At 40.1% G+C, this 46,344-nt stretch carries 44 protein-coding genes, 4 pseudogenes and 1 riboswitch; of the genes and pseudogenes, 36 read left to right on the top strand and 12 right to left on the bottom strand.

Annotation, left to right across the window (positions count from 1 at the left end; translation table 11 throughout):
• Positions 1-119 precede the first annotated feature (119 nt).
• From HT708_RS00240 to HT708_RS00205, 8 genes and pseudogenes are all read left to right on the top strand, one after another.
• Complete coding sequence (locus HT708_RS00240; RefSeq protein ID WP_172925832.1) at positions 120-950, top strand: amino acid ABC transporter substrate-binding protein; 831 nt, start codon at positions 120-122, stop codon at positions 948-950.
• Between the two features lie 153 nt (positions 951-1,103).
• Positions 1,104-1,958, top strand: a complete 855-nt coding sequence (locus HT708_RS00235) for a MetQ/NlpA family ABC transporter substrate-binding protein (protein ID WP_172925831.1) — start codon at positions 1,104-1,106, stop codon at positions 1,956-1,958.
• Between the two features lie 96 nt (positions 1,959-2,054).
• The gene (locus HT708_RS00230) at positions 2,055-3,428 is read left to right on the top strand and encodes a M20/M25/M40 family metallo-hydrolase (protein WP_172925830.1); all 1,374 of its coding nucleotides are present in this window, start codon (positions 2,055-2,057) and stop codon (positions 3,426-3,428) included.
• Positions 3,421-4,482 (top strand): methionine ABC transporter ATP-binding protein, encoded by a 1,062-nt coding sequence (locus HT708_RS00225; protein WP_172925829.1) that lies wholly within the window; start codon positions 3,421-3,423, stop codon positions 4,480-4,482. The genes HT708_RS00230 and HT708_RS00225 overlap by 8 nt, the downstream gene beginning before the upstream one ends.
• Position 4,483: 1 nt before the next feature.
• A complete protein-coding gene (locus HT708_RS00220) occupies positions 4,484-5,176 on the top strand; it encodes a methionine ABC transporter permease (RefSeq protein WP_000818850.1) in 693 nt (230 codons plus the stop codon).
• A 130-nt stretch (positions 5,177-5,306) separates the two neighbouring features.
• Positions 5,307-6,176 carry an Rgg/GadR/MutR family transcriptional regulator gene (locus HT708_RS00215; RefSeq protein ID WP_119946714.1) on the top strand — a complete coding sequence of 290 codons (870 nt, stop codon included), beginning with the start codon at positions 5,307-5,309 and terminating at the stop codon, positions 6,174-6,176.
• Positions 6,177-6,360: 184 nt separating this feature from the next.
• On the top strand, positions 6,361-7,605 hold the full coding sequence (locus HT708_RS00210) for a transporter (RefSeq protein WP_172925828.1): 1,245 nt from the start codon (positions 6,361-6,363) through the stop codon (positions 7,603-7,605).
• Positions 7,606-7,627: 22 nt separating this feature from the next.
• Positions 7,628-7,861: pseudogene (locus HT708_RS00205) on the top strand (hypothetical protein); the annotation flags it as partial.
• 108 nt (positions 7,862-7,969) lie between these two features.
• Here the strand turns inward: HT708_RS00205 and HT708_RS00200 are convergent.
• Entirely contained in the window at positions 7,970-8,539 is a 570-nt protein-coding gene (locus HT708_RS00200; protein ID WP_172925826.1) for an MptD family putative ECF transporter S component, read from the bottom strand.
• 134 nt (positions 8,540-8,673) lie between these two features.
• Between HT708_RS00200 and HT708_RS00195 the strand changes: the two genes are divergently transcribed.
• From HT708_RS00195 to nrdI, 5 genes are all read left to right on the top strand, one after another.
• Positions 8,674-9,288 carry a YesL family protein gene (locus tag HT708_RS00195; RefSeq protein ID WP_172925825.1) on the top strand — a complete coding sequence of 205 codons (615 nt, stop codon included), beginning with the start codon at positions 8,674-8,676 and terminating at the stop codon, positions 9,286-9,288.
• Entirely contained in the window at positions 9,266-10,936 is a 1,671-nt protein-coding gene (locus HT708_RS00190; protein WP_345889798.1) for a sensor histidine kinase, read from the top strand. Before HT708_RS00195 ends, HT708_RS00190 begins: the two co-directional genes overlap by 23 nt.
• A gap of 11 nt (positions 10,937-10,947) precedes the next feature.
• Positions 10,948-12,234, top strand: a complete 1,287-nt coding sequence (locus HT708_RS00185; protein WP_172925824.1) for a response regulator transcription factor — start codon at positions 10,948-10,950, stop codon at positions 12,232-12,234.
• Between the two features lie 60 nt (positions 12,235-12,294).
• Positions 12,295-12,828, top strand: coding sequence for a hypothetical protein (locus tag HT708_RS00180; protein WP_050356471.1), 534 nt, complete (start codon positions 12,295-12,297; stop codon positions 12,826-12,828).
• Positions 12,829-12,905: 77 nt separating this feature from the next.
• Positions 12,906-13,376, top strand: coding sequence for a class Ib ribonucleoside-diphosphate reductase assembly flavoprotein NrdI (nrdI, locus tag HT708_RS00175; RefSeq protein WP_172925823.1), 471 nt, complete (start codon positions 12,906-12,908; stop codon positions 13,374-13,376).
• A gap of 179 nt (positions 13,377-13,555) precedes the next feature.
• On the opposite strand, the gene HT708_RS00170 is transcribed toward nrdI, so the two are convergent.
• From HT708_RS00170 to HT708_RS00160, 3 genes are all read right to left on the bottom strand, one after another.
• Positions 13,556-14,818 carry an NRAMP family divalent metal transporter gene (locus tag HT708_RS00170; RefSeq protein ID WP_172925822.1) on the bottom strand — a complete coding sequence of 421 codons (1,263 nt, stop codon included), beginning with the start codon at positions 14,816-14,818 and terminating at the stop codon, positions 13,556-13,558.
• 205 nt (positions 14,819-15,023) lie between these two features.
• Complete coding sequence (locus tag HT708_RS00165) at positions 15,024-15,482, bottom strand: DUF3021 domain-containing protein (protein WP_172925821.1); 459 nt, start codon at positions 15,480-15,482, stop codon at positions 15,024-15,026.
• Positions 15,479-15,919 (bottom strand): LytTR family DNA-binding domain-containing protein, encoded by a 441-nt coding sequence (locus HT708_RS00160; RefSeq protein ID WP_172925820.1) that lies wholly within the window; start codon positions 15,917-15,919, stop codon positions 15,479-15,481. Before HT708_RS00160 ends, HT708_RS00165 begins: the two co-directional genes overlap by 4 nt.
• 205 nt (positions 15,920-16,124) lie before the next feature.
• Between HT708_RS00160 and mutL the strand changes: the two genes are divergently transcribed.
• Complete coding sequence (gene mutL / locus HT708_RS00155; RefSeq protein WP_172925819.1) at positions 16,125-18,074, top strand: DNA mismatch repair endonuclease MutL; 1,950 nt, start codon at positions 16,125-16,127, stop codon at positions 18,072-18,074.
• A 324-nt stretch (positions 18,075-18,398) separates the two neighbouring features.
• Here mutL and ribE (HT708_RS00150) read toward each other — a convergent pair whose 3' ends face one another.
• The 4 genes from ribE (HT708_RS00150) to ribD are packed head-to-tail and all read right to left on the bottom strand — an operon-like array spanning position 18,399 to position 21,812.
• Positions 18,399-18,866, bottom strand: coding sequence for a 6,7-dimethyl-8-ribityllumazine synthase (gene ribE / locus HT708_RS00150; RefSeq protein WP_001099497.1), 468 nt, complete (start codon positions 18,864-18,866; stop codon positions 18,399-18,401).
• Positions 18,867-20,072, bottom strand: a complete 1,206-nt coding sequence (locus HT708_RS00145; RefSeq protein ID WP_031222701.1) for a bifunctional 3,4-dihydroxy-2-butanone-4-phosphate synthase/GTP cyclohydrolase II — start codon at positions 20,070-20,072, stop codon at positions 18,867-18,869. It lies immediately after the preceding gene.
• A 19-nt stretch (positions 20,073-20,091) separates the two neighbouring features.
• The gene (gene ribE / locus HT708_RS00140) at positions 20,092-20,727 is read right to left on the bottom strand and encodes a riboflavin synthase (protein ID WP_000493842.1); all 636 of its coding nucleotides are present in this window, start codon (positions 20,725-20,727) and stop codon (positions 20,092-20,094) included.
• On the bottom strand, positions 20,712-21,812 hold the full coding sequence (gene ribD, locus HT708_RS00135) for a bifunctional diaminohydroxyphosphoribosylaminopyrimidine deaminase/5-amino-6-(5-phosphoribosylamino)uracil reductase RibD (protein WP_001284096.1): 1,101 nt from the start codon (positions 21,810-21,812) through the stop codon (positions 20,712-20,714). Before ribD ends, ribE (HT708_RS00140) begins: the two co-directional genes overlap by 16 nt.
• A gap of 134 nt (positions 21,813-21,946) precedes the next feature.
• Positions 21,947-22,061, bottom strand: a riboswitch (FMN riboswitch).
• Between the two features lie 156 nt (positions 22,062-22,217).
• Between ribD and ruvA the strand changes: the two genes are divergently transcribed.
• Genes ruvA through HT708_RS00120 form a run of 3 tightly spaced genes read left to right on the top strand, consistent with a single transcriptional unit; the run spans position 22,218 to position 24,058 of the window.
• Complete coding sequence (gene ruvA, locus HT708_RS00130) at positions 22,218-22,811, top strand: Holliday junction branch migration protein RuvA (protein WP_016397224.1); 594 nt, start codon at positions 22,218-22,220, stop codon at positions 22,809-22,811.
• A 9-nt stretch (positions 22,812-22,820) separates the two neighbouring features.
• Entirely contained in the window at positions 22,821-23,384 is a 564-nt protein-coding gene (locus HT708_RS00125; protein ID WP_138705956.1) for a DNA-3-methyladenine glycosylase I, read from the top strand.
• The gene (locus tag HT708_RS00120) at positions 23,381-24,058 is read left to right on the top strand and encodes a type II CAAX endopeptidase family protein (protein WP_138705957.1); all 678 of its coding nucleotides are present in this window, start codon (positions 23,381-23,383) and stop codon (positions 24,056-24,058) included. The genes HT708_RS00125 and HT708_RS00120 overlap by 4 nt, the downstream gene beginning before the upstream one ends.
• 154 nt (positions 24,059-24,212) lie before the next feature.
• Here the strand turns inward: HT708_RS00120 and HT708_RS00115 are convergent, their stop codons facing one another.
• The 3 genes from HT708_RS00115 to HT708_RS00105 all read right to left on the bottom strand — a co-directional run bounded on the left by HT708_RS00115 (position 24,213) and on the right by HT708_RS00105 (position 27,197).
• A complete protein-coding gene (locus tag HT708_RS00115) occupies positions 24,213-25,244 on the bottom strand; it encodes a S66 peptidase family protein (RefSeq protein WP_138707690.1) in 1,032 nt (343 codons plus the stop codon).
• Between the two features lie 313 nt (positions 25,245-25,557).
• Complete coding sequence (locus HT708_RS00110) at positions 25,558-26,241, bottom strand: DUF1129 domain-containing protein (RefSeq protein ID WP_138008194.1); 684 nt, start codon at positions 26,239-26,241, stop codon at positions 25,558-25,560.
• 11 nt (positions 26,242-26,252) lie between these two features.
• Positions 26,253-27,197: a magnesium transporter CorA family protein gene (locus HT708_RS00105; protein ID WP_000815629.1), complete on the bottom strand. Its 945-nt coding sequence runs from the start codon at positions 27,195-27,197 to the stop codon at positions 26,253-26,255.
• A 131-nt stretch (positions 27,198-27,328) separates the two neighbouring features.
• On the opposite strand from HT708_RS00105, the gene uvrA reads away from it, so the two are divergent.
• From uvrA to HT708_RS00010, 19 genes and pseudogenes are all read left to right on the top strand, one after another.
• Positions 27,329-30,160, top strand: a complete 2,832-nt coding sequence (gene uvrA / locus HT708_RS00100; protein WP_138008193.1) for an excinuclease ABC subunit UvrA — start codon at positions 27,329-27,331, stop codon at positions 30,158-30,160.
• Positions 30,153-31,214 (top strand): Xaa-Pro peptidase family protein, encoded by a 1,062-nt coding sequence (locus HT708_RS00095; RefSeq protein ID WP_138008192.1) that lies wholly within the window; start codon positions 30,153-30,155, stop codon positions 31,212-31,214. Before uvrA ends, HT708_RS00095 begins: the two co-directional genes overlap by 8 nt.
• A 131-nt stretch (positions 31,215-31,345) precedes the next feature.
• Complete coding sequence (gene spx / locus HT708_RS00090; protein WP_000591165.1) at positions 31,346-31,744, top strand: transcriptional regulator Spx; 399 nt, start codon at positions 31,346-31,348, stop codon at positions 31,742-31,744.
• 65 nt (positions 31,745-31,809) lie between these two features.
• The gene (locus HT708_RS00085) at positions 31,810-32,379 is read left to right on the top strand and encodes an SP0191 family lipoprotein (RefSeq protein WP_000725129.1); all 570 of its coding nucleotides are present in this window, start codon (positions 31,810-31,812) and stop codon (positions 32,377-32,379) included.
• An 86-nt stretch (positions 32,380-32,465) separates the two neighbouring features.
• Positions 32,466-32,732, top strand: coding sequence for an IreB family regulatory phosphoprotein (locus HT708_RS00080; RefSeq protein WP_000507059.1), 267 nt, complete (start codon positions 32,466-32,468; stop codon positions 32,730-32,732).
• Positions 32,733-32,735: 3 nt separating this feature from the next.
• Positions 32,736-33,155 carry a Holliday junction resolvase RuvX gene (gene ruvX / locus HT708_RS00075; RefSeq protein ID WP_001808830.1) on the top strand — a complete coding sequence of 140 codons (420 nt, stop codon included), beginning with the start codon at positions 32,736-32,738 and terminating at the stop codon, positions 33,153-33,155.
• Positions 33,156-33,170: 15 nt separating this feature from the next.
• Positions 33,171-33,476: a DUF1292 domain-containing protein gene (locus HT708_RS00070; RefSeq protein ID WP_000017620.1), complete on the top strand. Its 306-nt coding sequence runs from the start codon at positions 33,171-33,173 to the stop codon at positions 33,474-33,476.
• Between the two features lie 9 nt (positions 33,477-33,485).
• Positions 33,486-33,623 carry a hypothetical protein gene (locus tag HT708_RS00065; RefSeq protein WP_166736636.1) on the top strand — a complete coding sequence of 46 codons (138 nt, stop codon included), beginning with the start codon at positions 33,486-33,488 and terminating at the stop codon, positions 33,621-33,623.
• Positions 33,624-33,730: 107 nt separating this feature from the next.
• A complete protein-coding gene (locus HT708_RS00060; protein ID WP_000464365.1) occupies positions 33,731-34,981 on the top strand; it encodes a folylpolyglutamate synthase/dihydrofolate synthase family protein in 1,251 nt (416 codons plus the stop codon).
• An 83-nt stretch (positions 34,982-35,064) separates the two neighbouring features.
• Positions 35,065-35,529 (top strand): annotated as a pseudogene (locus tag HT708_RS00055) (SP_0198 family lipoprotein).
• A gap of 107 nt (positions 35,530-35,636) precedes the next feature.
• Entirely contained in the window at positions 35,637-37,169 is a 1,533-nt protein-coding gene (cls, locus tag HT708_RS00050; RefSeq protein ID WP_166736637.1) for a cardiolipin synthase, read from the top strand.
• Between the two features lie 255 nt (positions 37,170-37,424).
• Entirely contained in the window at positions 37,425-38,963 is a 1,539-nt protein-coding gene (locus HT708_RS00045; RefSeq protein WP_166736638.1) for a damage-inducible protein CinA, read from the top strand.
• Between the two features lie 119 nt (positions 38,964-39,082).
• The gene (nrdD, locus tag HT708_RS00040; RefSeq protein ID WP_172925818.1) at positions 39,083-41,290 is read left to right on the top strand and encodes an anaerobic ribonucleoside-triphosphate reductase; all 2,208 of its coding nucleotides are present in this window, start codon (positions 39,083-39,085) and stop codon (positions 41,288-41,290) included.
• Positions 41,291-41,392: 102 nt separating this feature from the next.
• Positions 41,393-42,079, top strand: a complete 687-nt coding sequence (locus HT708_RS00035) for a hypothetical protein (RefSeq protein ID WP_138702592.1) — start codon at positions 41,393-41,395, stop codon at positions 42,077-42,079.
• Positions 42,080-42,090: 11 nt separating this feature from the next.
• Positions 42,091-42,231, top strand: coding sequence for a hypothetical protein (locus tag HT708_RS00030; RefSeq protein ID WP_000521618.1), 141 nt, complete (start codon positions 42,091-42,093; stop codon positions 42,229-42,231).
• Between the two features lie 43 nt (positions 42,232-42,274).
• On the top strand, positions 42,275-42,775 hold the full coding sequence (locus HT708_RS00025; RefSeq protein ID WP_054392569.1) for a GNAT family N-acetyltransferase: 501 nt from the start codon (positions 42,275-42,277) through the stop codon (positions 42,773-42,775).
• A gap of 5 nt (positions 42,776-42,780) precedes the next feature.
• A complete protein-coding gene (gene nrdG / locus HT708_RS00020) occupies positions 42,781-43,377 on the top strand; it encodes an anaerobic ribonucleoside-triphosphate reductase activating protein (RefSeq protein WP_054392570.1) in 597 nt (198 codons plus the stop codon).
• Positions 43,374-43,625: pseudogene (locus HT708_RS00015) on the top strand (phosphoribulokinase); the annotation flags it as partial. The gene nrdG and the pseudogene HT708_RS00015, both read left to right, overlap by 4 nt.
• Positions 43,617-43,763, top strand: a pseudogene (locus HT708_RS00010) (transposase); the annotation flags it as partial. The pseudogenes HT708_RS00015 and HT708_RS00010, both read left to right, overlap by 9 nt.
• A gap of 273 nt (positions 43,764-44,036) precedes the next feature.
• On the opposite strand, the gene HT708_RS00005 reads toward HT708_RS00010, so the two are convergent.
• The gene (locus tag HT708_RS00005) at positions 44,037-46,175 is read right to left on the bottom strand and encodes an ATP-binding cassette domain-containing protein (RefSeq protein ID WP_023939680.1); all 2,139 of its coding nucleotides are present in this window, start codon (positions 46,173-46,175) and stop codon (positions 44,037-44,039) included.
• Positions 46,176-46,344 lie beyond the last annotated feature (169 nt).

Below are 46,344 nucleotides of genomic sequence, written 5' to 3'. Positions count from 1 at the left end.
TTTTCATTGAGTATAAATTAGCCATAAAGAAAACTTATCACAGATATAGATATCATATAATGGCGTAAATAGTCTTTTTCTGTTAAGATTATAAGGTATTCTATTTTGGAGGAAATGACATGAAAAAAATCGTTAAATACTCATCTCTTGCAGCCCTTGCTCTTGTTGCTGCAGGTGTGCTTGCGGCTTGCTCAGGTGGTGCTAAGAAAGAGGGAGAAGCAGCTAGCAAGAAAGAAATCATCGTTGCAACCAATGGCTCGCCAAAACCATTTATCTATGAAGAAAATGGCGAATTGACTGGTTACGAGATTGAAGTCGTTCGCGCTATCTTTAAAGACTCTGACAAGTACGATGTCAAATTTGAAAAGACAGAATGGTCAGGTGTATTTGCTGGTCTTGACACTGACCGTTACAATATGGCTGTCAACAATCTTAGCTACACTAAAGAACGTGCGGAAAAATACCTTTATGCCGCACCAATTGCCCAAAACCCTAATGTCCTTGTAGTGAAGAAAGATGACTCTAGTATCAAGTCTCTCGCTGATATCGGTGGAAAATCGACGGAAGTCGTTCAAGCCACTACCTCAGCTAAGCAGTTAGAAGCATACAACGCTGAACACCCGGACAACCCAACTATCCTTAACTATACTAAGGCAGACTTCCAACAAATCATGGTACGTTTGAGCGATGGCCAATTTGACTATAAGATTTTTGATAAAATCGGTGTTGAAACAGTGATCAAGAACCAAGGTTTGGATAACTTGAAAGTCATTGAACTTCCAAGTGACCAACAACCGTACGTTTACCCACTTCTTGCTCAAGGTCAAGATGAGTTGAAATCATTTGTAGACAAACGCATCAAAGAACTCTACAAAGACGGAACGCTTGAAAAATTGTCTAAACAATTCTTCGGAGACACTTACCTACCAGCAGAGGCTGATATTAAATAATTTCTTGAAATCATCCATTCTGAATAAGATGGGTGATTTCTCAGTTCTTAGATATATAGTTTTAAACTATATATCTGACTATCTAATAACAATTTGTGAAATAAAACAAAGTATGAGATACTAGTACGGTATTATTTTTAAGGAGAAAGAATCATGAAAATCAAAAAATGGCTTGGCCTAGCAGCCCTTGCTACAGTCGCAGGTTTGGCTCTTGCAGCTTGCGGAAACTCAGAAAAGAAAGCATACAATGCAACAACTATCAAAATCGCAACTGTCAACCGTAGCGGTTCTGAAGAAGCTCGTTGGGATAAAGTTCAAGAATTGGTTAAGAAAGACGGAATCACTTTGGAATTTACAGAGTTCACAGACTACTCACAACCAAACAAGGCAACTGCTGATGGCGAAGTAGACTTGAACGCTTTCCAACACTATAACTTCTTGAACAACTGGAACAAAGAAAACGGGAAAGACCTTGTAGCGATTGCTGATACTTACATCTCTCCAATCCGCCTTTACTCAGGTTTGAATGGAAGTGACAACAAGTACACTAAAGTAGAAGACATCCCAGCAAACGGAGAAATTGCTGTACCAAACGATGCTACAAACGAAAGCCGTGCGCTTTACTTGCTTCAATCAGCTGGCTTGATTAAATTGGACGTTTCAGGAACTGCTCTTGCAACAGTTGCCAATATCAAAGAAAATCCAAAGAACTTGAAAATCACTGAATTGGACGCTAGCCAAACAGCTCGTTCATTGTCATCAGTTGACGCTGCTGTTGTAAACAATACCTTCGTTACAGAAGCAAAATTGGACTACAAAAAAGCACTTTTCAAAGAACAAGCTGATGAAAATTCAAAACAATGGTACAACATCATCGTTGCGAAAAAAGATTGGGAAACATCACCAAAAGCTGATGCTATCAAGAAAGTGATCGCAGCTTACCACACAGATGACGTGAAAAAAGTTATCGAAGAAACATCAGACGGTTTGGATCAACCAGTTTGGTAATAAGAAACAGGGAGGTGGGAGAGAAAATTCCACCTCTTGCTTTTGTATAGAGCATGGATTGTCAGGAAGAGTAGTTCATAGAAAGGTAGAGAGAATATGGTTTTTCCTAGCGAACAAGAACAGATTGAAAAATTTGAAAAGGATCATGTAGCCCAGCATTATTTTGAGGTTTTGCGTACCTTGATTTCTAAGAAGTCGGTCTTTGCCCAACAGGTGGGTCTCAAAGAAGTTGCCAACTATCTGGGTGAGATTTTCAAGCGTGTTGGGGCTGAAGTGGAGATTGATGAGACTTATACGGCGCCCTTTGTCATGGCGCATTTCAAGAGTTCGCGCCCAGATGCCAAGACCTTGATTTTCTATAACCACTATGACACTGTACCAGCGGATGGGGATCAGGTCTGGACAGAGGATCCCTTTACGCTTTCGGTCCGCAATGGTTTCATGTATGGGCGTGGGGTTGATGACGACAAGGGTCATATCACAGCTCGTTTGAGTGCTTTGAGAAAATACATGCAGGACCACGATGACCTGCCTGTCAATATCAGCTTTATCATAGAGGGTGCGGAGGAATCGGCCTCGACAGACCTAGATAAGTATCTGGAAAAACATGCGGATAAACTCCGTGGGGCAGATTTGTTGGTCTGGGAACAAGGAACCAAAAATGCCTTGGAACAGCTAGAAATTTCTGGTGGGAATAAGGGGATTGTGACCTTTGATGCCAAGGTGAAAAGCGCTGATGTCGATATCCACTCGAGTTATGGTGGGGTTGTGGAATCAGCTCCCTGGTATCTCCTTCAAGCCTTACAGTCTCTTCGCGCTGCAGATGGCCGTATCTTGGTTGAAGGCTTGTACGAAGAAGTGCAAGAGCCAAATGAACGAGAAATGGCCTTGCTAGAAACTTATGGTCAACGAAACCCAGAGGAAGTTAGTCGGATCTATGGCTTGGAGTTGCCTCTCTTACAGGAAGAGCGGATGGCCTTTCTAGAACGTTTCTTTTTCGAGCCAGCGCTTAATATCGAAGGGATTCAGTCAGGTTATCAAGGGCAAGGAGTCAAAACGATTTTGCCTGCAGAAGCCAGTGCCAAGCTAGAGGTTCGTCTGGTTCCGGGCTTAGAACCGCATGATGTTCTGGAAAAAATTCGGAAACAGCTAGACAAAAATGGCTTTGATAAGGTAGAATTATACTATACCTTGGGAGAGATGAGCTATCGAAGCGATATGAGCGCACCAGCCATTCTCAATGTGATCGAGTTGGCCAAGAAATTCTATCCACAGGGCGTTTCAGTCTTGCCGACGACAGCGGGGACAGGACCTATGCATACGGTCTTTGATGCCCTAGAGGTGCCAATGGTGGCCTTCGGTCTAGGAAATGCCAACAGCCGAGACCACGGTGGAGATGAGAACGTGCGAATCGCCGATTACTACACCCATATTGAATTAGTAGAGGAGCTGATTAGAAGCTATGAGTAGAGATATTATCAAGTTAGATCAGATCGATGTGACTTTTCACCAAAAGAAGAGAACCATCACAGCGGTCAAGGATGTGACCATTCACATCCAAGAAGGGGATATTTACGGAATTGTTGGATATTCTGGAGCAGGGAAATCAACCCTTGTACGGGTGATTAATCTCTTGCAAAAGCCATCTGCAGGGAAAATTACCATTGACGATGATGTGATTTTTGATGGCAAGGTGGCCTTGACGGCAGAGCAGTTACGTCGTAAACGTCAAGATATCGGGATGATTTTCCAGCATTTTAACCTGATGAGCCAGAAGACTGCAGAGGAGAATGTAGCCTTTGCCCTTAAACACTCTGGACTCAGCAAGGAAGAAAAGAAGGTTAAAGTAGCTAAGTTGTTGGACTTGGTTGGCTTGGCAGACCGTGCTGAAAACTACCCTTCACAATTATCTGGAGGGCAAAAACAGCGTGTGGCCATTGCGCGTGCCTTGGCCAATGATCCAAAAATCTTGATTTCAGATGAGTCAACGTCTGCCCTTGACCCTAAGACAACCAAGCAGATTTTGGCTTTGTTGCAAGATTTGAACCAAAAATTAGGCTTGACTGTTGTCTTGATTACGCATGAAATGCAGATTGTCAAAGACATTGCCAACCGTGTGGCAGTTATGCAGGACGGGCATTTGATTGAAGAGGGCAGTGTGCTTGAAATCTTCTCAGACCCTAAACAACCTTTGACTCAAGACTTTATCTCAACAGCTACAGGTATTGATGAAGCTATGGTCAAAATCGAGAAGCAAGAAATCGTGGAACATCTGTCTGAAAACAGTCTCTTGGTGCAACTCAAGTATGCAGGGGCTTCAACAGACGAGCCACTTTTGAATGAATTGTACAAGCACTACCAAGTAACGGCCAATATCCTTTACGGAAATATTGAAATTCTTGATGGTACTCCTGTTGGTGAGCTTGTGGTTGTCTTGTCAGGGGAAAAAGAAGCCTTGGCAAGTGCTCAAGAGGCCATCCGTCAGGCTGATGTGCAACTAAAAGTATTGAAGGGAGGACAGTAAGATGGCAGAATTGATTAAAGCATACTTACCAAACGTCTATAAGATGGGTTGGTCTGGTCAAGCTGGCTGGGGGACAGCTATCTACTTGACTCTTTATATGACGGTTCTTTCCTTTATCATCGGAGGTTTCTTAGGACTGGTTGCAGGGCTTTTCCTTGTCTTGACAGCTCCAGGTGGGGTCTTGGAAAATAAAGTTGTTTTCTGGATTTTGGATAAGATTACTTCCATTTTCCGTGCGGTTCCCTTTATCATTCTCTTGGCAGTCTTGTCACCCTTCTCTCATCTAATCGTAGGAACAAGCATTGGTCCAAATGCGGCTATCGTACCGCTATCTTTTGCAGTCTTTGCCTTCTTTGCCCGTCAAGTGCAGGTTGTCTTGGCTGAGCTAGATGGTGGTGTCATTGAGGCGGCTCAAGCGAGCGGAGCGACTTTCTGGGACATCGTGGGTGTTTACCTATCAGAAGGTCTTCCAGATTTGATTCGCGTGACGACTGTGACCTTGATTTCCCTTGTTGGGGAAACAGCTATGGCTGGTGCGGTTGGAGCTGGTGGTATCGGTAACGTAGCCATCGCTTATGGATTTAACCGCTACAATCACGATGTGACCATCTTGGCAACAATCATTATCATTTTGATTATCTTTGCAATCCAATTCTTGGGAGACTTCTTGACCAAGAAATTGAGCCATAAATAAAAAAGAGCTAGGAAATCTGTACATCATTCATAGGAGTTGTCGTTATCGTCAAGACTTGAAATTTTCTGTACTGGTTGCTATCAACCGTTACTTTTATGAGTAAGAGAGTTAAGCATTGTGGGGAGTCAATATGCAAAATCTGGGAGAAGTTTTTAAAGAATTGAGAAAGAGTCGGAATGTATCTCTACAGGAGGCGACGGGAGGAGAGTTTACTTATTCCATGCTGAGCAAATTTGAGCGTGGAGAAGCAGACTTATCATCTATGAAATTGATTACTGCCTTAGATAACATCCACTCTGATTTGAATGAATTTATGTACTTGGTACGTGGTTTTTCTCAGAAAAAGGTTTTGGCTTTTCAAGAAAATCTTTGGGATTTATATGACAGAGAAGGGATTGATTCTCTCCACTCCTTGTATGAAGAGACGACTCAAAAGTATAGTTCAAGTGGTAAAAAGAGCTATCTCTTACAAATGATTCGTATCAAAAGCCTTCTCGTGTTTTTTGATTCAGAAATAAGGGCAACGGATGAAGAACTGACTTTTCTCTATGACTATTTTTTTACTATTGACATCTGGGGAAATTATGAATTGGAACTATTTTCAACGATTTCTACTTTGTTTCCTCTGCCCCTCTATTTTAAATATTCTAGGGAGATGTTACAAAAGACGGATTTATTAGGCTCTTTACCTAGTAACAAAGCTGGTATTGATACCATTTTGATGAATGGACTTTTTAAAGCGATAGAGGAAAAGGATAAATTAAAAGCAGATTATTTTATCTTTCAGATTGAAAAACGAGAATTGCCAGAATCTCAAGCTTATCTTAAAATCATTTATATGATTGCTAAAGGGTATTATGATACTATTTTTAATGTAAAAAATAAGGGTCTTGAAAAAATCCAGAGAGGCATTACAATCTTACAAGATTTAGAGTATGTAGATGGTGCAAGATACTATGAAAACTATTTTGCAAGTCAGTTCTCAAATAAAGATTTGTAATATATTCTCATTACATCGACTGATGAAAAATAAATAGCCTTGTAGATGGAGTGATAAATAGCAGTATCTAGGAGCTAGAGTTCTTATTTTCAGAAAAAATATATTACAAAAAAGTGGGGAGCCCCGCTTTTTTTGTTAGACTGGTTTCAATAGAATACTCTTTGAAATGTGAGAAAGGCCTGTTATGAAACTATTCTTAAAACATCATTTATTTAGAATACTGACCTTATCAAGGTTTTTGAGCTCAAGTGGAGCTTATATTTATAATCTGGTATTTATCGTTTATGCTGCGAGTCTCCCCTTTAAAAATATAGCTGTATTTATGGCGAATATGATTACGATTTTACCTTTCCTATTTACTTTTTATGTTGGGATTAAGGCGGATCATACTCGGAATAAAGCAGGGACAATTATTTGGGTTGGTTGTGTGCAAAGTCTACTATTTCTTTTGATTGCTAGTGTGATTCATGATCAGAACTTCGTAACGTTTGCTGTTATCTGTATGGTTAATATCTGTTCGGATATTTTATCAGATTATACAGCAGGCCTTCGTATGCCGATTATCCAGCATAATATTTCGGAAGATAAGCTCTATGAAGCTTATTCCTTTACTCAGTTTGTTTCCTATTTATCAAATCTAGGAGGTCAAGCCTTAGGATTATGGTTACTCACAACAAGCCACCAAAATTTTTCTTTTGTTGCAATTGTGAATGCTGGCTTCTTTTTACTATCTTCTCTTATTTTGTTCAAAAATAGAAGAGAATTGACGTATTTGTCTGTAACGGTAGAGAATGAGCCTATTAGTTTACTCCAACAAGTTAAGGCAATCTATGCGGACATGGATGATATCTTTAGGCAGAGAGAAAGTAAATCATTGTTTAAAATTATTCTTGTCATTTTGGTAATGAATACTTTGGGAGGAGCTGTTGGAGGTATCTATCACTTTTACTTATTAGACCATACTATCTATCATCTCAGCTATGCTCAATCCCTATTTTTAATTGAATGTGTTAGCTTGGGAGGAGCTATTCTTGGTAGCCTAACTCCCCATGATTATTTTGGGAAATTGTCGTTTTCAAGTTTGCTATCGCTCAATGCAAGTCTGTTTGTATTACTTGCTACTGCTAATATTTTAGATTTTTCTCCTCTAGTAGGTGTTGTTTGCTTAGCCTTTGTCATGTATTTGATGTCGAAATCAATGCCTAAATTAGATACTCTGTTACTGTCTAATTTGAGTGCGGATGTATTAGCTAGAAGTAATAATCTCTTGAGTATGATTTTTTCCCTAACATTACCCTTGGGGATGTCTGTATTTTCCTTCTTAGCTTTACAAGATATCAGGCTTTGTTGGTGGGTGTTTTTGGTAGTGAGTGTGATAGGGTTGATTTTATCACTAGAAAAAAGAAGTTTTTCAGGTAAAAAAGTTTAACCTAGGCAAATCAGGCTTACTAGAAGGTCTTCCAGATTTGATCCGTGTGACGACTGTAACCTTGATTTCACTAGTCGGTGAAACAGCTATGGCCGGTGCAGTTGGAGCTGGTGGTATCGGTAACGTAGCCATCGCTTATGGATTTAACCGCTACAATCACGATGTGACTATTTTGGCAACTATTATTATCATTTTGATTATCTTTAAATTCATACTCAATGAAAATCNNCAGTTACATATACCTACGGCAAGGTGACGTTGACGTGGTTTGAAGAGATTTTCGAAGAGTATCAATTCTTGGGAGACTTCTTAACTAAGTCTTGAGCCATAAATAAAAAAGAGCCGCCTGGCTCTTTTTAACTAATCAGATTTTCTGTGCAAATTTTTTACTCAAGGCTTGTCCAATCAAGGCACCCACTAGGGCTCCGATGACAATACTTGCGATAAATAGAAGGACAGTTCCAGGGTTTGGCGCAACCATGATACGGTCGATATATTCTTGCGATTTTCCTCTTGCTAGAAGGGTTGCCATATAGGCTTGGGGTGCAATCCACATGAGTAAGATTGGTCCTGCTGTGCTAAAGGCAAAGAGTATGAAAGAAAGGAAATTCTTAGTTTGGTCCTTGTATTTTCCGAGGTTAGCTACTCCATCTGCTAGGAGACCACAGATAATTCCAGGAAGGAAGGCACCAGCACCGTGTTTAGTTCCCAAGAAAAAGAGAGCAATAACAAGGCCGATAGTGGTAATGGCTCCAAAGCGCGGAACTTTTGCGATTAGAATCATATAGACGCCACCGCCGACAAGGGCAGTAAAAGCAGGCGCATAAAACATGTTTCCAGTTTGGTCAAAGAGATTGCCCAAAAGAACACCAATCCCCATGCAGAGGAAGTAAAGAACTGCAAAAAGCAGTGTAGTTAAGATAGATTTTTTCATGAATTGTCTCCTGATCATTTTCTCACAATTCTCATTGTACCACGGTTTGCTGGGATTGTAAATGGATACTAGAAGTTTTTGAAAACGCTTGAAATATGATATAATGGTTTCATAGTTATTTTTAGGAGGGTATCATGGGGAGATTTTTAGACTTTGTCTTTAATCGTTTCTTTTTAGGGATGATTGCGACAGCCTTCTTTTGGCTATTAACCTTGGCAGGAGGAATTATCCTTGGTCTAGCGCCGGCTAGTGCCACCTTGATGAGCTTGTATGCAGAACATGGTTATAGCTTTCGGGAATACAGTTTGAAGGAGGCGTGGTCTCTTTATAAGCAAAATTTCGTCTCAAGCAACCTGATTTTCTATAGCTTTTTAGGAGTGGATTTAGTTTTGGTCTATGGCCTGTATCTCTTGGTGCAATTGCCTCATCAGACCATCGTTCATTTGATTGCGACCTTTTTGAATGTCCTAGTAGTTGCCCTGCTCTTTTTAGCCTATACAGTATCTTTGAAATTACAAGTTTATTTTGACTTGTCTTATCGAAATAGTCTCAAACTATCCTTGATTGGCATCTTTATGAGTCTAGCAACTGTGGCCAAGGTTCTCCTTGGGACCGTGCTACTTGTGGCAATTGGTTACTATATGCCTGCCCTACTTTTCTTTGTAGGAATTGGGATATGGCATTTCTTTATCAGTGATATGTTGGAACCGGTCTATGAAAGTATCCATGAAAAATTGGCGAAAAAGTAGGATGAAGCAGTTTTGGCTACATACGCTTCTGAGAACCTACAGTTCAGTGATGATCATTATTATTGCGAGTTTTGCAATCTTACTCTCTTACGCTGACTGGGATTCACGGGAAAAGGAAGCCCAGAGAGTAGCCCAGCGTGTAACTGCTAGAACAGTGAGTGAAATTGAATATTACCATAGAGAGTCAACCCAGATAGCTCAGGCTTTAGTTGAAAATCAAGCTCGTATTGAGGGAATCTATAAATACTTTAGCCTTAGCATGCCAGACTATTTTTACTGGCAATTAGAGCGGAAAGCTTCGCCTTATGTATCAGTCTCTCTGCATGAAAATGTTGATGACCTCTATGTTCGAAATGATTTTGTAACTGGAGTGGCCATTGCTTTTCAAGATTACAAGGAAGTCTATGTTTCTACTAAAGACAAACGTAGTGGAGAAAAAATCAGGGCTGAGGATTTCAAATCAGCAGGAAATAGTTTTGCCATTCCGGTGTCAGATCCAGTGTCAGATCAAGATTTAGGAGTGATTTACATCTCCTTGGATCCTGCTGTTTTATACCATGCCATTGATAATACTAGAGGTCATACTCCGATGGCAGTAACAGTGACCTCACCTTTTGATACGGAGATTTTTAATATTGGTGAGACAGTTGATAAGGAGAGTGAAAATTGGCTAGTTGGCTTAACTTCTCATGGTTATCAGGTTCAGGTGGCAGTTCCCAAAAACTTTGTTTTACAAGGAACAGTGACTAGCTCTGCTTTGATTGTGAGCTTGAGCCTTCTCTTTATTGTCATTCTTTATCTGACTTTGAGGCAGACCTTTGCTAACTACCAAAAGCAGGTAGTGGATTTAGTAGAATCCATTCAAGTTATTGCTCAAGGCGAAGAGGGGCGTCGGATTGACATTTCCGAAAAAGATCAGGAATTACTCCTAATCGCGGAGACGACCAATGATATGTTGGATCGATTGGAAAAGAATATCCATGATATTTACCAGTTAGAGCTTAGTCAAAAAGATGCCAATATGCGAGCCCTGCAGGCGCAAATCAATCCTCATTTTATGTATAATACGCTGGAATTCTTGCGCATGTACGCAGTCATGCAAAGTCAAGATGAGTTGGCAGATATCATTTATGAGTTCAGTAGTCTCTTGCGTAACAATATTTCTGACGAAAGAGAAACTCTTCTAAAACAGGAATTAGAATTTTGCCGTAAATATAGTTATCTTTGCATGGTTCGCTATCCTAAATCTATTGCCTATGGTTTCAAGATAGACCCAGAGTTAGAGAATATGAAGATTCCCAAGTTTACCTTGCAACCGCTGGTAGAAAACTATTTCGCGCATGGTGTTGACCACAGACGGACAGATAATGTGATTAGCATCAAGGCGCTTAAACAGGATGGTTTTGTAGAAATTTTGGTGGTCGATAATGGCCGTGGAATGTCGGTTGAAAAACTGACAAGTATTCGAGAAAAATTAAGTCAGAGACATTTTGAACACCAAGCCAGTTACAGTGATCAAAAGCAATCTATCGGGATTGTCAATGTCCATGAGCGTTTTGTACTCTATTTTGGGGACCGCTATGCCATTACGATAGAGTCTGCGGAGCAAGCAGGTGTTCAGTATCGTATTACAATTCAAGATGAGTAGAAAGGGAGAAAATGTATAAAGTATTATTAGTAGATGATGAGTACATGGTGACAGAAGGTCTGAAACGTTTGATTCCCTTTGATAAGTGGGATATGGAGGTCGTCGCAACAGCCAGTCATGCCGATGAAGCTCTAGAATATGTTCAGAACAATCCCGTCGATGTCATCATTTCAGATGTCAATATGCCCGACAAAACAGGGCTTGATATGATTCGGGAGATGAAAGAAATCTTACCAGATGCTGCCTATATCCTACTTTCAGGTTATCAGGAGTTTGATTATGTCAAAAGAGCTATGAACCTTAGTGTAGTGGACTATTTGGTCAAACCTGTTGATAAGGTAGAGTTGGGAAATCTGCTGGAGAAGATTGCAGGTCAGCTCGGCGAGAGAGGGAAGAAAAGTCAGACTCTTAGTCAAGAATTAGACGAGGCTGGATTTGTTAGTTATTTAGGGGATAAGGAGAATTGGTGGATAGGCCTATCCAAGGAAAAACAAGGCTCTTTCACCATTCCCTACTATGTCTTGGGCCAAGACTGGCAGATTTTCATTTCTGACCAACCCCTAGATGGCTTAGTTGTTACACCTTTTGAAGCTCCTTATCAAGAACACTTTGAACGCTGGAAGCTGAATGCTGAGAAAACCCTCTTTTACGGTTCTGTAAATTTGCAGCAGTATGAGAGTCTCTTTGCCTATTACGAACCGATTTATAGGGTTATCATTCAGGGAAATCTCAATCAAATCGTAGAAGAGTTAAATCTCTTGGAGAAGGTAGTTCTTGAAAATACACCGCGTGTTCCGATTACTAAACAGCTTTTTATTCAGTTTGTCATGGATGTCTTTCACTTGTTTGAACATCTCAAAGCTGATGACCTGACAGACATCGTCAAAACCATTCATGCTATTCAATCCTTCGATGAATTGGTTTCTTATATCAAGGAAACTCTGACCAGCTTTTTCGGTCAATACCGTATGAATGAAAATGTGGTCAGTGTGCTGGAAGTCATTGGTCGTGATTACCAAAAAGAGCTTTCCCTCAAGGATATCAGTAAGGCTCTCTTTATCAATCCTGTCTATCTAGGGCAGTTGATTAAGCGAGAAACCGATTCGACCTTTGCAGAGTTACTAAACAAACAACGTATTAAGGCTGCCCAGCAGCTCTTGCTTTCAACCAGTGACAGTATCGAAGATATTTGTTATGCTGTTGGTTACAGTAACCTTGGATATTTCTATAAAGTGTTCCGAAAATTGTGCGGAAAATCGCCAAAAGCTTACCGAAAACAGGTAGAAACGATACTATAAGATTTGTATTCCTTTGCAAAAAGTGCTATAATATGAATAATATTATCAGGAGGTTCTATTATGAAAAAGAAACCAATTTATCTATGGGTCTTGCTAATCTTGTCTGCCCTTATTTCAGCTATGTCTCTGTTTGGAATGTTGAGTCCCTTACCTAGCAAAGAAGCCCTTCGTGCCGCTCAGAAACAAGTTGCAGGGGTCAGTGCTCAGCAATTAGAAGACAACATCAATTACAGCTATAGAGTAGCAGAATCAACTCATTCTATTTTTAATATGGCCTTGATTGTGCTATCTGCTATTTTAGTGGTTGTAGCGATTGTCTTCCTTATTCGTAAGAATTTGCAGTATGCAAATTATACTTATGTCGGCTATGTTTTGCTAGCCATTATTGGTTCGATTTATGGCTATGTTGGTTTACAGGACGCTGTGCAGTTAGTTCACGATGAAACCATGCGTTTAGGGATAAGTGTTATTTCACAAGCCGTTAGCATTCTCTCTATCGTCATCAATATTCTCTTCCTAGCCCTTGTCTTCTACAAGATATGGCGTCAACAAAAAGCCTTGGCTGAAGAAGAGGAAACAGAAGATCTTGCCTAAGTATTGACAAAAAAGAACTATCAAGTTACAATCTTGGTAGTTATTTTTCGATTATAGATAAAATCATGGAGGTACATATGAAGACAATTTCTTTAGTTTATATCAGTTTGAGTGGCAACACTGAAAGTTTTGTGACGCGCCTGAAAGACTATCTCTTGTCCCAGTACAAAGGGATTGAGGTTCAAAAGATTCATATCAAGGATTTGGTCAAGGAAGGTCACGATTTCTATGAAATGGACCATCCCTATGTCGCTTTTTTGCCGACCTATCTCGAAGGTGGGAATGGTGTGGATAACGGAGATGTCGAGATTTTGACGACACCAGTGGGAGATTTTATCGCCTATGGTTACAATGCTAGTAAGTGTTTTGGTGTGGTTGGTTCAGGAAATCGTAACTTTAATAACCAATACTGCCTGACAGCCAAGCAATACAGTCAACGTTTTGGTTTCCCTGTATTGGCTGATTTTGAAATGCGAGGCATGCTGGAAGATATCAAACGTGTCGCAGCTATTATCGCAGATTTGTATGAGTTGGAAAGGGAGAATTAAAATCAATATAAGAGGCGTTTGGGATTTTTCAACTGTTTTTTGAGTATAAACAGTCTTTGAGAACGCAAAAAAGCATAAGTTCAGGTCTTCGAAACCTTGTTCTTATGCTTTTTATCATAGAAATATTTGCTGAATTTTCTCTTGAAATGAAACCTTATCTTCATCTCGCGCTTTGTCGATTATCCTGCTTTTCCGATTGCGAGTGCGTAGATAAAGAAGATGGCGAAGCCAAAGAGGAAAATCAATCCCGCAATGGCAAGGTGTTTGAGCCAAGAAGGAAGATTTTTGTTTTCACGTGTTACCAAGGCGTAATTCAAAAGAGCAAAGAAAGGTGTTGTCAGGAAAGAGCCAATCATGGCAAAGCGGAGCATGGTTGAAACCTGACCAGCGAAGAACTTGATAATGATGATACCGATGATAGCAGTGATGGTCATCCAGATGTTCAAAGATTTACGATTGTCCTCTTTTTGACTGATTAGCAGTCGGAGAGATTCCTGATTAACGCGAGAATAGCCATCGATAACAGTGATAACTGTTCCAAAGATACAGAGGAAGGCAATAAAAGTAATCAAGTAACGGGACCATTCGCCAAGAACAGAGGCATACATGCCCACGAATTGAGAGATGTATTTGACTGAAGCAGCTTCAACCGCCTGCCCTGTAGGATACTGAATCAGTGCTCCCAGTGCTACAAAGAAGACGGCTAGGATAGCTGTTCCAATATAACCAGTGTTAAAGTCAAACAGAGCATCTTCTGTGTTAAAGTTGACGGTCTTTCTCTTTTCAGCTGACCAAAGCGAATTGATAGCTGAAATTTCAATAGGAGCCGGCATCCATCCTAGGAGGGAGACGATGAAGGGCAGAGCTGCCATTTGCCAAGGTGTCTTCTCGACAAAATCAGAACTGTATTCTGGATGCTTGACCGCTGCGATGATAACTGCAAGAACAGTTGCAATGGTTAAGGCAGACATAATCCATTTGACCATGCCGTCTAAAAGTTTGTAGCCTCCAAAGAGTAGCATAGCCCAAATGATTGCAACGAGAATGAGGGACCACTGAGTAATGCTAAGTCCAATCATTGGGAAGGCACTGGCGATGATAGCTGAGCACAGAATGGCAACACCAGCCGTGTTGACCATAGCCGAAAAGACATTGAGGATAAAGAAAATCCAGAGATAGAGTTTTCCTTTTTTGGCATAACCTTCAACCAAAGTCTTTCCAGTATCAGCTGTGTATTCAGCACCAAAACGGAAAAATGGATATTTAAAGACATTGGCTAAGATGACCAAGAGAAGTAGAGACCAACCGTAAGAACCGCCAGCTTGAGTTGAGGATACAATGTGGGAACCTCCAACAGCGGCAGTTGCCATTAGGATTCCAGGTCCCATTGCTTTTAGCTTGCTTGCCCAGGTTGATTGATTTAAGGAAATAGCTTGTGACATGATAGATGCTCCTTTTTGAATTTTCAGAATAATCTGGATATGTAATCTATATTCTACAAAAAACTTTGGGAAAATGCAAGAATATTTTGAAAAAAGATAGAAAATTACAGAAAATTCACAAAGAAGATCTGAAAATAACTGTTATGATAGCAAGGTAAAGAAAAACCGAGAAGTTTCTTTCTCGGATTTGCTTATTATGAGATCCTTACTTTCTATGCTCCAAGAGTTGATTGATGTGGTCTACTTTTTTAGCCTCTCTTTTATAAAGAATAGCCCAGATGATGAGGTAGACAATCGCAAACTCGATAATGAGCTGGAGATAGAAGAACCAGTGGAAAGGGAACCAACCTGCCAGAGTTGCCAGTGGGATAAAGCCAGCCAGCATGAGGAAGAAATGGGAAAGCGTCGCACGAAGCATGCTCCAGTCACGGCTGAATAATCGTTTACCAAAGTTGAAGAGAATACCGATGGCTGCCCAGATAAGAGTACAGTAGAGCAAGACCAGGGCACCGTGAACCTGATGTTGAGTCATCACTTGGCCGATGAGAGAGTAGGGATTGAGCGGTGCGTAGGTATTTGGTGCATAAATGAGTGAAAAGAGGATAGAGAGGATGAGGCCGATAAGAACACCGGCGGCTGCGTCGTGAAATACTTGTTTTTTCATAGTTCTAATTTCTCCTTGATGGTTTTTAGATAACGGCGTGAAGAGTAGGTGAAGCTTTCGTTTTTCAAGAAAATTTCTACTAGGCCGTTGGGGGTGAGCTTGAGATGAGAGATGAAATCGATATTGATGATTTCTGATTGGGAAATTTGGATAAAATTGGTTGGCAGAATTTCAAGGACCTGATAGAGTCGTAAGTCAATGGTGTAGGTCTGACTCGCGGTTTCTGCTAGAACCTTCCGATTCTCGATATAGAAGCGTTGTATCTTGCCAATCTCAACTAGATAGACCTGATCATCGATTTTCCCTTTGATTTTTTCTCTTTGGTCCAGATTTTCTGCGAACTCGATGACTTTCTGGACTTTTTCGGTTTCTTGAGGTGCTTGGACAATCAGCTTTTCCTCCTCGTAAGTCTCACTAATCTGTAGTTCTACTTTCATAGTTTTCTCTCCTTTTCAGTTATACAAGGTTGTGATCACTTCCTGTATATCCTTATTAAACACTATTTTATAGCCCATGGCAAGGAACCTTGTCTATGTGGAGGGATTGGGCTCCTATGTGGCGCTTGCTTTTCTGTCCTTTCTGAAATATGGTATAATAGCACTATCAATTTCTAGGAAAATAGATACGGAAAGGGGCTGAAAGATGTCTCATATTATTGAATTGCCAGAGGTGCTGGCAAACCAGATTGCAGCTGGAGAGGTTATCGAGCGTCCAGCTAGCGTTGTTAAGGAGCTGGTAGAAAATGCCATTGATGCGGGCTCTAGTCAGATTATCATTGAGATTGAGGAAGCTGGTCTCAAGAAAATCCAAATCACAGATAATGGTCATGGAATTGCCCACGATGAGGTGGAGCTGGCTCTGCGTCGTCATGCGACTAGTAAGATAAAAAATCAAGCAGACCTCTTTCGGATTCGGACGCTTGGTTTTCGTGGTGAAGCCTTGCCTTCTATTGCGTCCGTCAGCGTTTTAACTCTTTTGACAGCAGTTGAGGGCGCAAGTCACGGAACCAAGCTCGTCGCGCGTGGGGGTGAAGTTGAGGAAGTCATCCCAGCGACTAGTCCTGTGGGAACCAAGGTTTGTGTGGAGGATCTCTTTTTCAACACGCCTGCCCGTCTCAAGTATATGAAGAGCCAGCAAGCAGAGTTGTCTCATATCATTGATATCGTCAACCGTCTGGGCTTGGCCCATCCTGAGATTTCTTTTAGCTTGATTAGTGATGGCAAGGAAATGACGCGGACAGCAGGGACTGGTCAATTGCGCCAAGCAATCGCAGGAATTTACGGTTTGGCGAGTGCCAAGAAGATGATTGAAATTGAGAACTCTGACCTAGATTTCGAAATTTCAGGTTTTGTGTCCTTGCCTGAGTTGACTCGGGCTAACCGCAATTATATCAGCCTCTTCATCAATGGCCGTTATATCAAGAACTTCCTGCTCAATCGTGCAATTCTTGACGGCTATGGCAGTAAGCTCATGGTGGGGCGTTTTCCGCTGGCTGTCATTCACATTGATATCGACCCTTATCTAGCGGATGTCAATGTGCATCCAACCAAGCAAGAGGTGCGGATTTCCAAGGAAAAAGAACTGATGACGTTGGTCTCAGAAGCTATTGCAAATAGTCTCAAGGAACAAACCTTGATTCCAGATGCCTTGGAAAATCTTGCCAAATCGACCGTGCGTAATCGTGAGAAGGTGGAGCAGACCATTCTCCCACTCAAAGAAAATACGCTCTACTATGAGAAAGCTGAGCCGACAATACCTAGTCAAGCTGAGGTGGCTGATTATCAGGTAGAATTGACTGATGAAGGGCAGGATTTGACCCTGTTTGCCAAGGAAACCTTGGACCGATTGACCAAGCCAGCAAAACTGCATTTTGCAGAGAGAAAGCCTGCTAACTACGACCAGCTAGACCATCCAGAGTTAGATCTTGCTAGCATCGATAAGGCTTATGACAAACTGGAGCGAGAAGAAGCATCCAGCTTCCCAGAGTTGGAGTTTTTCGGACAAATGCACGGGACTTATCTCTTTGCCCAAGGGCGAGATGGACTTTACATCATAGATCAGCACGCTGCTCAGGAACGGGTCAAGTACGAGGAGTACCGTGAAAGCATTGGCAATGTTGACCAGAGCCAGCAGCAACTCCTAGTGCCCTATATCTTTGAATTTCCTGCGGATGATGCCCTGCGTCTCAAGGAAAGAATGCCTCTCTTAGAGGAAGTGGGCGTCTTTCTAGCAGAGTACGGAGAAAATCAATTTATTCTACGTGAACATCCTATTTGGATGGCAGAAGAAGAGATTGAATCAGGCATCTATGAGATGTGCGACATGCTCCTTTTGACCAAGGAAGTTTCTATCAAGAAATACCGAGCAGAGCTGGCTATCATGATGTCTTGCAAGCGATCTATCAAGGCCAATTATCGTATTGATGATCATTCAGCTAGACAACTCCTCTATCAGCTTTCTCAATGTGACAATCCCTATAACTGTCCTCACGGACGTCCTGTTTTGGTGCATTTTACCAAGTCGGATATGGAAAAGATGTTCCGACGTATTCAGGAAAATCACACCAGTCTCCGTGAGTTGGGGAAATATTAAAAGTATAAAAAAGTCTGGGAAAAATGTTCAAAATCAGAAAAACGCATAAAATCAGGTGTTCAAAAACCTTGATTTTATGCGTTTTATCATAGAAATATTTACTTCATTTTTTCCTAATTCTTTTCGAAAATCTCTTCAAACCATGTCAGTTTTATCAGTAATCTCAAAACAGTGTTTTGAGCTAATTTTGCTAGTTTTGTCTGTAACATCGAAGTTGTGTTTTACCACTCTGCGACTGGTTTCCTAGTTTGCTCTATGATTTTCACAGAGTATTAAATTGCGATTTTGCCAAGTTTCTTTATTCGTCTAAAAGTAGAGTCTGTTCTATGCGTCTAATGTACGAATTAGGTTGACCATTTCAATAGCGCCTTGTGCACACTCAGAACCCTTATTTCCTGCTTTAGTGCCAGCTCGTTCTATGGCTTGTTCAATTGTATCTGTCGTTAGCACACCAAACATAACTGGGATTTCGCTATTTAAACTGATTTGGGCGATTCCCTTAGATACCTCGCTACATACATAATCATAATGACTTGTATTCCCTCTAATGACAGCTCCCAAGCAGATAATTGCATCATATTTTTTACTTTTTGCCATTTTTGATGCAATCAGAGGTATTTCAAAAGCTCCTGGAACCCAGGCTACCTCGATATCTTTCTCGTTTACATTCTCTCTTTTGAGATTATCCAGTGCTCCAGATAATAATTTTGAAGTTATAAATTCATTAAATCTCGCTACAACAATACCGATTTTAATATCGTTCGCTACTAAATTACCTTCATAAGTGTTCATTTATTTTTCCTCCATATTTAAAATGTGACCCATTCGATTTTTCTTTGTTTCTAAATAAAAACTATCGTAAGGATTGGCTTCTATTTCGATTGGTATTCTACTGGAAATGGTAATTCCATATTTTTCTAACTGTTCAACTTTGTCAGGATTATTTGTCAGTAAATGTAGTGACTGTAGTCCTAGGTCTTTAAGCATTTGTGCTCCAATATGATATTCTCTTAAATCACCTTCAAAGCCTAATGCAAGATTGGCATCAAGCGTATCCATGCCTTGATCTTGTAAATGATAGGCTTTTAATTTATTGATAAGTCCAATTCCTCGTCCCTCCTGTCGCAAGTAAAGTAAGACACCCGAACCATTCTCAACAATCATTTTCATAGCTTTATCGAATTGCTGTCCACAATCGCAACGTAAAGAGCCTAAAACATCTCCTGTTAAACATTCGGAGTGGACCCGACATAATACATTGGCTTCATCCTCTATGTTTCCCATAATAAGAGCAAGATGATGTTCCCCATTTAGTTTATCTATATAGCTAATTGCTTTGAAATTACCGTATCTAGTAGGCATATTGACAGTTGAAACTCGTTCTACCAGCTGATCATATACTTTTCTATATTCTTGTAATTCTTTGATGGTAATTAGTGGAATCTTGTGTTTCTTCGAGAACTGAATTAAATCATCTGTTCTCATCATTTTGCCATCATGATTCATTATTTCACAACATAGGCCACACTCTTTTAGTCCAGCTAATTTTAATAAATCAACAGTTGCTTCTGTGTGTCCATTTCTTTCTAGAACACCACCTTTTTTTGCAATTAAAGGAAACATGTGTCCTGGCCTGCGAAAATCAGAGGGTGTTATATCTTCAGCTACACACATACGTGCGGTCAGTCCTCTTTCCTCGGCAGAAATACCTGTGGTCGTTTCTTTATAATCAATTGAAACTGTAAAAGCAGTCTTATGATTATCTGTATTGTTTTCAACCATAGGTGAAAGCATTAATTGATTAGCTAAACTTTCGCTCATAGGCATACAAATTAATCCTTTGGCATAAGTAGCCATAAAATTAACATTTTCTGTTGTAGCTGCTTGTGCAGAACAAATTAAGTCTCCTTCATTTTCTCTATCCTTATCGTCTATAACAAGAACAAGTCGTCCCTTCTGCAATGCTTCTAATGCTTCTTGTATTTTTCGATATTCCATTGACTGATTATCCTTTCTGCTAAAATCCATTTTGATATAATAGTTCCTTAGATATTTCTGATTTTGGAGAATTATCCATCAGTTTTTGCACATATTTACCTAAGATATCATTTTCAAGATTTACTGTACTCCCGACTTGTTTACTCTTAAGAATGGTTTGTTCCAAGGTATGAGGGATAACAGATACTGAAAAGTTTACTTTGGAGACTTTAGCGACAGTCAGACTAATGCCGTCAATTGTAATAGATCCTTTTTCAACTATTAAATCTAAAATTTCTTTTTGTGTGTTGATTTGATACCATACAGCATTATCATCTTTTTTTATTGACGAGATTTTTCCTGTACCATCAATGTGTCCTGTAACGACGTGACCCCCAAGTCGACCGTTGACAGATAAGGCTCTTTCTAGATTCACCTCACTTCCATGTTTTAATAGAGTAAGAGCTGTTCGACTCCATGTTTCATTCATTACATCAACTGTAAAGGATTGATGATTGAAATGAGTAACTGTAAGACAGATACCATTTACTGCTATACTATCGCCTAAATGGATATCCGTTAATATTTTTGAGGCTTTAATTGATAGTTTACAATTACGAGAGTCTTTCTGTATTCTTTCAACTTTTCCGATTTCTTCAATTATTCCTGTGAACATGGATAAATCACTTCACTTTCTATGAGATAGTCATTTCCTATTTGAGAAAAAGCATAAGGTTTCAATCTAATAGCGTCATTTGGCAAAGAAATGCCTTCACCTCCGACAGGAAACTTGGCACTGCCTCCAAAAATTTTTGGTGCAATATATATTTTCAGCTCATCAACAATTTGTTGTTCCAAAGCACTCCAATTCATTAGACTGCCCCCTTCTAGAACTAGGCTATCAATCTGCATGTTTCCTAGATGTTGCATTAAACTCGATAAGTCTATATGATTGCCTTTTTTCTTTATGGAAAGTATTTCACAGCCATGATTTTGATATAGCTTCATTTTATTTTTGTCTTCAGAGGAAGTGGCAATGTAAGTTTTAATATCATTTGCTGTTTTTACGATTTTAGAGGTAAGAGGAGTTCGTAAATGTGTATCGCATATGATACGGATAGGATTTTTCCCTTCCTCCAATCTACATGTCAGCAAAGGATCGTCTTGAATAACAGTATTGACTCCCACCATAATTGCACTAACATGGTGTCGTAACTGATGCACATGCTTTCTTGCTTCTTCTTCAGTAATCCATTTGGATTGATTTGTTTTAGTGGCTATTTTTCCATCCATTGACATTGCATATTTCATAAAAACATAGGGTACATGCTGGGTAATATACTTTCTAAAACTTTTTATTAAGTTAAGACACTCATTTTCTAAAATTCCAACAGTAACTTGAAGATTATTTTCCTCAAGTATCTTTACTCCTTTTCCAGATACAATAGGATTACAGTCTAGGCTTCCAATGACTACTCTTGTAATACCACTATCGATTATAGCATCTATACAGGGAGGTGTTTTCCCGAAGTGACAACAGGGTTCAAGTGTTACATAAAGCGTCGCTCCGACAGGGGATTCTCTACAGTTTTTAAGAGCATTTCTCTCAGCATGTGGGCCACCAAAAAACTCATGATAACCTTGTCCGATGATGTGATTATCTTTTACAATAACTGCGCCGACCATAGGATTGGGATTGACGTAACCAGCCCCTTTTTGTGCCAGTTTTATTGCTAATTTCATATATTTTGAATCGCTCATCTCACTACCTCCAAAAAAAATATACCTTGAATAGGGGACTACTCAAGGCATACAAAAGAAAACTTATGCGATTAACAAAAATGCTCTGAAATGACAAGTAATCATTTCAGAGCACGCAAAAAGCACAAATATACTTTTATCTTCTTTCATCCAGACTATACTGTCGGCTTTGGAATTTCACCAAATCATGCCTTTCGGCTCGTGGGCTATACCACCGGTAGGGAATTGCACCCTGCCCTGAAGATAGTTATTCAATTACAGATGATTATAGTACTTAATTTTGAATATGTCAACAGATAAATACAGATTATTTTTGATATACTGTATTTGTGATAATCGATTCTCGCTCCTCGGATAAAGAAAATATGATATACTAGATAAACGAAATAAGAGAGAAGGAACACTATGTACGCATATTTAAAAGGAATCATTACCAAAATTACTGCCAAATACATTGTTCTTGAAACCAATGGTATTGGTTATATCCTGCATGTGGCCAATCCTTATGCCTATTCAGGTCAGGTTAATCAGGAGGCTCAGATTTATGTGCATCAGGTTGTTCGTGAGGACGCCCATTTGCTTTATGGATTTCGCTCAGAGGATGAGAAAAAGCTCTTTCTTAGTCTGATTTCGGTCTCTGGGATTGGTCCTGTATCAGCTCTTGCTATTATCGCTGCTGATGACAATGCTGGCTTGGTTCAAGCCATTGAAACTAAGAACATCACCTACTTGACCAAATTCCCTAAAATTGGCAAGAAAACAGCCCAGCAGATGGTGCTGGACTTGGAAGGCAAGGTAGTAGTTGCAGGAGATGACCTTCCTGCCAAGGTCGCAGTGCAAGCAAGTGCTGAAAACCAAGAATTGGAAGAAGCTATGGAAGCCATGTTGGCTCTGGGCTACAAGGCAACAGAGCTCAAGAAAATCAAGAAATTCTTTGAAGGAACGACAGATACAGCTGAGAACTATATCAAGTTGGCTCTTAAAATGTTGGTCAAATAGGAGCAGAGCATGACAAAACGTTGTTCGTGGGTCAAGATGACCAACTCGCTCTACATCGCCTATCATGATAAGGAGTGGGGCCAGCCCCTCCATGATGATCAAGCATTATTTGAGTTGTTGTGTATGGAGACCTATCAGGCAGGCCTGTCTTGGGAAACGGTGCTCAACAAACGCCAAGCTTTCCGAGAAGTCTTTCATGGCTATCAAATTCAAGCGGTCGCAGAGATGACAGACACCGAATTGGAAGCCATGCTGGAGAATCCAGCCATCATTCGAAATAGAGCCAAGATTTTTGCTACACGCGCTAACGCCCAAGCCTTTCTACGGTTACAGGCAGAATATGGCTCTTTTGATGCCTATCTTTGGTCCTTTGTTGATTGGAAAACTATTGTTAATGATGTTCCTGATTATCGCCAAGCCCCAGCTAAAACACCCTTATCTGAGAAATTAGCCAAAGATCTCAAAAAACGAGGCTTCAAGTTCACAGGCCCAGTCGCCGTATTGTCTTTTCTACAGGCTGCAGGGCTAGTTGATGATCACGAGAATGATTGTGAGTGGAAAGGTCTTAAATGATGTCTAACAAAAATAAGGAAATTCTGATTTTTGCGATTCTCTATACAGTCCTCTTTGTGTTTGATGGCGTTAAATTGCTGGCTTCTTTAATGCCATATGTCATTGCAAATTATCTTGTTTATGTAGTTTTAGCTTTATATGGCTCCTTCTTGTTTAAGGATAGATTGATCCAACAATGGAAGGAGATTAGAAAGACTAAAAGAAAATTCTTCTTGGGCGTCTTAACAGGATGGCTCTTTCTCATTCTGATGACTGTTGTCTTTGAATTTGTATCAGAGATGTTGAAGCAGTTTGTGGGACTAGATGGACAAGGTCTAAACCAGTCGAATATTCAAAGTGCCTTTCAAGAACAACCACTACTGATAGCTGTTTTTGCTTGTGTTATTGGACCTCTGGTAGAAGAATTAATTTTTCGTCAAACTCTATTGAGATATTTAAGAAAAAGTCTGCCAACTTGGCTGAGTATCTTTATAGTCGGATTTGCTTTTGCCTTAACTCATATGCACAGCTTGGATTTGTCCGAGTGGGTTGGTGCAGTCGGTTATCTAGGTGCTGGTCTTGCCCTTTCTATTATTTTTGTGAAAGAAAAGGAGAATATCTACTATCCCCTACTTGTTCACATGTTAAGCAACAGCCTCTCCTTAATCATTTTAGCTATCAGTATAGAGAAATGAAATAAGAACAGGACAAATCGATCAGGACAGTCAAATCGATTTCTAACAATGTTTTAGAAGTAGAGGTGTACTATTCTAGTTTCAATTTGCTGTAATATGTGATGAAAATGCCAGTAATGATACCGAGAAAAAAGCTGAGAAACTTTTCCCAGCTTTATTTGTTATAGTCAAAGCGAATGACTTGTTCCTGTGCATCTACATGAGCATGGACCCCAAAGGGTACAATTGCTCTTGGAGTTGCGTGGCCGACATTCAGATTATAGACAATCGGGATATTGCTGTCAATGATATCCAATAGTGCCTCTTTATAGTCATCATGGAAAGTTTCATCCATAGGTTTTCCGACCAAGAGTCCATTGATGACCGCGAATATGCCAGTGTCCTTTAAAGTTAGCAACATCTTTTTGAAGTCTTCTGTCTTAGGCTTTTCTTCGCTTGTTTCGAGCAAGAGGATTTTCCCTTCCCAGTCTGACAAGTCAGGGAAAAGTTTGTATTTTTGGCAGAGCTCCGTGCTATCTGCGTATCGAGAGTTGTCAAAGATATCGTAGAGGGATTCGAGGCAACCACCGAGGATTTTCCCCTCGAACTGGGCACTTCCTTGCAACAAGTCAAAACCTGTATTTGTATGACTGACACGAGGTGTTCCCAGGGCCGTGGGACTAAAATCAGTTCGTTCCTCATACCAAACGTCACTAGGGCGGATTTCTGAAATTCTTCCCGTCTCAATCAATTCTTTAAAGTAGTGAAGGCTATAGGCTAGCATTTCTTTGTCTAATTCACAAATGTCTGCTAAAAAGGATTGACCATAAAAAGTCTTGATTCCTAATTTATGCAACATGAGGTGGTTCATGGTTGTATCCGAGAAGCCAAGAAAAATTTTTTGTTTGATAACCTTTTGGAGTTGGTCATTTTCAAAAAGATAAGGTAGTAAGCGATATGTATCGTCTCCACCGATGGCACATAGGATCATATCGATGCTATCATCAGAAAAGGCATGAATCAAATCCTCTGCACGCGCTTCAGGATGGTCCTTGATAAAGTCTAATCCTTTTAACGAATGGGGCAAAAAGATAGGATTGAGTCCCAGATCCTTGAGACGTTGGATACCCAAGTCTACTTCGTGTTTGACAAAGTCCTCTCCGATAATGCCACTAGATAAACTAACAATACCAATAGTAGAAATCATATCTGATCCTCCTAGAAATAGATTGAGCCTATTTTATCACAAAATATAAGAGAAAGCTATGTGGGATTTCAGAAGAATACTTTTAATACTCTTCGAAAATCTCTTCAAACCACGTCAGTTTTATTTGCAACCTCAAAGCTGTGCTTTGAGCAACCTGCAGCTAGCTTCCTAGTTTGCTCTTTGATTTTCATTGAGTATGAGCCTATTTTATCACAAAAGATTAGATAGAGCTATGTGGATGTCAGAAGAATACTTTAAAATCAAAAAAGTAAGTGAAAAAGCAACCGCACCTGCAGTTGCTTTTATCGTTTTCTTATTCTTGATAGCGTGTTGGTCCTGCACTTGCGCTGCGGATATTCAAGCGTTTCTTGAGATAGAAGCGAAGGGCTAGGAGGGCTGCTCCGATAATAGCCAATGGCAATGGAGCCAGTACTGGGTTAAGGCTAGCTGGTAGGAAGCTTGTTGCAAAGAAGACAAGCAACCAAAGGAACATAGAAGCTAGGATAACTAGTACAGATTTCCAGAAAGGCGGGCGTTGACTGCGATCCATGTCTGGTCCATAATATTGGTAAACAAAGTAGTACATCAAGTAGAAGGCAAATCCACCAACCAGTCCAACTAATAAGAGAGTGACAAATCCATAGCCGAAAGCTTGATCTGCAGCAAAGAAAGTTGTGAGGGCGCTGACGAGGGCAAAGAGGCTAGTGATGAAAAGAGCTGAGTCCATAATCATGAGTTTTGGATCATCATTTTCTTTTGGATGCTCTTTTTCGTACTGCTCTTTGACAGTGAAGCTATGAGCCCAATGAGTTGGTGCGCCGTATAGGGAACGGGCAGTTGTACCTTTAGATTGCTCCTCAAGGATTTGGGGAATGACTTCCTCAAAAATAGTCTGGATTTCAGCGTCTGTTTTCCCATCTTTGATGAATTGTTGGGTAGCAATGTGGACAAACTCTTGGTTTTTCTTAGTTAATTTTTGTAGATCAATCTGAGACATAGGAACTCCTCTTAGAACCATTTTTTATGGATGAGATAGAGAGTGAGCGAGACACTCATAGCAAAGGCGATAAAGACGATTAACCAGAAGGCATTTGGCTCTCCGTTTAGGGGGATTTCATTATCCTTAAAGTTCATCCCGTAGGCAGAAAAGACCATGGTTGGGATGGACATGACGATGGTCACAAGAGCCAAGGTTTTCATGATGTTGTTCTGGTTGTTAGAAATGATAGAGGCGAAGGTCTCTGTCATAGAATGCAAGACGTTTCCATAAATGTCTGCCATCTCGATGGCCTGTTGGGTTTCAATCAGGGTGTCTTCAAGCAGGTCTTCGTCCTCAAGGTATTTCTTGATATTGCTGGTTGAACTGGTCAATTTCTTAATCACGCGCTCATTTGTTTTGAGGGAGGCTTTGAAATAGACGATAGTTTTTTCCAATTCCATGAGCTCAATCAATTCTTCATTACGAGTTGATTGATGCAGTTGACTTTCGATTTGTTCACTCTTACGGTCAATCGAACGAAGGGCTGTTAGGTAAAGTTCTGCATTGCGATAGAGAATCTGGAAGATAAAACGCGAACGCATGAAGGTATAGAAATTACGCAAACGACGGTTGATAAAGACATCAAGGACAGGTAGTGGTTCCAAACACGTAGTGATAATGGTTTCCTCAGTGATGATAATACCAAGCGGTATGGTTACGTAGTAGGTGCGGTTATTTCTTTCCTCCGTGACCGGCACGTCTACGATAATCAGGGTATACTCGTCTTCAATGGTAATACGAGACATTTCTTCCGCATCGAGCGGTGCTCGAAGGTCGGCAATATCAATATCGAAGGTGTTGGCGATTTCGAGTGATTCATTTTGAGTCGGATTAACGAGATTGATCCAAGTACCCGGTTCAAGCGTATCGATCTCTTTAAATTCAGTTGTTGTAGAGAGAAAAACTTGTTTCATATCCCTTATCCTTTCTCATTTTTCAGATTTTTTCACACCGTACTATTATACTACAAAATCGGCCTTTTGGGTAATAGAATCTCACTTTTTTTGGTATAATGGTAAGCAATAATGGACTAGAAAGAACAAAGATGCAAGATAAAATTGTCATTCATGGGGCGCGTGCCCATAATTTAAAAAATATTGATGTGGAGATTCCGCGAGACAAGTTGGTTGTCGTGACTGGCTTGTCAGGTTCAGGGAAGTCCAGTCTGGCTTTTGATACCCTCTATGCGGAGGGACAACGTCGCTATGTAGAGAGTTTGTCCGCCTACGCTCGTCAGTTCTTGGGAAATATGGAAAAACCAGATGTAGATGCTATTGATGGTCTCAGCCCAGCTATTTCCATCGACCAGAAAACGACTAGCAAAAACCCTCGTTCGACGGTGGGAACAACGACTGAAATCAATGACTATCTGCGTCTTCTCTACGCACGTGTGGGGACGCCTTACTGTATCAAGGGGCATGGAGCTATCAAGGCTTCTTCGGTGGAGCAAATCGTTGATAAGGTTTTGGAGTTACCTGAACGCCAGCGCTTGCAGATTTTGGCCCCTGTCATCCGCAAGAAAAAAGGTCAACATAAGAGTGTTATCGAGAAGGTTCAGAAAGATGGGTATGTCCGTGTCCGTGTGGATGGGGAAGTCTATGATGTGACCGAAGTGCCAGACTTGTCCAAGAGCAAGCAACACAATATCGATGTCGTGGTTGACCGTATTGTCATCAAGGAGGGCATTCGTAGTCGTCTCTTTGATTCCATTGAGGCTGCCCTTCGTATCGCAGAAGGCTATGTCATTATCGACACTATGGACGATTCGGAGTTGCTCTTCTCTGAGCATTATGCCTGCCCAGTTTGTGGCTTTACTGTTCCAGAGTTAGAGCCACGTCTCTTCTCCTTCAATGCTCCTTTTGGCTCTTGTAGTGAGTGTGACGGTTTGGGCATCAAGTTGGAGGTGGATACTGATTTGGTAGTGCCAGATGCCAGCAAAACCTTACGTGAGGGAGCGCTAGCACCTTGGAATCCTATCTCATCCAACTACTATCCCAACATGCTAGAGCAGGCTATGACAGCCTTTGGAGTGGATATGGATAAGCCTTTTGAGGACTTGTCAGAAGAAGATAAAAACTTGATTCTCTACGGCTCAGATGGCAAGGAATTCCATTTCCACTATGAGAATGAATTTGGTGGTGTGCGCGATATTGACATTCCTTTTGAGGGAGTTATCAATAATATCAAGCGTCGTTATCACGAGACAAACAGCGATTATACCCGCACCCAGATGCGTCTCTACATGAATGAGCTGACCTGCGGAACCTGTCACGGCTATCGTCTCAATGACCAGGCCTTGTCTGTTCGTGTGGGTGGCGAGCAAGGGCCGCATATCGGAGACATTTCAGACCTATCTATCGCAGACCACTTGGACTTGGTGAGCCAGCTGACCTTGTCTGAAAATGAAGCCATCATTGCTCGTCCCATTCTCAAGGAAATCAAGGATCGTTTGACCTTCCTTAATAACGTGGGTCTTAATTATCTGACTCTGTCACGTTCAGCAGGAACCCTTTCAGGTGGGGAAAGCCAGCGTATTCGTTTGGCAACCCAGATTGGTTCCAATCTATCTGGCGTCCTCTATATCCTAGATGAGCCGTCAATCGGTCTCCACCAGAGGGATAATGACCGTCTGATTGCTAGTCTCAAAAAGATGCGTGACTTGGGCAATACTCTCATAGTAGTAGAACATGACGAAGATACCATGCGTGAGGCTGATTATCTGATTGACGTTGGTCCCGGTGCCGGTGTTTTTGGTGGGGAGATTGTTGCCGCAGGTACGCCCAAACAGGTGGCTCGCAACAGTAAGTCTATCACAGGCCAGTACTTGTCAGGCAAACGTGCCATTCCAGTACCAGAAGAGCGACGTGTCGGAAATGGTCGTTTTATCGAAGTGACAGGAGCGCGAGAGAACAATCTGCAAAATGTCACAGCTCGCTTTCCACTAGGAAAATTCATCGCGGTGACAGGTGTGTCAGGTTCAGGGAAATCGACCTTAATTAACAGCATCCTCAAAAAAGCTATTGCCCAGAAGCTCAACCGTAATTCAGACAAGCCTGGTAAATTTAAGACTATTACAGGGATTGAGCATGTAGACCGATTGATTGACATTGACCAGAGCCCTATCGGACGAACGCCAAGGTCTAACCCTGCTACCTATACAGGAGTTTTTGACGATATACGTGACCTTTTTGCCCAGACAAACGAAGCCAAGATTCGAGGCTACAAGAAGGGCCGTTTCAGTTTCAACGTCAAGGGTGGTCGCTGTGAAGCCTGTTCAGGCGATGGGATCATCAAGATTGAGATGCACTTCTTGCCAGATGTTTATGTGGCTTGTGAAGTTTGCCACGGAACCCGTTACAACAGTGAAACCCTAGAAGTCCACTACAAGGAAAAAAATATCTCGCAGGTCTTGGATATGACCGTCAACGATGCGGTAGAATTCTTCCAACACATTCCAAAGATTCAGCGCAAACTTCAGACCATCAAGGATGTGGGACTGGGATATGTGACGCTAGGGCAACCAGCTACCACCCTTTCTGGAGGAGAAGCCCAGCGTATGAAGTTGGCTAGTGAACTTCACAAACGATCGACAGGAAAATCTTTCTATATTCTGGATGAGCCGACGACAGGTCTTCATACCGAGGATATTGCTCGCTTGCTTAAGGTTTTAGCTCGCTTTGTAGACGACGGTAATACAGTCCTTGTTATTGAGCACAATCTGGATGTCATCAAGACAGCAGACCATATTATTGACTTGGGTCCTGAGGGCGGTGTCGGCGGTGGAACCATCATCGCAACAGGAACTCCAGAAGAAGTAGCGGCCAAGGAAGCCAGCTACACAGGACAGTATTTGAAAGGAAAGTTACATCATGAATAAACGTGTACAAGCATTTCTAGCTAAAATGCAAGAAAAAGAACTAGATGGTATCATCATCAATAACCTTAAAAACGTCTATTACCTGACTGGTTTTTGGGGCTCAAACGGAACCGTCTTTATCAGCCGTGACCGTCAGGTCTTGGTGACAGACTCTCGCTATATCATTGCAGCCAAGCAAGAAACCAGTGGTTTTGAGATTGTGGCTGACCGTGATGAATTGGCTGTCATTGCAGGCATTGTTAAGGACATGGGCTTGTCTCGAATCGGTTTTGAAGATGAGATTTCAGTTTCTTATTATCATCGTATGCAGGCCGCCTTTGAAGGAATTGACTTGCTTCCACAAACTCAGTTTGTCGAAGGTCTTCGAATGATTAAGGATGAAGCGGAGATTGCAGCTATTCGTAAGGCTTGTTCTATCTCAGACCAAGCTTTCCGCGATGCGCTTGACTTTATCAAACCAGGAAAGATAGAGATTGAAATAGCCAACTTCCTTGACTTCCGTATGCGTGAGTTGGGAGCATCTGGCTTGTCTTTTGACACTATCCTAGCTAGCGGTATCAACTCTTCCAAACCCCATGCCCATCCTATGGACAAACCAGTGGAGCTAGGAGAAGCTATTACCATGGACTTCGGTTGCCTCTACGACCACTATGTCAGTGATATGACACGGACTATCTATCTGGGGCATGTCAGCGACGAGCAAGCAGAGATTTACAATACAGTTCTAAAAGCTAACCAAGCCTTGATTGAACGGGCTAAGGCTGGCTTAGGTTTCCGTGACTTTGACAAAATTCCTCGTGATATTATCATCGAGGCAGGCTATGGTGACTACTTTACCCACGGTATCGGACACGGTATTGGACTGGATATCCATGAAGAGCCTTACTTTAGCCAAACTTCTACAGAAACTATTAAGGCAGGTATGGCCTTGACCGATGAACCAGGTATCTATATCGAAGGCAAATATGGCGTTCGTATCGAGGATGATATCCTGATTACAGAGACAGGTTGTGAATTATTGACCCTAGCTCCAAAAGAGTTGATAGTCATTTAGTTGTTTGTCAAGAAAAAAGTACGAAAATGACGAAAAAAGTCAAAAAAAATTAAAAATAGGTCGCAAGTCGGATGTTTTTTATGGTATAATAGACTAAACTGATAGTAACATGTAGCGAAAGGGGTAGGTACATGATTAAAATTTATACAGTCTCAAGTTGTACTAGCTGTAAAAAAGCAAAAACCTGGCTTAATGCCCACCAGTTAAGTTATAAAGAACAAAACCTTGGTAAAGAAGGAATTACGCGAGAAGAATTACTGGATATTCTAACCAAAACAGATAACGGAATAGCCAGTATCGTCTCATCTAAAAATCGCTATGCCAAAGCCCTTGGAGTGGATATTGAAGATTTGAGTGTTAACGAAGTCCTCAATCTGATTATGGAAACACCTAGAATTTTAAAGAGCCCAATCCTTGTAGATGAAAAACGCCTGCAAGTTGGCTATAAGGAAGACGATATTCGTGCCTTCCTACCACGCTCTGTCCGTAATGTAGAAAATGCAGAAGCACGTTTGCGTGCAGCTCTATAAACATCAAGGCTGGGAGCAATTCCCAGTCTTATTCTATTTTAATTTCAAAAAGAAAGAAGAAAGAAATGAAAAAAATAGTTCTTGTTAGTCTAGCTTTCCTTTTTGTCCTGGTTGGTTGCGGACAGAAAAAAGAAACTGGACCAGCTACAAAAACAGAAAAAGATACGCTTCAGTCGGCATTGCCAGTTATTGAAAATGCTGAGAAGAATACAGTTGTAACCAAGACTTTGGTCTTGCCCAAGTCAGATGATGGTAGCCAGCAGATCCAAACCATTACTTACAAAGACAAGATTTTTTTGAGTCTAACTATCCAACAAAAGCGTCCAGTCTCAGATGAGCTGAAGACCTACATTGACCAACATGGAGTGGAGGAAACTCAAAAAGCTCTTCTCGAGGCGGAAGAGAAAGACGACTCCATCATAGAAGCTCGTAAATTAGCAGGATTTAAGCTTGAAACAAAACTATTGAGTGCAACAGAACTTCAAACAACGACTGGTTTTGATTTTCAAGTTTTGGATGTCAAGAAGGCTTCTCAGTTAGAATATTTGAAGAATATTGGCTTAGAAAATCTTTTGAAGAATGAACCAAGCAAATATATTTCAGACAGATTGGCAAATGGTGCGACAGAACAATAGAAAATCCAAATAAATAAACTGCCTGAATTGTAGAAGGTAAGGAATTATGCTATAATGGTACTATTCTAAGGAAAGAGGGTGTTAGAATGGGATTTACTGAAGAAACCGTACGTTTTAAATTGGACGATTCCAATAAAAAAGAAATTAGCGAAACTTTGACAGATGTTTATGCTTCGTTGAACGATAAGGGCTACAACCCAATTAACCAAATCGTAGGTTACGTATTGAGTGGAGACCCTGCCTACGTTCCTCGTTATAATAATGCACGAAATCAAATCCGTAAGTATGAGCGTGATGAAATCGTTGAGGAATTGGTTCGCTACTACCTTAAAGGACAAGGAGTCGATCTGTAACCTATGAGAATTATGGGATTGGACGTCGGTTCAAAAACGGTAGGGGTGGCCATTAGCGATCCGCTCGGTTTTACAGCTCAAGGGCTTGAAATCATCCAAATCAATGAGGAGCAAGGCCAATTTGGTTTTGACCGCGTTAAGGAGCTGGTTGATACTTACAAGGTGGAACGATTTGTAGTGGGCCTGCCTAAAAACATGAACAATACAAGCGGACCGCGCGTAGAAGCTAGTCAAGCCTACGGAGCAAAGCTAGAAGAGTTTTTTGGTTTACCAGTAGACTATCAGGATGAACGCTTGACAACAGTGGCTGCTGAGCGTATGTTGATTGAACAAGCAGATATCAGTCGCAATAAGCGCAAGAAAGTCATTGATAAGTTAGCAGCTCAGCTGATTTTACAAAATTATTTAGATAGAAAATTTTAATATAAAGGAGAGGATATGTCACACGATCATAACCACGACCACGAAGAACGTGAACTAATCACACTAGTAGATGAGCAAGGAAATGAAACCTTGTTTGAAATCCTTTTGACAATTGATGGAAAAGAAGAATTTGGTAAAAACTATGTTCTTCTAGTACCAGTTAACGCAGAAGAAGACGAAGACGGACAAGTTGAAATCCAAGCTTACTCATTCATCGAAAACGAAGATGGAACAGAAGGCGAATTGCAACCAATCCCAGAAGACTCAGAAGACGAATGGAACATGATTGAAGAAGTCTTCAATAGTTTTATGGAGGAGTAAAAACGTCCTGTGGACGTTTTTAGCCCAGCGCTAGAAATTAGAAACGCAGGTAGTCTGGGAGACTGTATCAGCCCAACTCCCAGAAATGGGGAAGAGTTGGAACGTCCTGTGGATGTTTTAGCCCAAGTTAATATTCATAGTTGTTAGTGATTAGCTAACCAGGTGAGAGGTCGGGACGAAAATCCTGACCTCATTTTTTGTTATCTACGGAATTTTGCTAGATAATTGATTAGACTTTTGTCAAGGAGATGTGTATGTTTGAAGTAGGAGAATGGCTTTATAGTCGGATTGGTTTGAATTTTCGATCAGGTTTAGGCCGAATACAGCAAGCGGTGGATTTGTTAGGGAATCCAGAGAAGTCTTATCCTATTATCCATGTAACAGGGACTAATGGGAAAGGATCTACCATTGCTTTTATGAGGGAGTTATTTATGGGGCATGGCAAAAAAGTCGCGACCTTTACCTCCCCTCATATCGTCTCTATCAATGATCGAATCTGCATTAATGGGCAATCTATAGCAGACACAGACTTTATCCGTTTGGCTGAGCAGGTCAAGGAGATGGAGAAAACGCTTCTGCAAACCCATGATCAGTTGTCCTTTTTTGAACTGCTGACCTTGATTGCTTTTCTTTATTTTAGAGAGCAAGAAGTGGATTTGGTTTTACTAGAAGTGGGAATTGGCGGCTTACTTGACACGACCAATGTGGTAACTGGAGAGCTTGCTGTTATCACCTCCATTGGGCTTGACCATCAGGAAACCTTGGGTGATAGTCTGGAAGCAATCGCAGAGCAGAAAGCTGGTATTTTCAAGGCTGGTAAGAAGGCAGTGATTGCGAAATTGCCTCCAGAAGCTAGGCTTGTCTGTCAGAAAAAAGCAGACTCTTTAGCTGTTGATCTTTATCAGGCAGGTCAAGATTTTTCAATGCTGAATGGTAATTTTTCAAGCTCTTTACTAAATCTTTCACAGCTGAACATAGGCTTAGAAGGAGCTTATCAGCAGGAAAATGCGGCCTTGGCGTTGCAAGCATTTCTTCTCTTTATGGGAGAAGGAAAGGAAGTTGTTTATGAGCAGGTTGTAAGACAGGCTTTGGAGAAGACCCATTGGGCTGGACGTTTGGAGCGTATTCGCCCACAGATTTACTTGGATGGTGCTCATAACCTCCCTGCCTTGACTCGCTTGGTTGAGTTTATCAAAGAAAAAGAGCAGGAAGCCTATCGTCCTCAAATCCTATTTGGAGCCTTGAAACGGAAGGATTATCAAGGGATGTTGGGTTATCTGACTGAAAATTTACCTCAGGTGGAACTCAAGGTGACTGGCTTTGACTATCAAGGTTCTTTGGATGAGACAGATGTAACAGGTTACGATATAGTTTCTTCTTACCGAGAATTTATCAGCAGTTTCGAAGAAAAAGCCGATACGCAGGACTTGTTATTCATTACAGGGTCTCTCTATTTTATCTCAGAAGTACGGAGCTACCTGCTGGGGCATGAACAGATAAATTGACCACCTTTTTTGAACTTGTTATACTAGGGGAATTGCTGGTTAGAGAAAATTTCTCTAAATTGGTAGCAGAAAGGAAATCCATCATGAAATTAACAAGATTCACACGTTCTCTTGCTTCTCTAGCAAGTCTTAGTCTCTTAGTAGCTTGTTCACAAAGAGCTCAACAGATTCAACAACCAGCAGCTCAAGCGCAAACACAACAAACTCAGCAATCACAACCTACTGCTTCATCGTCTACAGAAAATACAAACCAGGTAGCAACAAGTTCTTCATAAAATGCACCTGAGGCTCAACCGACTGATATTGATGGGACTTATACCGGTCAGGATGACGGAGACCGTATTACTTTAGTGGTAACTGGAACGACTGGTACATGGACTGAGCTCGAATCTGACGGGGATCAGAAAGTCAAACAGGTCACATTTGATGCAGCAAATCAACGCATGATTATTGGTGATGATGTCAAAATTTACACTGTAAACGGTAATCAAATCATCGTAGATGATATGGCTAGAGACCCATCGGACCAAATCGTTTTAACTAAATAAGACTATGCAAGTAGAAAATAATCATAAATACTTGCCTTCTGTCGAATACCTGAGTTATACTAGTATCAATTACTTGTTTTTAGCATTCAAAATATCAAGGAGGAGATATGAAATATAGAAAATTTCAATTATTGATGTCCAAGTATGGCTTTAGTCTTTCGATTATGCTACTTGAACTTTGTCTGGCTTTTGGTCTCTTTCTTTATTTAGGACGCATGGCTCCCATTTTATGGATTACTGTTCTCATTCTACTGAGTATCATCACAATTATTTCGATAGTCAACCGTAATACGACTCCTGAGAATAAGGTAACCTGGTTATTAGTAGCCTTTGTGCCAGTATTTGGCCCCTTGCTCTATCTGATGTTTGGTGAGAGGAGATTGTCCAAAAAAGAAATCAAACAACTGAAGAAGCTAGACTCCATGCATTTCCAAGAAGCAAATAGCCAGCTACTAAAAGAGGAATTAAAAGAAAGTGACAAGGCGGCATATGGCGTCATCAAGTCCTTATTGAGTATGGATACCAATGCCGATGTCTATGATCAAACTGCCTCTACATTTTTTCCTAACGGAGAAGCTATGTGGAAAAAGATGGTAGAAGATCTTAAAAAGGCTGAAAAATTTATTTTCTTGGAATATTACATTATAGAAGAAGGTTTGATGTGGAATCGCATACTAGATATACTAGAGCAAAAGGTCGCTCAAGGAGTTGAGGTTAAACTGCTCTATGATGATATCGGCTGTATGGCTACTTTAACAGGAGATTATGCACATCGACTTCGTCAGCTGGGCATCGAGGCCCATAAATTCAATAAAGTTATTCCTCGTTTGACAGTGGCCTATAATAACAGAGATCATAGAAAAATATTGATTGTTGATGGTCAGATAGCTTATACAGGAGGCATTAACTTAGCCGATGAGTACATTAACCATGTCGAGAGATTTGGTTATTGGAAGGATAGTGGAATTCGCTTAGACGGACTAGCAGTAAAAGCCCTGACACGCTTGTTTTTAACCACTTGGTACATCAATCGAGGAGAGATTAGTGATTTTGATCAATATCATTTAGAAAATCATTCTATCCCAAGTGACGGTTTAACCATTCCATACGGAAGTGGACCCAAGCCAATTTTTCGAACGCAGGTAGGGAAAAAGGTTTATCAGAGTTTGATCAATCAAGCAACGGAATCGGTCTATATTACGACACCTTATTTGATCATAGACTATGATTTAACGGAGACAATCAAAAATGCAGCTATGAGAGGGGTCGATGTTCGGATTGTTACCCCTTACATACCAGATAAGAAGTTCATTCAGTTAGTCACAAGAGGCGCTTATCCAGACCTTCTTTCTGCTGGTGTTCGAATTTATGAGTATAGTCCAGGTTTTATTCATAGTAAGCAGATGTTGGTAGACGAAGATTTTGCGGTGGTGGGGACAATCAATCTCGACTACCGGAGCTTGGTACACCATTATGAAAATGCAGTCTTACTCTATAAAACTCCTTCTATAATGGAAATAGCCCGAGATTTTCAAAATATATTTGCAGATTCTCAGGAAGTCTATCCTCATTCTATCAAAACGAGCTGGTATCAAAAACTTGTAAAAGAAATTGCCCAGTTATTCGCCCCAATCTTATAAGAAATCTAGGACTTAGGACACAAACCAGTCCTCTTTTTCTTGCTTTTTACGAATAGAAAGATATAGGGAGGGACGATGCTGACTCAGAAAGAATTGGATTATATCATGTCATTTAAACAGACACATTTACACCGCTTTCGGGAGATTGAAATCTTTGTAAACTTATGCAAAAAATCACTCAAACAGCCATCGCAAGCTGACAATCCTAGGACTTTTTGATATACTAAGACAGATAAATTGAATAGGAGAAACGATATGAGTGTGTATGGTAGAGTAGAAGAAGTTCATCAGGAGAATCGTGAACCTCTAGAATACCAAATCAAACAAGAATTGCATCATCGTGAATCAAGTCGTCTTCCTTTGGTGAAAATTTTACTATGGAGTACACTTGTAACGGGGATAACTCTAGGAGTACCGCTATTACTCGATTTAATGAGTGCACAGGAAGTGCAGGATTTTTATGCAGGTTGGGCGCTTCATCAGACAGGGAAGATTTATAGCGACTATTATGGAAGTCAAGGTTTGCTTTATTATTTGCTGACTTACGTGACTCAGGGCGGATTTTTCTTTGCCATCTTTGAGTGGTTAGCCTTGGTAGCAGGAGGATTTTTCCTCTTTCGATCGGCAGACACCTTGACAGAGCAAGGAGACCAAGCTGGACAAGTAGTGACTATTTTTTACATGCTAGTTACAGGTCTTGCTTTTGGTGGAGGTTATGCGACTCTTTTAGCGCTTCCTTTCTTATTCGCAGCCTTTAGTTTAGTTGCGGCTTATCTAAGCAATCCAAGCCATGATAAGGGATTTGTACGGATTGGGCTGGCTTTGGCAGGCGGATTTTTCTTTGCTCCCTTGGCATCGCTCCTGTTTATTGCTGTAGTGAGTTTAGGCTTGTTGGTCTTTAACCTTGGGCATAGACGCTTTGCACATGGATTTTATCAGTTTCTTGCAGTGACTTTAGGTTTTTCACTGGTCTTTTATCCAACTGCCTACTATAGTGTTGCAACAGGAAGTTTTGGGGATGCCATTAGTGGTATTCGCTATCCCATTGACAGTATTCGCTTTGATTTCACTTCTAAAATTTTAGAGAATATGGCTTTTTATGGCTTGTTGTCCCTTGGTTTGGGATTTGTGGTTTGTATCTTTTTAGGTCTCTTTCAATCCAAACCTTCTAAACTATACGTCATTTCGGTTCCTGCAAGTCTTGTGACAATTTTAGGTTTGATTTTGCTTTTCTTTTCACAAGAGCCTCTGCACGCTTCTTATTTGATGGTCGTCTTCCCTGTTTTCCTACTTTTATTGGTAACCAATATTAAGAGTCAACAGAGGGGGCGTAGTGTTAGAAGAAGACGAAGAGAAACGCCAGTTAGCCTATGGAGTCGTTTTTTTAAAGGAAATCTATATCTGCCAGTTTTAGGGCTTGTCTATCTTTTGACTGTTCCTTTTTTGATGAAGTTTGTCCTTTATCCGGTACCTTATCAAGAACGTAATCGTCTTGCTGATTTGGTAAAAGAGGAGACAAATACGGAAGATGCTATCTATGCATGGGATGATACTGCAACTCTTTATCGTAAGAGTGAGCGCTTGTCGCCATCGGCTATTTTGTCCCCGTTGCACTATACAGCAACTGAGGAAAATCGGAATAAGTTACTTAATGACTTGAAAGAAAAACAACCTAAGGTGATTGTGGTAAATGACAAGGTGCCAGTCTGGTCTGAAGTGGAGATACTCTTAAAAGAAAATTACCAACAAGTAAAGACTGATTACTCAGAGTTTAAAGTCTATAAAATTAAATAACCAAATCAATATCTTGTGTATTTTTAAAAATTTTAGGATTTTTAACACAAGATATTGATTTTTCTTTTTAGAGTGGTATAATACTTTTTAGAAAGAACATTTTAGAAAAGAGCATGCATATGATTGCACTAGAAGAAAAAATTACAATTTTGCCAACTCTCTTCGTCGAGAAACGAGATGGGAGACGTGTTGTATTTGATGTGGATAAGATTGACAAGGCTCTCCACAAGGCGGCTGACAAGGTTATGGATGTGACACCCTTGGTCGAAAAACGCCTAAATGCTCTGACCGAGCGAATTGTCACAGAAATTCATAGTCGCTTTCCACAGGGGGTTAAGATTTACGAAATTCAAAATATCGTAGAACATGAACTGCTTGAAGCCAAAGAATATGCGCTGGCTGAGGAGTATATTACTTATCGGACACAAAGGGATTTTGAGCGTTCAAAAGCGACGGATATCAACTTTAGTATCCATAAGCTTCTCAACAAAGATCAGGCAGTTGTCAATGAAAATGCCAATAAAGACAGCGACGTCTTTAATACCCAGCGTGATTTGACAGCAGGCATTGTTGGGAAATCAATCGGACTGCAAATGCTTCCCAAGCACGTAGCCAATGCCCACCAAAAAGGGGATATCCACTATCACGATTTGGACTACAGTCCCTATACACCTATGACCAACTGCTGTTTGATTGATTTTAAAGGTATGTTGGAAAATGGTTTTAAGATTGGAAATGCAGAGGTGGAAAGTCCTAAGTCTATCCAGACTGCAACAGCTCAGATTTCCCAAATCATCGCCAACGTTGCTTCTAGCCAGTACGGTGGCTGTTCAGCTGACCGTATCGATGAAGTTTTGGCGCCTTATGCAGAGAAGAACTATCAAAAACATCTCAAAGATGCGGAAGAATGGGTTTTGCCTGAAAAACGGGAAGATTACGCTTGGAAGAAAACGCAAAAGGACATCTATGATGCCATGCAATCTCTCGAGTATGAAATCAACACTCTCTTCACTTCAAATGGGCAAACACCTTTTACTTCGCTAGGTTTTGGTCTAGGAACTAGTCGTTTTGAGCGTGAAATTCAAAAAGCTATCTTGAACATCCGAATCAAGGGCCTTGGTTCAGAACATCGAACGGCTATCTTCCCTAAACTGATTTTTACGCTGAAAAGAGGCCTTAACTTGGAAGAAGGGACTCCCAACTACGATATTAAGCAGTTGGCTCTTGAGTGTGCAACCAAGCGGATGTATCCGGATGTTTTGTCCTATGATAAGATTGTTGACTTGACAGGTTTCTTCAAGGTACCTATGGGCTGTCGTTCTTTCCTCCAAGGATGGAAAGACGAAAATGGTGTAGAAGTCAATTCAGGTCGCATGAATCTGGGTGTTGTGACGGTTAACCTGCCTCGTATTGCCCTTGAGTCTGAGGGCGACATGAATAAGTTCTGGGAAATCTTCAATGAGCGGATGAATATCGCTGAAGATGCTCTGGTTTACCGTGTCGAACGAACTAAAGAAGCAACACCAGCCAATGCTCCTATCCTTTATCAGTACGGTGCTTTTGGTCATCGTCTAGGTAAAGAAGAAAGTGTTGACCAGCTCTTTAAGAATCGTCGGGCAACCGTTTCGCTGGGTTACATCGGTTTGTACGAAGTGGCTACCGTCTTCTTTGGAAATAGCTGGGAACACAATCCAGAAGCCAAGGAATTCACGCTGGATATCATTCGTGATATGAAACGCCGTGTAGAAGAGTGGTCTGACCAATATGGCTATCATTTTTCTATCTACTCAACACCATCTGAAAGTCTGACAGACCGTTTCTGCCGACTAGATACAGACAAGTTTGGCTCTATTCCTGATATCACAGACAAGGAATACTACACTAATTCTTTCCACTACGATGTTCGTAAAAATCCAACACCGTTTGAAAAATTGGACTTTGAGAAAGTCTATCCAGAAGCAGGTGCGTCAGGTGGTTTCATCCATTATTGTGAGTATCCAGTCCTCCAGCAAAATCCTAAGGCTCTGGAAGCTGTCTGGGATTATGCCTATGACCGTGTGGGCTATCTTGGGATCAATACTCCAATAGACCGTTGCTACAAGTGTGACTTTGAAGGGGATTTTGAACCAACTGAGAGGGGCTTTGCTTGCCCTAACTGTGGCAATAGCGACCCTAAAACAGTAGACGTTGTTAAACGGACTTGTGGATATTTAGGTAATCCTCAAGCGCGTCCGATGGTTAATGGACGTCACAAGGAAATCGCTGCGCGTGTCAAACACATGAATGGCTCAACTATTAAAATAGCTGGCCATCAAGTAACAAATTAGAAAGAAATGAAATGGGAAAATATCAATTAGATGATAAGAAGAGTATTATGTTGGATAAAAAGTAATTATCGGTTTGTAGTAGAGACGTTTGTAATTGGTTTTATGGGGATTTCCATCAGTGCTCAATCGAATCAATTAAGCAAGGTGGCTAATACTATAGCAGAACAGGCAAATAGTCTTTCAAAAGAGGCGAATAATGTAGCTAGAAAAGAATATGGAATTGAGATTACAGATATAGAGACGACTCCCCCTAAGTTGCATGCTCCAGCTACAATAATGGGGTTTGAAGGGCTTACGATTGTAGATAAGACGTTAAACTATAATATAAATATTCGTGAATTAAATGGTGTTCAACAATTAAAACTGCTATCTAAGAATGGAAATGTCATTCAAAGCGGTAGTTCGAAACGTCCGTATCTTCTTTTTAAAAGAGAGGAGCTCCAAAACGGTGAAGTTAATTTATATTTTTCAGATGAAATTCGAGAGGAGGATGGAAGTAAGATTATTCATTCGGCACCTTTAGCCACATCGATTGAAGCAAAGGAGCAAATTGGTTATTATCGTTACTTTTACATATTAGCGGAATATAATGAATCATTTCAATTGTATTTAGTGGCAATGAAAAACTCACATCAAGGAAAAGAATTATTTGAAAAATACAAAGTATATAATAAATTTGATATTCATGAGTTAAAATATTCGGATGATAAAGTATTTAAAGAGCTTGACCGTAAAATGGCAGATGAGTATGAAACTATTTATAATCAATACAATGAATTGAAGCATTAGAAAAGGAAAACATGGGAAAATATCAATTAGACGATAAGGGACGCGCACAAGTGACCCGTTATCACGAGAAACACTCTAAAGGTGGAGCTGGTAAAAAAGAACGCTTGCTCAACCTCAGAGAACAATTTTTAAATAAGAATAAGAAGAAATAAAAGTGAGAGTCAGCTCTCGCTTTTCTCTTAGTGGGAGGTAAGGATGGAACTACGAAGACCAAGATTAGCAGATAAAGAAACAGTTTTAGAGATGATGGCAGAGTTTGAGCAGACCCAATCAGCCCATGACGGAGGATTCTGGGATACAGAGAACTTTGTGTATGAAGAGTGGTTGGAAACAAATATGCAAAAAGAAATGGGAATAGGATTGCTGGAAAATCGCGTTCCATCAATTCAGTTCGTATTGTTTGATAAATCAGGCCATGCTTTAGGCTTTTTGAATCTACGGCTGAGACTACATGAGGGCTTGCTGAATCATGCTGGCCACATTGGCTACTCCATTCGTCCATCAGAAAGAGGCAAGGGTTATGCTAAGGAAACTCTCCGTCAGGGCTTGCAAGTTGCTAAGGAAAAGAATATTAAACGAGCTTTAGTGACTTGTAGCACAGAAAATCCAGCAAGCCGAGCTGTTATCTTAGCTAATGGTGGGGAGTTGGAGGATGTTCGAAACGGAACTGAGCGCTATTGGATAGACTTGGAGTAGACAGCATGACATGGAATACACCAAAACCTGGTGAATGGAAAAGCGAGGAGCTTAGTAAAGGGCGGATTATTGATTACAAGGCCTTTAACTTTGTCGATGGAGAAGGCGTGCGCAACTCCCTCTATGTCGCAGGCTGTATGTTCCACTGCGAGGGGTGCTATAATGTTGCCACCTGGTCCTTCAATGCCGGAATTCCCTATACAGCAGAATTAGAAGAACAGATCATGGAAGATCTCGCTCAACCTTATGTTCAAGGCTTGACCTTGCTGGGAGGGGAGCCTTTTCTTAATACTGGGATTCTCTTGCCACTTGCTAAGCGGATTCGGAAGGAATTGCCAGACAAGGACATCTGGTCCTGGACCGGCTACACTTGGGAAGAAATGATGTTGGAAACTCCAGATAAACTGGAACTCTTGTCACTGATTGACATTCTTGTCGATGGACGATATGATCGAACTAAGAGAAATCATATGCTCCAGTTTCGAGGTTCGTCTAACCAACGAGTTATCGATGTGCAAAAATCGCTCAAAAGTGGGCAAGTAGTGATTTGGGACAAGCTCAATTACGGAAAAGAAAGCTATGAACAGGTGAAGAGAGAATGAAGAAAAAAGACTTAGTAGACCAACTAGTCTCAGAGATCGAGACGGGGAAAGTCAGGACACTGGGAATATACGGTCATGGAGCTTCGGGTAAATCAACCTTTGCTCAAGAATTGTACCAAGCTTTAGATTCTACTACAGTAAATTTGCTAGAAACAGATCCTTATATCACCTCAGAACGCCATCTGGTAGTGCCAAAGGACGCACCAAATCAAAAGGTGACAGCTTGTCTGCCGGTGGCGCATGAACTTTTACCTCTTCCTCCCTACTCATCTGAGTACAATCCTATTGAGAAAACATGGGCTCATATCAAAAAGCACCTCAAAAAGGTATTACCAAGTTGCAATACCTTTTACGAGTCTCTTCTGTCCTGCTCTTGTTTCAATTAACTATATCTATAGAGTAACATAAATCTCAAAAAATGGGGTGCCCCCCTCTGTTTGTTATGCAAAAAAATAGAAGATAGGATAGAGAATCGCTTTGATGATTTCAATCATATCTTCTATTCAAATAGTTAGCTCATTAAATTAATGATATTACTGAGTTCAATTCCCTCTCTTTTAATATCTTAAAGCCTCCCAATATCCATGACAATGAGATATTTTAGCTAAAATCAAAGAGTGTTCACAAAATTTGATGTAATAAACTCTTGATTAACATTGTTAAAATTGATTATTCAAAAATTTCCGGAGTTGCCTTTGTTTAACAGTGTTCAACCCCCATATATCCGATACTAACATCATCAATATAACAAGTGCAAAAATATATCCCATATTTGATAATGATGATAACGATGAAAAATAGGAGAAGTACACAGTCTTACTGAGATAAACTAAATTTAATCCTGTAGTTATTAGCACTGCACTAAAGAAAGATAAAAGAAAAATTAATATATTGTCAAAAAATATTATTGAAAAAATATACTTTTTCTTATACCCTAAGCTATATAAAATAGCTAACTCTTTTGATCTATTGATTATATATCCCTTATTTAAAAATGCAACTACTAATCCTATGACCAGAGAAATTACAGTCGAACCAACTATCAATATTCTCACTAAGCTACCATAAATATCACTAAAAGTTCCTGACCTCATATCATATCTGGAAGCTAATCGATACTTAGGAAATAGTTTTTGCAGATTTTTAGAAATAGTCTCTACATCACCAGTTATTTTTATTAACAATCCATCTTTGCTCGTCCCTACAGCATTTACATAATTTTCATAACTATCTACAATGTCTTTACTAGCCTTTGATGTTTCAGGAGTCAACGATAATATTTGTTTGTGATGCTCATATGATTCTTGACTTAAAAAATATTCAAGATTAGATTCTTCAAAATAAGATGAGTAAATTGGATAATTTGATTTCAAACTATTTTGATAATATGTTTGATAAACACCGCTAATTATTACTTTATCATTCTTTTTTTCCTTAGAGTATATATTTGCTGTTTCCAAATCAATTTCTTTTCTAAGAACTTTTTGATAGTCTTCAGTATTTAAATGTTGCAAAATAAAAGTATCTGGTACTAAAACTTCATTACTGTCATCCTTTGGATAGTCACCTGATAACAGGATTATATTCTCAGAATTATAATCTGAAATAAAGTATTTAGGAACATCGAGTTTTTGGAAATTGAATGAAAGTGAAGAAATTTTATTCCAGCCATAGTTAAACTTTCTTATTTTACTAGAAAAATCTTTTTCAGAAAAATTTAAATTTAAACTATTATAAGCATTGTTATAATTAGATTTTACACCATGATTAAATAAAATTACCTTCTCAATTCCATCAATAGATTCAACTTGTTGTTTATCTTTATCCGAAAAACCTATTCTCTTACCATCATAAGGGCTTTGTATATTATTTTCATTATAATCTTTTATTGTATCTGTATTGAGTTGCTGAGTAGATGCCACTATGACTCTTTCACTTATTCCAGAAAAAAAACTCTCAAAACTAAGTAAAGAAGCTGAACGATACGCAGTAAAGCCTAGTATAAAAATAGATATTATTAAAGTCATAGGAACTATTAGAAGTAATTGCCTCTTCATATTTCGAATTGACTTATATTTTACATAATCTATAGTAAAATTAAAGGGAATTTTTCGAGTATTTTCGTTGAAGTTATCAGATAACTTTATATTTTCCTCTGTTCTCCTGACTTCTTTAATTGTTTTATCTTTTATCTCATATACAACATCTGCCAAATTAGCCAACTCTCTATCATGAGTGATATAGAAAATAAGAATCCCTCTATTTCTAAGTTTTTGTAGATATTTAAAAACTAATTGGCTGGTTGAAGTATCTAAGTTTCCTGTAGGTTCATCTAATAGTAAAATCTTTGGTTTTTTTATGGCTGCACGTGCAAGAGCTACCCTCTGCTTTTGCCCTCCGCTTAACTCAAAGCAAAACTTAGATTTCAAATCAAAAATATCTAATTCTTTCATGATACTTCCGATATCTGAATCCGGTGCATTACTTGCTAATTTTAAATTTTCAAAAACAGTAAAGTCTTCCAAAAGTTTATAATCTTGAAAAACTAATCCTATCTTTGATTCTCTTAACTGCGCCCATGTATCCAAACTATATTCTTTTGCGTTTTGCTTGAATAAAGTATACTCTCCTTCATACTCCTGATCTAAACCAAATAAAATATTAAACAATGTTGATTTACCTGTTCCGCTTTCACCTATTAAAGAATAAATTTTATTTGAGTCTTCTATATTGAGTGTAACTGAATTCAAAACTATTTTTTCTTTATATTTTTTGTCAAGATTTGAAATTTTCAACATACCTTTTACTCTCCAATGACATCTAAAAATAATATGAGAACCTGCTGTAGAATCACGGTACTAGTTAATTTTAAAATAGTTCAAATTTATGTCAGTATGATTTTATTATTTTTAATTGACTAAGCACCATGGATATATAATATATTTTCCCAAAAATAAAAGTTGAGTT

Source organism: Streptococcus sp. 3613 (assembly GCF_013277375.1).
Taxonomy (GTDB): domain Bacteria; phylum Bacillota; class Bacilli; order Lactobacillales; family Streptococcaceae; genus Streptococcus; species Streptococcus pseudopneumoniae.
Note: the sequence above shows the minus strand (reverse complement) of the source record. Positions and strands in the feature narration are given on the sequence as shown.

Excerpts from the sequence above, each read along its gene's own strand:
- HT708_RS00240 (WP_172925832.1), top strand. The coding sequence starts at position 120 with ATGAAAAAAATCGTTAAATACTCATCTCTTGCAGCCCTTGCTCTTGTT.
- HT708_RS00235 (WP_172925831.1), top strand. The coding sequence starts at position 1,104 with ATGAAAATCAAAAAATGGCTTGGCCTAGCAGCCCTTGCTACAGTCGCA.
- HT708_RS00230 (WP_172925830.1), top strand. The coding sequence starts at position 2,055 with ATGGTTTTTCCTAGCGAACAAGAACAGATTGAAAAATTTGAAAAGGAT.
- HT708_RS00225 (WP_172925829.1), top strand. The coding sequence starts at position 3,421 with ATGAGTAGAGATATTATCAAGTTAGATCAGATCGATGTGACTTTTCAC.
- HT708_RS00220 (WP_000818850.1), top strand. The coding sequence starts at position 4,484 with ATGGCAGAATTGATTAAAGCATACTTACCAAACGTCTATAAGATGGGT.
- HT708_RS00215 (WP_119946714.1), top strand. The coding sequence starts at position 5,307 with ATGCAAAATCTGGGAGAAGTTTTTAAAGAATTGAGAAAGAGTCGGAAT.
- HT708_RS00210 (WP_172925828.1), top strand. The coding sequence starts at position 6,361 with ATGAAACTATTCTTAAAACATCATTTATTTAGAATACTGACCTTATCA.
- HT708_RS00200 (WP_172925826.1), bottom strand. The coding sequence starts at position 8,539 with ATGAAAAAATCTATCTTAACTACACTGCTTTTTGCAGTTCTTTACTTC.
- HT708_RS00195 (WP_172925825.1), top strand. The coding sequence starts at position 8,674 with ATGGGGAGATTTTTAGACTTTGTCTTTAATCGTTTCTTTTTAGGGATG.
- HT708_RS00190 (WP_345889798.1), top strand. The coding sequence starts at position 9,266 with ATGAAAAATTGGCGAAAAAGTAGGATGAAGCAGTTTTGGCTACATACG.
- HT708_RS00185 (WP_172925824.1), top strand. The coding sequence starts at position 10,948 with ATGTATAAAGTATTATTAGTAGATGATGAGTACATGGTGACAGAAGGT.
- HT708_RS00180 (WP_050356471.1), top strand. The coding sequence starts at position 12,295 with ATGAAAAAGAAACCAATTTATCTATGGGTCTTGCTAATCTTGTCTGCC.
- nrdI (WP_172925823.1), top strand. The coding sequence starts at position 12,906 with ATGAAGACAATTTCTTTAGTTTATATCAGTTTGAGTGGCAACACTGAA.
- HT708_RS00170 (WP_172925822.1), bottom strand. The coding sequence starts at position 14,818 with ATGTCACAAGCTATTTCCTTAAATCAATCAACCTGGGCAAGCAAGCTA.
- HT708_RS00165 (WP_172925821.1), bottom strand. The coding sequence starts at position 15,482 with ATGAAAAAACAAGTATTTCACGACGCAGCCGCCGGTGTTCTTATCGGC.
- HT708_RS00160 (WP_172925820.1), bottom strand. The coding sequence starts at position 15,919 with ATGAAAGTAGAACTACAGATTAGTGAGACTTACGAGGAGGAAAAGCTG.
- mutL (WP_172925819.1), top strand. The coding sequence starts at position 16,125 with ATGTCTCATATTATTGAATTGCCAGAGGTGCTGGCAAACCAGATTGCA.
- ribE (WP_001099497.1), bottom strand. The coding sequence starts at position 18,866 with ATGAACACTTATGAAGGTAATTTAGTAGCGAACGATATTAAAATCGGT.
- HT708_RS00145 (WP_031222701.1), bottom strand. The coding sequence starts at position 20,072 with ATGGAATATCGAAAAATACAAGAAGCATTAGAAGCATTGCAGAAGGGA.
- ribE (WP_000493842.1), bottom strand. The coding sequence starts at position 20,727 with ATGTTCACAGGAATAATTGAAGAAATCGGAAAAGTTGAAAGAATACAG.
- ribD (WP_001284096.1), bottom strand. The coding sequence starts at position 21,812 with ATGAGCGATTCAAAATATATGAAATTAGCAATAAAACTGGCACAAAAA.
- ruvA (WP_016397224.1), top strand. The coding sequence starts at position 22,218 with ATGTACGCATATTTAAAAGGAATCATTACCAAAATTACTGCCAAATAC.
- HT708_RS00125 (WP_138705956.1), top strand. The coding sequence starts at position 22,821 with ATGACAAAACGTTGTTCGTGGGTCAAGATGACCAACTCGCTCTACATC.
- HT708_RS00120 (WP_138705957.1), top strand. The coding sequence starts at position 23,381 with ATGATGTCTAACAAAAATAAGGAAATTCTGATTTTTGCGATTCTCTAT.
- HT708_RS00115 (WP_138707690.1), bottom strand. The coding sequence starts at position 25,244 with ATGATTTCTACTATTGGTATTGTTAGTTTATCTAGTGGCATTATCGGA.
- HT708_RS00110 (WP_138008194.1), bottom strand. The coding sequence starts at position 26,241 with ATGTCTCAGATTGATCTACAAAAATTAACTAAGAAAAACCAAGAGTTT.
- HT708_RS00105 (WP_000815629.1), bottom strand. The coding sequence starts at position 27,197 with ATGAAACAAGTTTTTCTCTCTACAACAACTGAATTTAAAGAGATCGAT.
- uvrA (WP_138008193.1), top strand. The coding sequence starts at position 27,329 with ATGCAAGATAAAATTGTCATTCATGGGGCGCGTGCCCATAATTTAAAA.
- HT708_RS00095 (WP_138008192.1), top strand. The coding sequence starts at position 30,153 with ATGAATAAACGTGTACAAGCATTTCTAGCTAAAATGCAAGAAAAAGAA.
- spx (WP_000591165.1), top strand. The coding sequence starts at position 31,346 with ATGATTAAAATTTATACAGTCTCAAGTTGTACTAGCTGTAAAAAAGCA.
- HT708_RS00085 (WP_000725129.1), top strand. The coding sequence starts at position 31,810 with ATGAAAAAAATAGTTCTTGTTAGTCTAGCTTTCCTTTTTGTCCTGGTT.
- HT708_RS00080 (WP_000507059.1), top strand. The coding sequence starts at position 32,466 with ATGGGATTTACTGAAGAAACCGTACGTTTTAAATTGGACGATTCCAAT.
- ruvX (WP_001808830.1), top strand. The coding sequence starts at position 32,736 with ATGAGAATTATGGGATTGGACGTCGGTTCAAAAACGGTAGGGGTGGCC.
- HT708_RS00070 (WP_000017620.1), top strand. The coding sequence starts at position 33,171 with ATGTCACACGATCATAACCACGACCACGAAGAACGTGAACTAATCACA.
- HT708_RS00060 (WP_000464365.1), top strand. The coding sequence starts at position 33,731 with ATGTTTGAAGTAGGAGAATGGCTTTATAGTCGGATTGGTTTGAATTTT.
- cls (WP_166736637.1), top strand. The coding sequence starts at position 35,637 with ATGAAATATAGAAAATTTCAATTATTGATGTCCAAGTATGGCTTTAGT.
- HT708_RS00045 (WP_166736638.1), top strand. The coding sequence starts at position 37,425 with ATGAGTGTGTATGGTAGAGTAGAAGAAGTTCATCAGGAGAATCGTGAA.
- nrdD (WP_172925818.1), top strand. The coding sequence starts at position 39,083 with ATGATTGCACTAGAAGAAAAAATTACAATTTTGCCAACTCTCTTCGTC.
- HT708_RS00035 (WP_138702592.1), top strand. The coding sequence starts at position 41,393 with ATGGGGATTTCCATCAGTGCTCAATCGAATCAATTAAGCAAGGTGGCT.
- HT708_RS00030 (WP_000521618.1), top strand. The coding sequence starts at position 42,091 with ATGGGAAAATATCAATTAGACGATAAGGGACGCGCACAAGTGACCCGT.
- HT708_RS00025 (WP_054392569.1), top strand. The coding sequence starts at position 42,275 with ATGGAACTACGAAGACCAAGATTAGCAGATAAAGAAACAGTTTTAGAG.
- nrdG (WP_054392570.1), top strand. The coding sequence starts at position 42,781 with ATGACATGGAATACACCAAAACCTGGTGAATGGAAAAGCGAGGAGCTT.
- HT708_RS00005 (WP_023939680.1), bottom strand. The coding sequence starts at position 46,175 with ATGTTGAAAATTTCAAATCTTGACAAAAAATATAAAGAAAAAATAGTT.